Annotated in this window: 46 protein-coding genes and 7 pseudogenes (2 of these 53 running past the window's edge); 9 read left to right on the forward strand and 44 right to left on the reverse strand. The window is 56.7% G+C overall.

Annotated elements, in window-relative coordinates; all coding sequences use genetic code 11:
- The 25 genes and pseudogenes from rpsS to N4R57_15470 all read right to left on the reverse strand — a co-directional run.
- Window positions 1-204, reverse strand: the 5' portion of a protein-coding gene (gene rpsS, locus N4R57_15350; protein UYV36379.1) for a 30S ribosomal protein S19. 75 nt of this gene lie to the left of the window's left edge; 204 of the gene's 279 nt are visible here — the first part of the coding sequence; it begins with the start codon at window positions 202-204; its stop codon lies beyond the left edge, outside the window.
- Window positions 205-207: 3 nt separating this feature from the next.
- Entirely contained in the window at window positions 208-1,050 is an 843-nt protein-coding gene (gene rplB, locus N4R57_15355; protein UYV36380.1) for a 50S ribosomal protein L2, read from the reverse strand.
- 840 nt (window positions 1,051-1,890) lie between these two features.
- Window positions 1,891-2,187, reverse strand: a complete 297-nt coding sequence (locus N4R57_15360; GenBank protein UYV36381.1) for a 50S ribosomal protein L23 — start codon at window positions 2,185-2,187, stop codon at window positions 1,891-1,893.
- Window positions 2,184-2,801: a 50S ribosomal protein L4 gene (gene rplD / locus N4R57_15365; GenBank protein ID UYV36382.1), complete on the reverse strand. Its 618-nt coding sequence runs from the start codon at window positions 2,799-2,801 to the stop codon at window positions 2,184-2,186. Before rplD ends, N4R57_15360 begins: the two co-directional genes overlap by 4 nt.
- Window positions 2,798-3,532: a 50S ribosomal protein L3 gene (gene rplC, locus N4R57_15370; protein ID UYV36383.1), complete on the reverse strand. Its 735-nt coding sequence runs from the start codon at window positions 3,530-3,532 to the stop codon at window positions 2,798-2,800. The genes rplD and rplC overlap by 4 nt, the downstream gene beginning before the upstream one ends.
- A 15-nt stretch (window positions 3,533-3,547) precedes the next feature.
- Window positions 3,548-3,856, reverse strand: a complete 309-nt coding sequence (gene rpsJ, locus N4R57_15375; GenBank protein UYV36384.1) for a 30S ribosomal protein S10 — start codon at window positions 3,854-3,856, stop codon at window positions 3,548-3,550.
- 79 nt (window positions 3,857-3,935) lie between these two features.
- On the reverse strand, window positions 3,936-5,111 hold the full coding sequence (tuf, locus tag N4R57_15380; GenBank protein UYV36385.1) for an elongation factor Tu: 1,176 nt from the start codon (window positions 5,109-5,111) through the stop codon (window positions 3,936-3,938).
- Window positions 5,112-5,172: 61 nt separating this feature from the next.
- Complete coding sequence (gene fusA / locus N4R57_15385) at window positions 5,173-7,293, reverse strand: elongation factor G (protein ID UYV36386.1); 2,121 nt, start codon at window positions 7,291-7,293, stop codon at window positions 5,173-5,175.
- Window positions 7,294-7,314: 21 nt separating this feature from the next.
- Window positions 7,315-7,785 (reverse strand): 30S ribosomal protein S7, encoded by a 471-nt coding sequence (gene rpsG, locus N4R57_15390; GenBank protein ID UYV36387.1) that lies wholly within the window; start codon window positions 7,783-7,785, stop codon window positions 7,315-7,317.
- A gap of 12 nt (window positions 7,786-7,797) precedes the next feature.
- The gene (rpsL, locus tag N4R57_15395; GenBank protein UYV36388.1) at window positions 7,798-8,169 is read right to left on the reverse strand and encodes a 30S ribosomal protein S12; all 372 of its coding nucleotides are present in this window, start codon (window positions 8,167-8,169) and stop codon (window positions 7,798-7,800) included.
- Between the two features lie 310 nt (window positions 8,170-8,479).
- Window positions 8,480-9,361 carry a DMT family transporter gene (locus N4R57_15400; protein UYV36389.1) on the reverse strand — a complete coding sequence of 294 codons (882 nt, stop codon included), beginning with the start codon at window positions 9,359-9,361 and terminating at the stop codon, window positions 8,480-8,482.
- Between the two features lie 250 nt (window positions 9,362-9,611).
- Window positions 9,612-13,859, reverse strand: coding sequence for a DNA-directed RNA polymerase subunit beta' (gene rpoC / locus N4R57_15405; protein UYV36390.1), 4,248 nt, complete (start codon window positions 13,857-13,859; stop codon window positions 9,612-9,614).
- A 54-nt stretch (window positions 13,860-13,913) separates the two neighbouring features.
- On the reverse strand, window positions 13,914-18,053 hold the full coding sequence (gene rpoB / locus N4R57_15410) for a DNA-directed RNA polymerase subunit beta (protein ID UYV36391.1): 4,140 nt from the start codon (window positions 18,051-18,053) through the stop codon (window positions 13,914-13,916).
- A 248-nt stretch (window positions 18,054-18,301) separates the two neighbouring features.
- Window positions 18,302-18,682, reverse strand: a complete 381-nt coding sequence (gene rplL, locus N4R57_15415; GenBank protein ID UYV36392.1) for a 50S ribosomal protein L7/L12 — start codon at window positions 18,680-18,682, stop codon at window positions 18,302-18,304.
- Between the two features lie 72 nt (window positions 18,683-18,754).
- A pseudogene (gene rplJ / locus N4R57_15420) lies at window positions 18,755-19,270 on the reverse strand (50S ribosomal protein L10).
- Window positions 19,271-19,642: 372 nt separating this feature from the next.
- Window positions 19,643-20,110 carry an adenylyltransferase/cytidyltransferase family protein gene (locus tag N4R57_15425; protein UYV39594.1) on the reverse strand — a complete coding sequence of 156 codons (468 nt, stop codon included), beginning with the start codon at window positions 20,108-20,110 and terminating at the stop codon, window positions 19,643-19,645.
- 1,116 nt (window positions 20,111-21,226) lie between these two features.
- Window positions 21,227-21,925 carry a 50S ribosomal protein L1 gene (rplA, locus tag N4R57_15430; GenBank protein UYV36393.1) on the reverse strand — a complete coding sequence of 233 codons (699 nt, stop codon included), beginning with the start codon at window positions 21,923-21,925 and terminating at the stop codon, window positions 21,227-21,229.
- Between the two features lies 1 nt (window position 21,926).
- Window positions 21,927-22,352, reverse strand: coding sequence for a 50S ribosomal protein L11 (rplK, locus tag N4R57_15435; GenBank protein UYV36394.1), 426 nt, complete (start codon window positions 22,350-22,352; stop codon window positions 21,927-21,929).
- A 127-nt stretch (window positions 22,353-22,479) separates the two neighbouring features.
- The gene (nusG, locus tag N4R57_15440) at window positions 22,480-23,013 is read right to left on the reverse strand and encodes a transcription termination/antitermination protein NusG (protein ID UYV36395.1); all 534 of its coding nucleotides are present in this window, start codon (window positions 23,011-23,013) and stop codon (window positions 22,480-22,482) included.
- A 212-nt stretch (window positions 23,014-23,225) separates the two neighbouring features.
- Window positions 23,226-23,423, reverse strand: coding sequence for a preprotein translocase subunit SecE (gene secE, locus N4R57_15445; protein UYV36396.1), 198 nt, complete (start codon window positions 23,421-23,423; stop codon window positions 23,226-23,228).
- 81 nt (window positions 23,424-23,504) lie between these two features.
- The gene (locus tag N4R57_15450) at window positions 23,505-24,431 is read right to left on the reverse strand and encodes a hypothetical protein (GenBank protein UYV36397.1); all 927 of its coding nucleotides are present in this window, start codon (window positions 24,429-24,431) and stop codon (window positions 23,505-23,507) included.
- 198 nt (window positions 24,432-24,629) lie between these two features.
- Entirely contained in the window at window positions 24,630-25,730 is a 1,101-nt protein-coding gene (locus N4R57_15455) for a glycosyltransferase family 4 protein (GenBank protein UYV36398.1), read from the reverse strand.
- Window positions 25,634-26,629 carry a glycosyltransferase family 2 protein gene (locus N4R57_15460; GenBank protein ID UYV36399.1) on the reverse strand — a complete coding sequence of 332 codons (996 nt, stop codon included), beginning with the start codon at window positions 26,627-26,629 and terminating at the stop codon, window positions 25,634-25,636. The genes N4R57_15455 and N4R57_15460 overlap by 97 nt, the downstream gene beginning before the upstream one ends.
- 17 nt (window positions 26,630-26,646) lie before the next feature.
- Complete coding sequence (locus N4R57_15465) at window positions 26,647-27,564, reverse strand: glycosyltransferase (protein UYV36400.1); 918 nt, start codon at window positions 27,562-27,564, stop codon at window positions 26,647-26,649.
- Between the two features lie 3 nt (window positions 27,565-27,567).
- Window positions 27,568-28,802, reverse strand: a pseudogene (locus N4R57_15470) (oligosaccharide flippase family protein).
- A 239-nt stretch (window positions 28,803-29,041) separates the two neighbouring features.
- On the opposite strand from N4R57_15470, the pseudogene N4R57_15475 reads away from it, so the two are divergent.
- A pseudogene (locus tag N4R57_15475) lies at window positions 29,042-30,192 on the forward strand (polysaccharide biosynthesis/export family protein).
- A gap of 7 nt (window positions 30,193-30,199) precedes the next feature.
- On the opposite strand, the gene N4R57_15480 reads toward N4R57_15475, so the two are convergent.
- The 4 genes from N4R57_15480 to N4R57_15495 all read right to left on the reverse strand — a co-directional run bounded on the left by N4R57_15480 (window position 30,200) and on the right by N4R57_15495 (window position 35,689).
- Complete coding sequence (locus N4R57_15480) at window positions 30,200-32,722, reverse strand: ATP-binding protein (protein UYV36401.1); 2,523 nt, start codon at window positions 32,720-32,722, stop codon at window positions 30,200-30,202.
- A gap of 80 nt (window positions 32,723-32,802) precedes the next feature.
- Window positions 32,803-33,258: an oxidoreductase gene (locus N4R57_15485; protein ID UYV36402.1), complete on the reverse strand. Its 456-nt coding sequence runs from the start codon at window positions 33,256-33,258 to the stop codon at window positions 32,803-32,805.
- A gap of 105 nt (window positions 33,259-33,363) precedes the next feature.
- Window positions 33,364-34,251, reverse strand: coding sequence for a UTP--glucose-1-phosphate uridylyltransferase (locus N4R57_15490; GenBank protein ID UYV36403.1), 888 nt, complete (start codon window positions 34,249-34,251; stop codon window positions 33,364-33,366).
- 22 nt (window positions 34,252-34,273) lie between these two features.
- The gene (locus N4R57_15495; protein UYV36404.1) at window positions 34,274-35,689 is read right to left on the reverse strand and encodes a WecB/TagA/CpsF family glycosyltransferase; all 1,416 of its coding nucleotides are present in this window, start codon (window positions 35,687-35,689) and stop codon (window positions 34,274-34,276) included.
- Between the two features lie 246 nt (window positions 35,690-35,935).
- On the opposite strand from N4R57_15495, the gene N4R57_15500 reads away from it, so the two are divergent.
- The 4 genes and pseudogenes from N4R57_15500 to N4R57_15515 all read left to right on the forward strand — a co-directional run bounded on the left by N4R57_15500 (window position 35,936) and on the right by N4R57_15515 (window position 40,638).
- The gene (locus N4R57_15500; GenBank protein ID UYV36405.1) at window positions 35,936-36,577 is read left to right on the forward strand and encodes a response regulator transcription factor; all 642 of its coding nucleotides are present in this window, start codon (window positions 35,936-35,938) and stop codon (window positions 36,575-36,577) included.
- Window positions 36,578-36,659: 82 nt separating this feature from the next.
- The gene (locus N4R57_15505; GenBank protein ID UYV36406.1) at window positions 36,660-38,114 is read left to right on the forward strand and encodes a hypothetical protein; all 1,455 of its coding nucleotides are present in this window, start codon (window positions 36,660-36,662) and stop codon (window positions 38,112-38,114) included.
- A pseudogene (locus N4R57_15510) lies at window positions 38,104-39,373 on the forward strand (O-antigen ligase domain-containing protein). Before N4R57_15505 ends, N4R57_15510 begins: the two are co-directional and overlap by 11 nt.
- Before the next feature lie 260 nt (window positions 39,374-39,633).
- A complete protein-coding gene (locus tag N4R57_15515; GenBank protein UYV36407.1) occupies window positions 39,634-40,638 on the forward strand; it encodes a GAF domain-containing sensor histidine kinase in 1,005 nt (334 codons plus the stop codon).
- 33 nt (window positions 40,639-40,671) lie between these two features.
- On the opposite strand, the gene N4R57_15520 is transcribed toward N4R57_15515, so the two are convergent.
- Window positions 40,672-42,022 (reverse strand): IS3 family transposase gene (locus N4R57_15520; protein ID UYV36408.1). Its coding sequence is split into 2 segments (ribosomal slippage): window positions 40,672-41,686 and window positions 41,685-42,022, totalling 1,353 coding nucleotides; the frame shifts between segments, so codons are not numbered across the junction.
- 78 nt (window positions 42,023-42,100) lie between these two features.
- Window positions 42,101-42,394 carry a hypothetical protein gene (locus tag N4R57_15525; protein UYV36409.1) on the reverse strand — a complete coding sequence of 98 codons (294 nt, stop codon included), beginning with the start codon at window positions 42,392-42,394 and terminating at the stop codon, window positions 42,101-42,103.
- Window positions 42,395-43,050: 656 nt separating this feature from the next.
- Here N4R57_15525 and N4R57_15530 point away from each other — a divergent pair.
- Both N4R57_15530 and N4R57_15535 read left to right on the forward strand, forming a co-directional pair.
- Window positions 43,051-43,320: pseudogene (locus N4R57_15530) on the forward strand (helix-turn-helix domain-containing protein).
- Window positions 43,221-43,946 (forward strand): annotated as a pseudogene (locus N4R57_15535) (integrase core domain-containing protein). The pseudogenes N4R57_15530 and N4R57_15535 overlap by 100 nt, the downstream one beginning before the upstream one ends.
- 55 nt (window positions 43,947-44,001) lie before the next feature.
- Here N4R57_15535 and N4R57_15540 read toward each other — a convergent pair.
- From N4R57_15540 to N4R57_15595, 12 genes and pseudogenes are all read right to left on the reverse strand, one after another.
- Window positions 44,002-44,172: pseudogene (locus tag N4R57_15540) on the reverse strand (IS6 family transposase).
- A 93-nt stretch (window positions 44,173-44,265) separates the two neighbouring features.
- Entirely contained in the window at window positions 44,266-44,937 is a 672-nt protein-coding gene (locus tag N4R57_15545) for an aspartate/glutamate racemase family protein (GenBank protein UYV36410.1), read from the reverse strand.
- On the reverse strand, window positions 44,934-46,382 hold the full coding sequence (gene hydA, locus N4R57_15550) for a dihydropyrimidinase (protein ID UYV36411.1): 1,449 nt from the start codon (window positions 46,380-46,382) through the stop codon (window positions 44,934-44,936). The genes N4R57_15545 and hydA overlap by 4 nt, the downstream gene beginning before the upstream one ends.
- 23 nt (window positions 46,383-46,405) lie before the next feature.
- On the reverse strand, window positions 46,406-47,704 hold the full coding sequence (locus N4R57_15555) for an FAD-binding oxidoreductase (GenBank protein ID UYV36412.1): 1,299 nt from the start codon (window positions 47,702-47,704) through the stop codon (window positions 46,406-46,408).
- Between the two features lie 8 nt (window positions 47,705-47,712).
- Window positions 47,713-47,877, reverse strand: a complete 165-nt coding sequence (locus N4R57_15560) for a hypothetical protein (GenBank protein UYV36413.1) — start codon at window positions 47,875-47,877, stop codon at window positions 47,713-47,715.
- The gene (locus tag N4R57_15565; GenBank protein ID UYV36414.1) at window positions 47,861-48,475 is read right to left on the reverse strand and encodes a DUF1028 domain-containing protein; all 615 of its coding nucleotides are present in this window, start codon (window positions 48,473-48,475) and stop codon (window positions 47,861-47,863) included. Before N4R57_15565 ends, N4R57_15560 begins: the two co-directional genes overlap by 17 nt.
- A 17-nt stretch (window positions 48,476-48,492) precedes the next feature.
- Window positions 48,493-49,860 (reverse strand): amidohydrolase family protein, encoded by a 1,368-nt coding sequence (locus tag N4R57_15570; GenBank protein ID UYV36415.1) that lies wholly within the window; start codon window positions 49,858-49,860, stop codon window positions 48,493-48,495.
- A complete protein-coding gene (locus N4R57_15575; GenBank protein UYV36416.1) occupies window positions 49,857-50,630 on the reverse strand; it encodes an ABC transporter permease in 774 nt (257 codons plus the stop codon). The genes N4R57_15570 and N4R57_15575 overlap by 4 nt, the downstream gene beginning before the upstream one ends.
- Window positions 50,630-51,472 carry an ABC transporter permease gene (locus N4R57_15580; protein UYV36417.1) on the reverse strand — a complete coding sequence of 281 codons (843 nt, stop codon included), beginning with the start codon at window positions 51,470-51,472 and terminating at the stop codon, window positions 50,630-50,632. Before N4R57_15580 ends, N4R57_15575 begins: the two co-directional genes overlap by 1 nt.
- 86 nt (window positions 51,473-51,558) lie before the next feature.
- Entirely contained in the window at window positions 51,559-52,692 is a 1,134-nt protein-coding gene (locus N4R57_15585) for an extracellular solute-binding protein (GenBank protein ID UYV36418.1), read from the reverse strand.
- A 68-nt stretch (window positions 52,693-52,760) separates the two neighbouring features.
- On the reverse strand, window positions 52,761-53,831 hold the full coding sequence (locus N4R57_15590; protein UYV36419.1) for an ABC transporter ATP-binding protein: 1,071 nt from the start codon (window positions 53,829-53,831) through the stop codon (window positions 52,761-52,763).
- Window positions 53,832-53,972: 141 nt separating this feature from the next.
- Window positions 53,973-54,881 carry a LysR family transcriptional regulator gene (locus N4R57_15595; protein ID UYV36420.1) on the reverse strand — a complete coding sequence of 303 codons (909 nt, stop codon included), beginning with the start codon at window positions 54,879-54,881 and terminating at the stop codon, window positions 53,973-53,975.
- 97 nt (window positions 54,882-54,978) lie between these two features.
- On the opposite strand from N4R57_15595, the gene N4R57_15600 reads away from it, so the two are divergent.
- Together N4R57_15600 and N4R57_15605 are read left to right on the forward strand one after the other, a co-directional pair.
- Window positions 54,979-55,914 (forward strand): N-carbamoyl-D-amino-acid hydrolase, encoded by a 936-nt coding sequence (locus tag N4R57_15600; GenBank protein ID UYV36421.1) that lies wholly within the window; start codon window positions 54,979-54,981, stop codon window positions 55,912-55,914.
- Window positions 55,911-56,591 carry a DUF1028 domain-containing protein gene (locus N4R57_15605; GenBank protein ID UYV36422.1) on the forward strand — a complete coding sequence of 227 codons (681 nt, stop codon included), beginning with the start codon at window positions 55,911-55,913 and terminating at the stop codon, window positions 56,589-56,591. The genes N4R57_15600 and N4R57_15605 overlap by 4 nt, the downstream gene beginning before the upstream one ends.
- A gap of 430 nt (window positions 56,592-57,021) precedes the next feature.
- On the opposite strand, the gene N4R57_15610 is transcribed toward N4R57_15605, so the two are convergent.
- Window positions 57,022-57,671, reverse strand: the 3' portion of a protein-coding gene (locus N4R57_15610) for a hypothetical protein (GenBank protein UYV36423.1). It continues 472 nt past the right edge of the window; only the last 650 of its 1,122 coding nucleotides appear in the window; its start codon lies off the right edge, out of view; the stop codon is at window positions 57,022-57,024.

Consider the following 57,671-nt stretch of genomic DNA (forward strand, 5'->3'; position numbering starts at 1 on the left):
ACCGATCATGTCTTCGCTTACGTTGACCGGAATATGCTTCTGGCCGTTATAAACACCGAATGTGAGGCCCACAAACTGGGGCAGGATGGTTGAGCGACGCGACCAGATCTTGATGACGTCATTGCGGCCCGATTCACGCGCAGCTTCGGCTTTCTTAAGCACGTAGCTGTCGACGAACGGACCTTTCCAAACAGAGCGAGACATCTATTAGCGTCCCTTCTTCTTGGCGTGGCGCGAGCGGATAATAAGCTTTTGCGACGCTTTGTTCTTGTTACGGGTGCGAGCCCCTTTGGTCGGCTTGCCCCAAGGCGACACCGGGTGACGACCACCCGAGGTACGGCCTTCACCACCACCATGGGGGTGGTCGATCGGGTTCATAACGACACCACGCACAGATGGGCGGATGCCCTTGTGACGCATACGGCCCGCTTTACCGAAGTTTTGGTTCGAGTTGTCAGGGTTGGACACGGCACCAACGGTGGCCATGCATTCCTGACGCACGAGACGCAGCTCGCCCGAGCTGAGGCGGATCTGGGCGTAGCCACCGTCACGACCGACAAACTGGGCATAGGTGCCCGCGGCGCGTGCGATCTGGCCACCCTTACCGGGTTTCAGCTCGATGTTGTGAATGATCGTACCGATCGGCATCCCCGAGAACGGCATCGCGTTGCCCGGTTTGATATCGGCTTTAGCGGAGGCAATCACCTGCTCGCCAACAGCGAGACGCTGCGGTGCGAGGATATAGGCTTGCTCACCATCCGAGTACTTGATCAGCGCGATAAAGGCGGTCCGGTTCGGGTCATATTCGATCCGTTCGACGGTGGCCGCGACATCGCGTTTGTTCCGTTTGAAATCAACGATCCGGTAGAGACGCTTTGCGCCCCCGCCCGTGCGACGCATTGTGATCCGCCCGGTGTTGTTCCGGCCGCCCGACTTGGTCAAACCCTCGGTGAGAGATTTGACAGGACGTCCTTTATACAGCTCCGAACGGTCGATCAGCACCAGCCCGCGCTGGCCCGGCGTCGTCGGCTTATACGACTTAAGTGCCATGCTTTCTGTCTTCCGTTAGCAAGTGGAGAGACATGCTCTCCTATGTGATAGCCCCCCGTGGGTGGCCGAATTATAGAGCCCCGAAGGTCTCCGACTGCAAAAATCAACGGGCCCCAGACGAATCTGAGGCCACGCGGATGGCTTCGTTTATGGGAGGGGAGCGTTGGGGTCAACCCCCGTAGCGGTTAAAGCGCCGAGCCGCGCATCGCCGACACGCGGGGTGGCGATCTGACGGTGGTGGTTCGCGGTTTATGCCTACAAAGTCCGTGTGTCTTATGAACGGGGTGCCCCCCCCCTCACCCAATCGCCGCCCCGGGGGGCGTGTTGTCATGTAGGAGACATGCCTCTGGCATGATGCGCGGCGGCCTACGGCCTTGATTCCGCGTAAGACACCCTACAGCCTAAAAGAACATTAGCTGTAGAAAATGTCTCGAAACGGCGGATCAAATAGGAGGAAAAATGGAATTCAAGGAAAGCGAACGAGAAACCGAATTGCTTCAAACGATTAGGTCGACGGAGCGGTACCGCGCCTCTTTTTAACTACTGGTACTTGCTTGTTGCGCTCTATTCTTTTGGATTTTCGTTGAAAATATCTCGGCTATTCCCACTGCAGCACTGGTTATGTTTGCGTTGCTAGCGGGCTTTGTCGCGTTCATCGGGACTGAAGTCGTAAACTTGAAAATTCTACTGCTCAAAGCAGAGTACCGCGAATGGCTTAGAGAGTTTCAGCCTGATCGTTGGCGACGACTGAACGAAGTCTGAAAACGAAAAGCCCCCACCTTCCGGCAGGGGCTTTCTCAATTCTCTAAACCGTAGGGTGGGTGCAACCCCACCGCCCGATCACAACCCGGTCGAAACGTCGATCGTGTTGCCTTCTTCGAGCGTCACATAGGCTTTCTTCACGTCTTTCCGCTTGCCCAACTGGCCGCGGAAGCGTTTGACTTTGCCTTTGGTGATCGATGTGTTCACAGCCTTTACCTTCACACCAAACAGAGCCTCAACGGCCTCTTTGATCTGGGGTTTGGCGGCGTCGATTGCCACTTCGAAGACAACTGCGTTCGTTTCCGACGCCATGGTTGCTTTCTCGGTGATGATCGGCTTGCGGATCACGTCGTAATGTTTTGCTTCGGCACTCATTTCAGGCGAGCCTCCAATGCTTCGACACCTGCTTTGGTGATCACCAAGGTGTCACGCTTGAGGATGTCATAGACGTTTGCGCCCATCGTCGGCAGGATATCTAGACCTTCGATGTTGCGGGCTGCTTTCAGGAAGCCTTCGTTCACGGCGGCTCCGTCGATCACCAGCGCGCGTTTCCAGCCCAGGTTTTTGACCAGCTTGGCCAGAGCGGCGGTTTTGCCCTCGGCTTCGGCGTTCTCGATCACAACCAGCTCGCCTGCTTTCGCTTTCGCAGACAGCGCGTGCATCAGGCCCAGCTTGCGGAATTTTTTCGGCAGGTCGTGGCCGTGCGAACGCGGCGTCGGACCCTTGTAAATCCCACCTTTGCGGAAGATCGGTGCCCGACGGGAGCCGTGGCGTGCGCCGCCGGTGCCCTTCTGGCGATAGATCTTCTTGGTCGAGTAGCTGACTTCGGACCGGGTTTTCACCTTGTGCGTACCGGCTTGCGCCTTGTTACGCTGCCAGCGAACGACGCGGTGCAGGATGTCGGCGCGCGGCTCGAGGCCAAACAGGGCCTCGTCGAGCTCAACCGAACCGGCCTTGTCGCCGTCGAGTTTGATCACATCAAGTTTCATGCTTCACCACCTTCCGCAGGTGCTTGTTCTGCGGGTGCTTCAGCCGCCGGAGCCGCTGCCGATTTCAGCGCAGCCGGGAACGGCACGCCTTCGGGGATCGATTTCTTGACCGCATCTTTTACGGTGACCCAGCCACCTTTCGAACCGGGCACAGCGCCCTTGATGAAGACGAGGCCACGTTCGGCATCGGTTTTCACCACTTCGAGGTTTTGCGTGGTCACGCGGGCTGCGCCCATGTGGCCGGCCATTTTCTTGCCTTTGAACACCTTGCCGGGGCCCTGACATTGGCCAGTCGAACCGTGCGAACGGTGCGAGATCGAAACACCGTGCGATGCGCGAAGACCGCCGAAGTTGTGGCGTTTCATGGCACCGGCAAAGCCTTTACCAATCGACACGCCCGAAACGTCGACTTTCTGACCGGCGATATAATGCTCGGCAGAAATCTCTTCACCGACACCGATCAGGTTGTCTTCGCTGACGCGAAATTCAACAACCTTGCGTTTGGGTTCGACTTTGGCTGCTGCGAAGTGGCCGCGCATGGCTTGGCTGGTCCGCTTGGCCTTGGCTGTGCCTGCACCGAGCTGAACGGCGGTATAGCCGTGCTGATCGCTGCTGCGTTGGGCCACAACCTGCAGTTTGTCGAGTTGAAGAACGGTCACAGGGATCTGCTTGCCGTCTTCCATGAACAGGCGGGTCATGCCCACCTTCTTGGCGATAATTCCAGAGCGCATTGTCAGATACCCTCCTTAAACCGAAATCTGCACGTCCACGCCCGCGGCGAGGTCGAGCTTCATCAGCGCGTCAACGGTCTGCGGGGTGGGATCGACGATGTCGAGAAGACGCTTGTGCGTACGGATCTCGAACTGGTCGCGCGATTTCTTGTTCACGTGGGGACCACGCAGAACGGTGAATTTCTCGATCTTGTTCGGCAGCGGAATTGGGCCGCGCACTTGTGCGCCGGTCCGCTTGGCCGTGTTGACGATTTCCTGCGTGCTGGCATCCAGTACGCGGTAATCAAAGGCCTTAAGCCGAATGCGAATATTTTGCGATTGCATTTTTTTGCCTTTCGCGGCGTTGGAGTTGATAGGAGGAAGGCCGGACCACCCGGCCTCCCTCTTCGAACCCTTAGGTCGATTACTCGATGATTTTGGCTACGACGCCGGCGCCGACGGTGCGGCCGCCTTCGCGGATGGCGAAGCGGAGACCGTCTTCCATGGCGATCGGTGCGATCAGCTCAACCTTGAACGACACGTTGTCGCCCGGCATCACCATCTCGGTGCCATCTGCCAAAGTCACTGTCCCGGTCACATCCGTGGTACGGAAGTAGAACTGCGGACGGTAGTTGGCGAAGAACGGCGTGTGACGGCCACCTTCGTCTTTGGTCAGAATGTAGGCTTCGGCTTCGAACTTGGTGTGCGGTGTTACCGAGCCCGGCTTGCAGAGAACCTGCCCGCGCTCAACACCTTCACGGTCGATACCACGCAGAAGTGCGCCGATGTTGTCGCCCGCTTCCCCGCGATCAAGCAGCTTACGGAACATTTCAACGCCTGTGCAGGTCGTTTTGGTGGTGTCGCGGATGCCGATGATTTCGATTTCGTCGCCAACGTTGATCACGCCACGCTCAACACGACCGGTCACAACGGTCCCACGACCCGAGATCGAGAACACGTCCTCGATCGGCATCAGGAACGGCTGGTCCACGGCGCGCTCAGGCGTCGGGATGTAGTCGTCAACCGCAGCCATCAGCTCACGGATCGAGTTTTCGCCGATTTCCGGGTCACGACCTTCGAGCGCGGCCAGAGCCGAGCCTTTTACGATCGGGATATCGTCGCCGGGGTACTCATAGGAGCTCAGCAACTCGCGGATTTCCATTTCGACGAGCTCGAGCAGCTCTTCGTCGTCAACCTGGTCAACTTTGTTCATGTAAACGGTGAACGCCGGGATACCAACCTGACGGCCGAGCAGGATGTGCTCGCGCGTTTGCGGCATCGGGCCATCGGCCGACGAACACACCAGAATCGCGCCGTCCATCTGCGCCGCACCGGTGATCATGTTCTTCACATAGTCAGCGTGGCCGGGGCAATCAACATGCGCATAGTGACGGTTCTCGGTCTCATACTCAACGTGCGCGGTCGAGATCGTGATACCACGGGCCTTCTCTTCGGGCGCGCCGTCGATCTGGTCATACGCTTTGAAATCGCCAAAATACTTGGTGATCGCCGCCGTAAGTGTCGTCTTGCCGTGGTCAACGTGACCAACTGTGCCGATGTTCACGTGCGGTTTGTTACGTTCAAACTTTTCCTTAGCCATGGTGGCCTCCTGTTATTCTGAAAGATGTGTTGCACGAGATGCGCAACACATCGTTGTTTGATTAGGCGGAGTATTTCGCCTGAATTTCGTCCGAGATGTTCTGCGGCACGGGCTCGTAGTGGTCGAACTGCATGGTGAAGTTCGCACGACCCGACGACATCGAACGCAGCGTGTTGATGTAGCCGAACATGTTTGCCAGTGGCACGAAGACATCAATCGCGATGGCGTTGCCGCGCGGTTCTTGTCCGGTCACCTGACCACGACGCGAAGTCAAATCGCCAATGATGCCGCCGGTGTATTCTTCCGGTGTGATCACTTCGACTTTCATGATCGGCTCGAGCAGTTTCGCCCCAGCTTTCTTCATGCCTTCGCGCATCCCCATGCGGGCTGCGATTTCAAACGCAAGCACCGAGGAGTCAACGTCGTGGTATTTACCTTCGATCAGCGCCACTTTGAAGTCGATCACGGGGAAGCCAGCCAAGGGACCGGAGTCCATGACCGATTTGATCCCTTTTTCGACGCCCGGGATGTATTCCTTGGGCACCGAGCCACCAACAACGCGGGATTCAAAGGAGTAACCTTCGCCCGGCTCTGTTGGCGTGATGATCATTTTCACTTCAGCGAACTGACCCGAACCACCCGACTGTTTCTTGTGGGTGTAAACGATTTCAGCTTCGCGGCTGACTGTCTCACGATAGGCAACCTGCGGCGCGCCGATGTTGGCTTCCACTTTGAATTCACGCTTCAGACGATCAACGAGAATGTCGAGGTGAAGTTCGCCCATACCCTTCATGATGGTCTGACCGCTTTCGATGTCAGTTTCCACACGGAAGGACGGGTCTTCGGCGGCCAAACGGGCCAGACCTTGCGACATTTTCTCTTGGTCAGCCTTGGTTTTAGGCTCAACCGCAATCTCGATCACCGGATCGGGGAAGGTCATGGTTTCCAGAACCACCGGATCATTGGCGGCACAGAGCGTGTCACCTGTGGTGGTGTCTTTCAGACCGGCCAGCGCGATGATGTCGCCAGCGTACGCTTCGGTGATTTCCTCACGGTCGTTGGAGTGCATCATCATCATCCGGCCAACACGCTCTTTACGACCTTTGGTCGAGTTCAGCAGTGTATCGCCCTTGTTCAGAACGCCCGAGTAGATGCGTGTAAAGGTCAGCGAGCCAACGAACGGGTCGTTCATGATTTTGAACGCCAGGCCCGAGAACGCCATGTCATCATCCGCACGACGCGGGATGTCACGGGTTTCTGTCTCATCACCCGGTTTAAAGCCCATGTAATCAACAACGTCGAGCGGGCTCGGCAGGTAGTCGATCACAGCGTTGAGCAACGGCTGAACACCTTTGTTCTTGAAGGCAGAGCCACCAAGCACGGGAACGAAATGGAGAGCGAGCGTGCCCTTGCGCAGCAGAGCGCGCAGGGTCGGCACGTCAGGCTCGTTGCCTTCGAGGTATTCCATCATGGCGTCGTCGTCTTCTTCGACGGCCGCTTCGACCATCTTGCCGCGCCATTCGTCAGCCATGTCTTTGAGGCTTTCACGGATGGGGGCTTTGATCCAGCTTGCGCCGAGATCTTCGCCCTGCCAGAGCCACTCTTCCATGGTCACGAGGTCAACCAGACCTTCGAGTTCGGTTTCGGCACCGATCGGGATACCAACCGGCACGGCGCGGGCGCCGGTGCGGTCTTCGATCATTTCAACACAGTTGAAGAAGTCAGCGCCGATTTTGTCCATTTTGTTGACAAAAACCATGCGCGGAACCTTGTAGCGGTCAGCCTGACGCCACACGGTTTCGGTCTGCGGCTCAACACCGGCGTTGGCGTCGAGAACGCAAACGGCGCCATCGAGAACCGCCAGCGAACGCTCAACTTCAATGGTGAAGTCAACGTGGCCAGGGGTGTCGATGATGTTCAAGCGGTGCTTTTCGGTTTCAGCAGTTTCGCCGTCCTCTGTGCGCTCCCAGAATGTGGTGGTCGCAGCGGAGGTAATGGTGATCCCACGTTCCTGCTCCTGCTCCATCCAGTCCATCGTGGCCGCACCATCGTGCACCTCACCGATGTTGTGGGATTTGCCGGTGTAGTACAGGATCCGTTCCGAGCAGGTGGTTTTGCCTGCGTCGATGTGGGCCATGATGCCGAAGTTACGGTAGCGTTCGAGCGGATAATCGCGTGCCATGGGTCAGAAGCCTCTTGGGAGTTACCAGCGGTAATGGCTGAACGCTTTGTTTGCGTCTGCCATTTTGTGAGTGTCTTCGCGTTTCTTAACGGCCGAACCGCGCGATTGCACAGCATCCAGAAGTTCGCCAGCGAGGCGTTCCTGCATGGTGTTCTCGTTACGGGCGCGGCTGGCGTTGATCAGCCAGCGGATGGCCAAAGCCTGACGGCGCTCGGGGCGGACTTCGACGGGCACCTGATAGGTGGCACCACCAACCCGACGCGAGCGAACTTCGACGCTGGGCTGAATGTTGTCGAGCGCTTCGTGGAAAACTTCCAGCGGGGCGCGCTTGATCTTGTCTTCAACGCGGTCGAGCGCGCCGTAGACGATTTTCTCAGCAGCCGATTTCTTACCATCGAGCATGAGGTTGTTCATGAATTTTGTCAGAACCTTATCGCCATATTTGGCGTCAGGCAGAACTTCGCGTTTTTCAGCGGCGTGACGACGGGACATCTCGTATTCCTCTTACTTCGGACGCTTGGCGCCGTATTTCGAACGGCGTTGTTTACGGTCTTTGACGCCTTGCGTATCAAGCACGCCGCGCAGGATGTGGTAACGCACACCGGGAAGGTCTTTTACCCGGCCGCCACGGATCAGAACCACGGAGTGTTCCTGAAGGTTGTGGCTTTCACCCGGGATATAGGAAATGACCTCGAAACCATTGGTCAGGCGCACTTTGGCAACCTTCCGCATGGCCGAGTTCGGTTTCTTTGGCGTCGTTGTATAGACGCGGGTGCAAACGCCCCGTTTTTGCGGGTTCCCCTCAAGGTGAAGGGACTTGGAGCGTTTAACTTTGGGCTGGCGCGGTTTGCGGATCAGCTGTTGGATCGTTGGCATTGGGCTTCTTTCCCCGTTTCTCAACACATGTGTCGCATGGGTGTCCCCATGCACGATTTCAAAATCTCGCACGCATTGTGCGTCCACAACACGCAAAAACCGCTTCGTTCCCATTCCGAGGTAAACGAGGCGGTGGGTTTCCAGAGGATCAAGGCAGCATTAGCCCGGATCTTGTCCACTACAGTTCTGCTATCGGCGTTGGAGCATCACCCCTTGCCGGATGAAGGGCGTATAGGGGGAGTCGCCCCCCTTGTCAACACATCCCAAGGTGCTTTGGCAAAGGGGTTTGGCTTGGCTGCGCAGGTTCGCATTACTGCGCGGTTTCGCGCCGCTTGCGGGTATCACGGTAGAGTGTGTAGAGGCCCGTGGCCACGACAATCGCGGCGCCAGCAAGCGTGAGCTGATCCGGCCAGTCGTTGAACACAACGAACCCCAGGATCAGTGCCCAGACAAGCCCGGTATAGCGGAATGGTGAGACGAAGCTGATTTCCCCCATGCGCATGACCATGACGGAAAAGAGGTAGCCGCCAATGATCATGACGCTGGAAATACCGATGAGTAATGCTGCCCGAATGTCCAGCGCGACCCATTCGGTATTCACGCTGCTGAGGCCGAAGAAGACCATCACCCCGCCAGAAGAGAGCAATGTGACAAGCATCGAGGGCGTTTGCGTAGAGAGCTTGCGGGTCGAGAGGTCGCGCAAAGTGACGAAGCCGACTGCGACGAGCGCATAGAGAGAGAACACAGTGAAATCTTCGGCCCCCGGTCGGACAATCAACAAAACGCCGAGAAAGCCGATAAAGATCGCGCCAAATCTGCGCCAGCCAACCGGTTCGCGCAGAAACAGCGCGGCGGCGAGCGTGACGGTCAAGGGAAGTGATTGCAAAATTGCGGTCACATTGGCGATGGGCATGTTGAACAGCGCGGTGAGAAAGAAATAGGCGGCGCCGATTTCGGCAAAGACCCTGAGCGCGACGAGCCAACCATCGCGGCGCGGGATGCGCCAGTTGAGCGGTCCGCGCAGGTGGATCACCGCATAGATCAACGCCGTCGTCAGCAGGCCACGTAAAAACAGAACTTGGTTGAGCGGAACTTGCCCCGCCAAAAGCTTGATCGCCGTGTCGTTGAGGGTAAACGACAACATGGAGGCCATCATAAGCCCCGCCCCTTTTAGATTATCTCGCGGGTCCATTCGTTGGTCCCCTCCCCTGCTCCTCTGTGCGGACAGAACACCGAATTGAAAGAAATGAAAAGCCCGGTCGACGTGGTTTGGGGCGTGTCCCGCGAAAAGACTGCGCAACCCGGCCTGACGGCTCGAGGCAGTTATGGGCAGCAAATTAGGTGTGTTTGATGCGTGAAAGATTAAGGCTTGGCGTTGGCCCAAAAAGAAACCCCCGCCAGTTGCCCGGCGGGGGTTTTGTTTTCTCGCGTTAAACGGTGATTTATTCGTCGCGGCTTTCCGGTGTCTCAACCAGTGTGTCGAACTCATCGCCACCGACAATGTCAGCCTCTGTCGGCGCTGCCAGTGCGGCGGCGGCTTCGGCCTCCTCACGGCGGGCGTCGATGACCACATTGTCACGCTGCTGCGCGATGTGGCGAACCTGCATGGTCGCCCCACCGGTGCCAGCCGGGATCAAGCGGCCCACGATGACGTTCTCTTTCAGGCCGACCAGCTTGTCGCGCTTGCCCTGCACCGATGCTTCGGTCAGCACGCGTGTGGTTTCCTCGAACGATGCCGCCGAGATGAAGCTGCGGGTTTGCAGCGACGCCTTGGTGATGCCGAGCAGGATCGGTTCGCCCTGAGCCGGACGGCCCCCTTTGGCGAGCGCCTTCTCGTTGGCTTGATCGAACTCTTGCTTGTCGACGTGTTCACCCTTCAGAAGCGTGGTTTCCCCGGAATCGGAGATTTCCCATTTCTGAAGCATTTGGCGAACGATCACCTCGATATGCTTGTCGTTGATCTTCACACCTTGCAGTCGATAGACGTCCTGAACCTCGTCGATCATGTAGTCAGCCAACGCTTCGACACCCATGATGGACAGGATGTCATGCGGCGCCGGGTTGCCGTCCATGATGTAGTCACCCTTCTGGACAAAATCACCTTCCTGAACCGGAATGTGCTTGCCCTTGGGCACCATGTATTCGACGGGATCCATCCCCTCTTCGGCGGCCTCGATCGAGATGCGACGCTTGTTCTTGTAGTCGCGTCCGTAACGAACATAACCGTCGATTTCCGCGATGATGGCGTGATCTTTCGGGCGACGTGCCTCGAAAAGTTCAGCCACACGCGGCAGACCACCGGTGATGTCCTTGGTCTTGGCACCTTCGCGCGGGATACGCGCAACGATGTCACCGGCCTTGATCTCTTGGCCATCTTCGATCGACAGAACCGCGTCCACCGACATCGGATAGGTCAACGGATTGCCCGCGTCGTTGCGCACCGGCTCTCCGTCGTCACCCTGAAGGATGATTTCCGGCTTGAGCTCGTTGCCTTTGGGCGCGGTCCGCCAATCGATCACGATCTTCTGGGTCATGCCGGTTGCTTCATCGGTCTCGTCGCGCACGGCGAGGCCCGAGACAAGGTCGACAAATTTGGCAGTACCGTCTTTTTCGGCGATGATCGGCAGGGTGTAGGGATCCCATTCGAACAGTTTGTCGCCGCGCGCAACGTTGTCGCCTTCCTTGACGAAGAGCTTGGAGCCGTAGCCCAGCTTGTGGCTGGCACGCTCGCCGCCCTCTTCGTCAACGATCGAAAGCTTCATGTTCCGACCGATGACAAGCAGCTCACCAACCGAGTTTTCGAGAAGCTGTTCGTTCTCGAACACAACCTTGCCTTCTTGGCTGGCTTCGAGGAACGACTGCTGGCCACCTTGGGCAACGCCACCGATGTGGAATGTCCGCATCGTCAGCTGTGTGCCCGGTTCACCGATCGACTGTGCCGCGATGATACCCACCGCTTCGCCGACGTTGACCTTGGTGCCGCGAGCGAGGTCACGGCCATAACACATGGCGCAAACACCGTCTTCGGCTTCGCAGGTCAGAGGGCTGCGCATGCGGGTCGAGAGAACGCCGGCTTCGTCGATAGCATCGGCCATACGTTCGTCGATCAGCGTGCCAGCCGGCACGATGATCTCGTCTGTGCCCGGACGCAGGATGTCGTCCGCTGCGACCCGGCCCAAGATACGCTCGGCCAGAGAAGCAACAACTTCACCATCGTTCACGGCCGCTTCGGCAGTGATCGCCTTGTCGGTGCCGCAATCGTTCTCACGCACGATGCAATCCTGTGCCACGTCAACTAGACGACGTGTCAGGTAGCCGGAGTTCGCCGTTTTCAGAGCCGTATCCGACAGACCTTTTCGTGCACCGTGGGTCGAGTTGAAGTACTCAAGCACGGTCAGGCCTTCTTTAAAGTTCGAGATGATCGGTGTTTCGATGATGTCGCCGTTCGGCTTGGCCATCAGGCCGCGCATGCCGCCGAGCTGTTTCATCTGGGTCACCGAGCCACGCGCACCGGAGTGGGCCATCATGTAGACCGAGTTGGGTTCACGCACCGAGCCGTCCTCGTCACGCTGATCGGCGGAAATGGTGCCCATCATCGCATCGGTGACCTTGTCGTTACATTTCGACCAGGCATCGACAACTTTGTTATATTTCTCGCCCTGAGTGATCAGGCCGTCCATATATTGCTGTTCGAAGTCTTTCACCAGATCGCGAGTCTCGTCGACGATGGTCCATTTGTTGTCAGGGATAACCATGTCATCCTTGCCAAAGGAAATCCCCGCCTTGAACGCCTCGCGGAAGCCCATGGTCATGATCTGGTCACAGAAGATAACCGACTCTTTCTGACCGCAATAACGGTAGACGGTGTCAATCACTTGCTGCACTTCTTTCTTCCGCAGCAGACGGTTCACCAGTTCGAACGGTGCTTTGGCGTTGAGCGGCAGAAGCGCGCCGAGGCGCACACGGCCCGGCGTGGTTTCGAAGCGTTCCATCACTGTTTCGCCGGTTTCCGGGTCAACCTGTGGCACCCGTGCGGTGATGTTGGCGTGCAGATGCACGGCACCGGTGTCGAGCGCGTATTGCACTTCTTCGATCGAGGAGAAGGTCATGCCTTCGCCCTTCATGCCTTCGCGTGCGATGGTCGTGTAGTAGAGACCAAGGATCATATCCTGCGACGGAACGATGATTGGCGCACCGTTGGCGGGCGACAACACGTTGTTCGTGGACATCATCAGAACACGGGCTTCAAGCTGTGCTTCCAGCGAGAGCGGCACGTGAACAGCCATTTGGTCACCGTCGAAGTCGGCGTTAAAGGCCGAACAGACCAGCGGGTGAAGCTGGATCGCTTTACCTTCGATCAGAACCGGTTCGAACGCCTGAATGCCAAGACGGTGCAGTGTAGGCGCACGGTTCAGCATGACAGGGTGTTCGCGGATCACTTCGTCGAGGATATCCCAAACTTCGGGACGCTCTTTTTCGACCAGCTTCTTGGCTTGCTTCACAGTGGAAGACAGGCCTTTGGCTTCGAGACGCGAGTAGATGAACGGTTTGAACAGTTCGAGCGCCATCTTTTTGGGCAAGCCACATTGGTGCAACTTCAGTTCCGGACCGGTCACAATGACCGAACGACCGGAGAAGTCGACGCGTTTACCCAAAAGGTTTTGACGGAAGCGACCCTGTTTGCCTTTGAGCATGTCGGAGAGCGATTTCAGCGGACGCTTGTTGGCACCCGTGATCACGCGGCCACGACGACCGTTGTCGAACAGTGCATCGACAGATTCCTGCAACATCCGCTTTTCGTTGCGCACGATGATATCGGGCGCGCGCAGTTCGATCAGACGCTTCAGACGGTTGTTCCGGTTAATCACACGACGGTAAAGGTCGTTGAGGTCGGAGGTCGCGAAACGGCCACCATCCAGCGGCACCAGCGGGCGCAGCTCTGGCGGGATCACAGGGATCACTGTGAGAACCATCCATTCCGGGCGGTTGCCGGATTCGATGAAGCTCTCGACCACTTTCAGACGCTTGATGATCTTCTTGGGCTTCAACTCGCCAGTGGCTTCTTTCAGCTCTTCGCGCAGGCGCTCGGCTTCGGCCTCGAGATCAATCTGGGACAGCATTTCACGGATCGCTTCGGCGCCGATATTTGCGGTGAAGGCGTCCATGCCATAGTGGTCTTGGGCGTCCATGAACTCTTCTTCGGTCAGCATTTGACCATAGGAGAGGTCGGTGAGACCCGGTTCGATCACCACGTAGTTTTCAAAGTAGAGAACGCGTTCCAGATCGCGCAGCGTCATGTCGAGCATGAGGCCAATCCGGCTGGGAAGCGATTTCAGAAACCAGATGTGGGCGACGGGCGCGGCCAGTTCGATATGGCCCATACGCTCGCGGCGCACTTTCTGGAGCGTGACTTCGACGCCGCATTTCTCGCAGACAACGCCGCGATATTTCATGCGCTTATATTTGCCGCAGAGGCATTCGTAATCTTTGATCGGGCCAAAGATACGCGCACAGAAGAGGCCGTCACGTTCGGGTTTGAACGTACGGTAGTTGATGGTTTCCGGCTTCTTGATCTCGCCATAGGACCACGAAAGAATCCGCTCCGGGCTTGCCAGAGTGACGCGGATTTCGTCGAACACCTTGGGCGGGGTGAGCGGATTGAACGGGTTGTTGGTCAGTTCCTGGTTCATTTGTGTTTCCTCAAATCTGTTGCGGAAGGGGGAAGGGAAGACGGGCTTGCGCCCTTATTCCCCCTCCTCCGCATCCAGGAGTTCCATGTTCAGGCCGAGGCCGCGGACTTCCTTGACGAGAACGTTAAACGATTCCGGCACGCCGGCTTCGAAGTTGTCCTCGCCCTTCACGATGCTTTCATAGACTTTCGTCCGTCCGGCAACGTCATCCGACTTCACGGTCAGCATTTCCTGCAGGGTATAGGCGGCGCCGTAAGCTTCCAGAGCCCAGACCTCCATTTCCCCGAACCGCTGGCCACCGAATTGCGCTTTACCGCCCAGCGGCTGCTGGGTGACGAGGCTGTAAGGCCCGGTCGAGCGCGCGTGGATTTTGTCGTCCACGAGGTGGTGCAGTTTCAACAGGTATTTGACACCCACGGTCACAGGGCGGGCAAACTGCTCGCCTGTGCGGCCATCAAACAGAACCGACTGGCCCGAGGTGTCGAAACCCGCGCGTGTCAGCGCATCGTTCACGTCCGCCTCTTTCGCGCCGTCAAAGACCGGCGTTGCAATCGGCACACCACGGGTCACGTTCTGAGCCGCTTCGAGCAAGCCGCCTTCGTCCATGTTGGCGATGCCTTCGTCGTAGACGTCATCACCATAGGCAAGCTTCATCGCCTCACGCACGGGTGTCAGATCGCCGGAGCGGCGGTATTCGCCCAGTGCTTCGTCGATGTTCACACCCAGACCGCGAGCGGCCCAACCCATGTGGGTTTCAAGGATCTGCCCAACGTTCATACGCGACGGAACGCCCAGCGGGTTAAGGCAGAAGTCGACCGGAGTGCCATCAGAGAGGAACGGCATGTCCTCCATCGGCACCACTTTCGAGATCACACCTTTGTTGCCGTGACGACCGGCCATCTTGTCACCCGGTTGCAGCTTGCGCTTCACCGCGACGAACACTTTGACCATCTTCATCACGCCCGGCGGAAGATCATCCCCACGGCGGACTTTCTCGACCTTGTCCTCGAAGCGGGCATCAAGCGCACGTTTCTGTACTTCGTACTGCTCGTGCAGAGCTTCGACGATTTTGGCGTCGTCTTCGTCCTTGAGCGCCAGTTGCCACCACTGACCACGGGTCAGGGTTTCAAGCAGCTCAACGGTGATTTCCGAGTTCGACTTGACGCCTTTCGGTCCTTTGACAGCCACTTTGCCCAAGATCATGTCTTTGAGACGGGCATAGATGTTACGGTCAAGGATCGCGAGTTCGTCATCGCGGTCACGCGCAAGGCGTTCGACTTCTTCACGCTCGATCTGGAGCGCACGTTCGTCTTTTTCAACGCCGTGACGGTTGAATACACGGACTTCAACAACGGTGCCGAAATCGCCCGGTTTGACGCGCAAGCTGGTGTCGCGCACGTCCGAGGCCTTCTCACCAAAGATGGCGCGCAGAAGCTTTTCTTCCGGCGTCATCGGGCTTTCGCCCTTCGGTGTGATCTTACCGACAAGGATGTCACCCGGCTCAACATCGGCACCGATATAGACGATGCCCGCTTCGTCGAGGTTGCGCAGGGCTTCCTCGCCAACGTTGGGGATGTCGCGGGTGATCTCTTCTGGCCCAAGCTTGGTGTCACGGGCGGCGACTTCGAATTCCTCGATGTGGATCGAGGTAAAGACGTCATCACGCGCGATCCGCTCGGAGATCAGGATCGAGTCTTCGTAGTTGTAGCCATTCCACGGCATAAACGCGACGATCACGTTTTTACCAAGGCTCAGCTCGCCAATATCGGTCGAGGGACCATCGGCCAGCACTTCGCCTTTTTGAACGGTGTCACCCACTTTCACCAACGGACGCTGGTTGATACAGGTGTTCTGGTTCGAGCGTTGGAACTTGCGCATCCGATAGATATCAACCCCGGCATCGCCGAGTTCGAGATCGGATGTGGCACGCACAACAATCCGCTGCGCATCAACTTGGTCGATGATCCCGGCACGTTTTGCCATGATCGCCGCACCGGAGTCGCGCGCTACGATTTCTTCGATACCGGTGCCAACAAGCGGTGCTTCGGCCCGCAAGAGTGGAACCGCCTGACGCATCATGTTCGATCCCATCAAGGCCCGGTTCGCATCGTCATTTTCCAAGAACGGAATGAGCGAGGCCGCAACCGACACCAACTGTTTGGGCGAAACGTCAATCAGGTCGACATTTTCGTTTGGCGCGAGGGTGTATTCGCCAGACTGACGGGTCGACACCAAATCGTTCTCAAACTTGCCGTCCTTATCGAGATGGGCGTTGGCCTGAGCCACAACGTGGCGCATCTCTTCGGTGGCGGACATGTAGTGGACTTCGTCCGTTACCTGACCTTCTTTTACGACGCGATAAGGCGTTTCGATGAAGCCGTATTTGTTAACGCGGGCAAAGGTGGCCAGCGAGTTAATCAGGCCGATGTTCGGCCCTTCCGGCGTTTCAATCGGACACATCCGGCCATAGTGGGTCGGGTGAACGTCGCGCACCTCAAAGCCGGCACGCTCACGGGTGAGACCACCCGGCCCAAGCGCCGAAAGGCGGCGTTTGTGCGTGACTTCCGACAGCGGGTTGGTTTGGTCCATGAACTGCGACAGCTGTGAGGAGCCAAAGAATTCCCGCACCGCGGCAGCAGCCGGTTTGGCGTTGATCAGGCCCTGCGGCATCACCGTGTCGATTTCGACGGACGACATACGCTCTTTGATCGCGCGTTCCATACGCAGAAGGCCAACGCGATACTGATTTTCCATCAATTCGCCAACCGAGCGCACCCGGCGGTTGCCGAGGTGGTCAATATCGTCAATGTCACCCTTGCCGTCGCGCAATTCCACCAGTGCCTTGATGCAGGCAACGATGTCTTCACGATCAAGCGTACGTTGGGTATCGGGCTTTTCAAGCGCGAGACGCATGTTCATTTTCACCCGACCAACGGCCGAGAGGTCATAGCGCTCACTGTCAAAAAACAGCGTGTCGAACAGAGCCGAGGCGGCTTCGACGGTTGGCGGCTCACCCGGACGCATGACGCGATAGATATCCATGAGCGCGGTGTCGCGGTTCATGTTCTTATCGGTCGCCATGGTGTTGCGCATGTAGGGGCCGACGTTGACGTTATCGATGTCCAGCACCGGAATCTCGGTCACGCCATTGTCGACCAGCTCTTTCAGAGAACCGCCAGTGACGTTGCCTTCCTTGTCGTATTCAAGGGTCAGCTCGTCACCCGCTTCGACATAAATCGCGCCGGTTTCTTCGTTGATGATGTCTTGAGCAACGTATTTGCCGAGGATCTGCTCATAAGGCAGCAGCAGGTCCGTGATCTTGCCTTCGTCGATGATCTTTTTGACAGCGCGCGGAGTGACTTTCTTGCCGGATTCAGCAAACACTTCGCCGGTTTTGGCGTCCACAAGATCATAGGTCGGGCGGGTACCTCGCACACGCTCGGGGAAGAACTTGGTGATCCAGCCATGGTCTTTCTTGCGCAGCTTGTAGTTCACCGTGTCGTAATAGGCGTCCATGATCGCTTCTTGATCAAGGCCAAGTGCGTAAAGCAGAGTTGTCACCGGCAGCTTGCGGCGACGGTCGATACGAGCGAACACGATGTCCTTGGCGTCGAATTCGAAATCGAGCCACGACCCGCGATAAGGGATAATCCGGCAAGCAAAGAGCAATTTGCCGCTGGCATGGGTCTTGCCCTTGTCATGGTCAAAGAACACGCCCGGCGAGCGGTGCATCTGGGATACAATCACACGCTCGGTGCCGTTGACGACAAAGGTGCCGTTCGGCGTCATCAGGGGCATATCGCCCATGAACACGTCTTGCTCTTTGATGTCCTTGACCGATTTGGCCCCGGTATCTTCGTCCACATCAAACACGATCAGCCGCAGCTTGACCTTGAGCGGCGCGGAGTAGGTCATATCGCGCTGCTGGCACTCCTCGACGTCGTATTTCGGCTCTTCGAGCTCGTAATCGACGAATTCCAGAACCGAAGTCTCGTGGAAATCTTTGATCGGGAAAACCGACTGAAAGACACCTTTGATACCTTCGCCGTCTTGCGGCGAGTCTTGGTCGCCGGAATTCAGGAAGAGATCATAGGAGCTTTTCTGCACCTCGATCAGGTTCGGCATTTCCAGCACTTCGCGGATTTTACCGTAATATTTACGCAAACGTTTCTGGCCAAGGAATGATTGAGCCATGGTCGATGTCACCTTTCAGTTTCTCACCGGACGCAAGTGCCGTCGGGCCCCGGCACCTCGCCCATACGAGACGGTTGGTTCTGATCTATTCCCGGCCATCGTCCCAATGATGGCCTCCCGATCGGTGAACCTCACCTTAGAAAATGCCTCTGCTGCGAAAGGCCCTTTTTAAGACAGGTTCGGCTGGACCCGGAATTTGCCGGATCCAGCCTTGTTCTGATCGGTGCGTGAGATCACGCACCTGCCGATTACTTGAGTTCGACTTCGGCGCCAGCTGCTTCCAGCTTGCCTTTGAGGTCTTCGGCTTCGGCTTTGTCGACGCCTTCTTTGACGGCTTTGCCGCCAGCTTCGACCAGCTCTTTTGCTTCTTTGAGGCCCAGGCCGGTGATGCCGCGGACTTCTTTGATGACGTTGATTTTCGAGGCACCGGGGCTGACGAGGATTACGTCAAACTCGGTTTGCTCTTCTTCAGCGGCGCCACCGGCGTCGCCAGCAGGGCCAGCCATCATTACGGCGCCGCCAGCTGCGGGCTCAATGCCGTATTCGTCTTTAAGGATGGTTTTCAGTTCTTGTGCTTCGAGAAGGGTAAGACCCACAATCTCTTCAGCCAGTTTTTTCAGATCAGCCATTTGACTTGCTTTCCGTTTCTAAAGATGTGTTCCAACGTCGGGAAGTTTTCCCTACGCAGATCAGTCAGTTGCTTACGCTGCCGCCTTGTCCTCAACCGTGGACAAGATGGAAGCGATGTTCGAAGCAGGTGCGCCAATTGCGCCCGCGATGTTCGATGCAGGTGCGCCAAGCATGCCAGCGATGGTAGCGATAAGCTCCTCGCGAGACGGCATTTTCGACACGGCTGCAACGCCGGCACGGTCGAGAGCGTTCTCACCCATTGCACCGCCGAGGATCTCGAATTTCGAGTTTTCCTTAGCGAAGTCCTCGGCCACCTTGGCTGCTGCCACGGGTCCTCGGAATAGGTCAGAACGGTCATGCCCGAGAGGTAATCGGCCACGCTTGCGCAAGGCTTGCCCTCCAGAGCGATCTTGGCGAGCCTGTTCTTGGCGACACGTACGGCACTTCCTGCTTCGCTTGCGCGTGCACGAAGGGCCCTGCATCTCAGCAACTGTCAGACCGGCGTAGTGGGAGACCACAACGACGCCAGAGCTTTCGAAGATTTGGCCGAGTTCCTCGACCACTTTCTCTTTCTGGGCTCTATCCACAGTTTCACTCCAATTTTGGAGGGTTGGACCCTCCGGCTCATTTAAGCCGGGACCACATAGAGGTGCCCGGCCATCGGTCCTTACGGGTCCGTCCAATCTCGCTCCAGGGCGCCCGCAAAGGGCTGCTGAAGGTAAATCTTTCTTTCCCGTCTCAGGCAGGAATTATGGCCACAGTAGCGCGACCACCCGCCTTCTCGGACGAAACGCAAAACAGCGCACGACGAATCGCACGCTGATCAGCCCGGCCTTTCTATTTAGAATTTAACCAAAGGCCAAGAGCGAAAACGCATGTTTTCGCTGATAAAAACTCGCGGTGAGTTTGACACTTGCGTCCCTTGCGCCTCTTGCCTCCCCGCTCGACCCTATGCCGCCCTATTCTGCGGCGACCGCTGTCTCTGCTGCCTGGGCTGCGACGCTGGCCTTGAGGTCGGTTGATGATATGTTCTCTGTCCGCGGCAGGTAAAGCACCTTGCAGAGGTCTGACAGGTCATCAAACTTGCCAGCCCAGTCATCGCCCATGGCAAAGACGTCGGCACCGACGCGCTCGATATCCTGGCGCTTTTGCCCCCAGTTCTCTTCCGGGATCACTTCGGAGACATATTCGCAAGCCAACAGTATTTCGGCGCGGTCGTGATAGGGCATGACAGAGGACTTGCCCTTTTGCGCGTTGAACGCATCTGTCGACACCCCGACCACAAGACGCTCACCCAGTGCTACAAGGCGCCGCAGAAGGCGCACATGGCCAACGTGGAACAGGTCAAACGTGCCATAGGTCAGAACGGTGCCAAACGGTTTCTCACCGGCAGAGACACGCGCCTCGAGCGTTTCGACTTCGGTCACGAAATCGGCGAACCGGGTGTTGGCGCGCGTCCAGTTGAAGCTGAAGTATGGATCCGGCTTGCGCCATCCCGCGCCATAGTTCACAGCCAGCATCTTGGTCGGCTTTGACGGGACCGGCAGGCCCGTGACTTTGCAAGCACGCGTCGGGAACACATCTCCAAGCGTCAGATCACCATAGGTATGGGGATAAACGTGCACCTTGCCGTCCTGCTTCCAGCAGGGAAAGAGGTCAATGTGATACCCACCTTCGGAACGCAGCTTGTGGATCATCGGCTCGCGCTTGGCTTCGTGATCAAAGATATCCAACTCTATCAGTGTATTGCGCAGAGCGACCCATTCGGCGGCGGCATCCCGCGCGCTTGTCGCATTCAAACAGAAGGCCAAGTCCACATCGTCATCGTGATCAATCAAACGCCGGTCGCGGGTGACGCCAAGAAGCGTGCCGGAATTCAGGAACACCCCGTTGGACAGCTCACCCAGTTGCTCGATGAGGTTGCCGACGTTTTCCCAAACAAGGTCATGATCGATGGTGGTAAAGGTTTCGGGCAAGAAATCATGGCCGATCAGGGCATCGGTCCCAAGGTGGCTCTTGAGCCGGGCTTCGAACGCGGCGAATTCGGCGCTTTCGCCTTGAAGTTCGCGCCGGTTGCGAAGCTGGGCCAGCAGTTGGCGCACCCGGGCCTGCCGTTTCTGCTCCCCCAAGAGCAGCATGATGCGCGCTTCGAGATCGGGCAGCGTCTTCTTGGCAAATTCGATCCGGTGCAGCTCGGTGAGATGCGCGCGGTAATCGAACCCTTCCACCGGCGATTTGAGCTGCTCCTCGGCGATTTCGTGAATCTGGGTCACGCGCAACTTTCGCTGCCATCTTTTCAATGGTTTGTGGGTATCCAATTTATCTTCTCGTCTTGCCTCAACGGGTCGCTGCCACGGCCTCTGTGTGCCGTTTTTGGTAAAAATCGCAGGGCCCCTGTTCTCCGCAAGACGCTAAATTGGGTTCATGGACAAAGCAAATGCCGTTTGCCACGCGGCATCGGACATGGTGCAAAAAAGAAACGGGGCCCGCCGGGGCCCCGTTTCAAAATGCTTTGACGCAAAAAGGCGTTGATCGGAACCCGATCAGTTGCCAGTGGCGTTGTCGATGTCGACGCTGACACCCGGACCCATGGTCGAGCTGATCGCGATTTTCTTCATGTAGGCACCTTTGGCCCCGGCGGGTTTCGCCTTGGACACGGCGCCGATGAAGGCACGCACGTTTTCAACCAATTTGGCTTCGTCGAAGCTGGCTTTGCCAACACCGGCGTGAACCACACCGGCTTTCTCAACCTTGAACTGGACTTCGCCGCCTTTGGCAGCTTTGACAGCATCCGCCACATCCATGGTCACCGTGCCCACTTTGGGGTTCGGCATCAGGTTGCGGGGCCCAAGCACCTTGCCCAGACGGCCGACGACCGGCATCATGTCAGGTGTCGCGATGCAACGATCAAAGTCGATCTTGCCGCCTTGAACGATTTCCATCAGGTCTTCTGCGCCAACGATGTCGGCACCTGCGGCTTCGGCCTCTTCGGCTTTGGGGCCACGGGCGAACACAGCAACGCGAACGGTTTTACCGGTGCCGTTGGGAAGGCCAACAACGCCGCGAACCATCTGATCAGCGTGACGCGGGTCAACGCCCAGTTGCACGGCAATCTCGACGGTTTCGTCGAATTTTGCGTTGGCGTTGGTTTTAACCAGCGATACGGCTTCTTCCACGGTCACGTTTTCTTTGCCTGCAAAGGCTTCGCGTGCGGCGCGGGTACGTTTTCCAAGTTTTGCCATCTTACTTCACCTCGATGCCCATGGAGCGCGCCGAACCGGCGATGATTTTCATCGCGGCCTCGATATCGTTGGCGTTGAGGTCTTTCATCTTGGCCTCGGCGATTTCCTTGACCTGCTTGGTGGTCACGGATCCAACAACTTCGCGCGCAGGAGTGCTGGCGCCGGATTTAACCTTGGCCGCCTTACGCAGGAAATACGACGCCGGGGGCGTCTTGATGTCCATCGAGAACGATTTGTCCTGATAGTAAGTGATCACGGTCGGGCACGGTGCGCCCGGCTCGAGGTCTGCAGTCTTGGCGTTGAACGCCTTGCAGAATTCCATGATGTTAATGCCGCGCTGACCCAGCGCCGGACCGACCGGCGGGGATGGGTTTGCTTGACCGGCAGGCACCTGCAATTTCATGGTGCCAGCAAGTTTCTTGGCCATTGGCCTTCTCCTTCAAAGCTCCGTCGGGGCGCGCCCCTCGGGATTGGTTGCCCGTGGTTCGGTCCGGGTGCCGCGGCCCCCTCGCCTCCCACGCTTAGTCGGAGCGTTGCCGCCCCTGTCACTCAAATCACGATTGTTTCGTAACTTGGGTGAATTCCAGTTCGACCGGGGTTTCCCGGCCAAAGATCGACACCGTCACCTTGAGGCGCTGGTTGTCGTCGTCCACTTCTTCGACCATGCCGTCGAAATCCTCGAACGGGCCGTCGTTGACCTTGACCTTCTCGCCCACTTCGAAATGGATGAGCAGCTTGGGCGCGTCTTCACCTTCCTGAACGCGGTTCAGGATCTGGTTCACCTCGGCATCGCGCATCGGCATCGGGCGGCCCTGTGGACCCAAGAACCCGGTGACGCGGTTGATCGAGTTAATCAGGTGATAGCCTTGGTCGGACATTTCCATATGGACCAGAACGTATCCGGGCATGAAGCGGCGTTCGGTCGTGACCTTCTTGCCGCGGCGCACTTCGATCACCTCTTCGGTGGGCACCAGCACTTCGTCGATCTGATCCTCAAGCGCCTGCTCTTCAACTTGCTGCCTGATTTGTTCAGCGATCTTCTTCTCAAAATTCGAAAGAACGCTAACCGAATACCACCGTTTCGCCATCTTGAGTTTCGATCCTGTGCTGACCGGCGTGAGACGCCGCGTTATTCCATTTGCCGGGGCGATTGCCCGCAGCAGCCTTCACAATAAAAATCGGCGTGCAACTCGAATCGCCGCACGCCACAATCGGAAGGTTTGCGCGTCCTACCCCCAAGCACGCCCAAATTCAAGAGGTGCGGTGGGTTTTTTCGGCTATTTTCAGTGTTTCGCCCGGCTTAGCCAAACAGCGACAAGACACCTTGCAAACCCGAACGGATCAGGATGTCGACCAAGGCAAAGAAGATTGCCGTCAAGGTGGCCATGATAAAGACCATGACCGTTGTCAGGAAGACTTCGCGCCGGGTTGGCCAGACAACTTTGCTGACTTCACCGCGAACCTGCTGAATGAACTGAAGTGGGTTTGTGCGCGCCATGGTGCCTTCTTCTCTAAGCTTTACCGGCGTCACATACGCGTGCGGCGCAGTGAATTCAAGCCTGCCTTGGTGAAATTGGCCCTAGCCCGCCTGCCCGCCTACTGCCTTTTGTTCAGCGGCCAGTCGATCGAACGGATCGGGTTGATCATCAAGCGTGCCGCCTTCGGCCGCCGAACGCCCGAAATCAGGCAAATAGATCCCGTCTGTCCAGCTTTCCGGCAGGCGTGCAAGCCAACCGTCAACGCGATCCGCGCCGCGCTGCACTTTGCCGCGCAGGTTTGCCGCGCGATCGGGGTAGCGTTGTTGAAACCAATCCCACCGCGCGGCGGAAATTTCGGCGATCCGATCGGGGCCGACTGTGAGATAGGCGATAAGACCCACCCAGAAGAGAACAAACACAACCGCCGGAATAAGCCATGGCCGCCAGACCATCACGACCAAAAACGCAAACAGCGCGATTTGCTTGCGAGTGGGGCGAAACTCTCTCACTGCCTTGAGCGCACGCTGTGTTAGCGTGAGGTTTGATACGTCGACCGAAACGCCCACCCCGTCGGAGGGGGCAGTCACGTCTTGTGCTGGCGAGCGCGTATCGGCAGCGATGGCTTTATTTCGACGGGGAAACAGGCCAACAAACCGCGCGCGCAAACGGGCGAACCGGCTTTCCAGGCTGCTGAGCGGGTGCCGCTCTGCCGGTTTGCGGCGGGTGAAGCTGCGCACCTTACTGGCCTTTTGCGGTTCTGGCGTATCTAGCGGCGGCAGGGCGTCTAGACCTCGCAGCGCGTGAGATTGCTGTTTGTTGGGAGGGTTTGAATGCGTCGCCCCGTAGTTTGACCGCACCAGCGCAGGTTCTTGGGCAGGCTCCTGTGCGCGAAGCGGTTTGGATGCCTTCGATTTGGGCGCGGCGCTCTGTTCGTCGGCCATCATCTGGCGGACGACGCTCAAGGTTTCATCAATAGGTTCTGCTATCGCGTCGCTATCGCGCGCGCTCTCTTTGACGTGCTGTCCCAACGCTTGTTGGCCTCTTCAATTGGAAGAGTCTTTTGTTAAAAAGACCCAGGCGCCCCCAGCCCAGATACATTCGCGATACCTCCACTCTGCGGCCTTGCGATGGCAAAATCATGGCCTAAATGTGGCAAGAACCGGTAAATCTCGCCTTATTGGCGCGAGTCTCGTGAAATAAAAGGGCTTGCCTGGAGCGTTCGGTTTCTACGCCTGTGCAGCGCTTGGCGGATTGAGAAGATGGCTCATTGCTCTTTTCCAGCTCGCGGCAAAGACGTCTTCGGCTCTGCGGTTCGAATGGGTGTTCGGAGCCAGTTGAGGTTTGCGGCCTGCCAGCTTCGAGATTGCGCGGGACCATGTATTGGCATCATCGGACATCACAACTGTGGCGCCGTTTTCGATATGGTCTTTGAGCCCGTCGACATTATTCAGAAGCACGGGTCGTTTCGCTTGCAGGGCCTCGGCGGCAACAAGGCCATATGCCTCCCAGCGCGAGGGCATCAACACGGCGTCCAAACTGGAAAGCACCAACGATGGGTTGGACCAATAGCCCATAAATTTGATGCGGCTATCAGATTTGGCGAGCTCCTGCAGCGCGGCTTCCTCCGGGCCTTTACCATAAAAACGCAGCTCAATGCTCGGGTCTTCGGTTTTCTTGAAAGCCTCGATCAGAACATCAAAGCCCTTTTGCCGGTCCATCCGCCCGATCGCGCCAAAGACTTTCACGGCGCCTTTTGGTGCGCTCAGCTTGCGAAAAGGCTCATAGGGGACTGTTGACTGGATGACAGCAAGCTGTGTCGGACGGACGAGGCCTGCCGTTGCCAACCATTGGCCTTGAGCATGGCTTACAGCGACAATTTGGTCGTAGAGCGCATAAGTCGTGCGAAGCAGCGTCGCAAAGCGGCCCTTTCTTTTCACATTATGCTTTAGAAAACCGTCAGAATAGCTGTGTTCAACATGCATCATAGGCACCGTCGGGTTGAGCGCACGCAGCGTGATATGGCAAGGCAATGTTCGCCAGCTCACAGAGAGATGCGAGACAATTACATCCGCTTTGATCCTGCCGATTTTGGTTGTCCCACGGCGGATATACTTTACCTCGTGATGCGCATCTTGCGCCATCAGCTCGCAGGTTTTGATGTGATCAAGCACGCGCGTAACGCCGCCAGCGGTTTCATCATCACACAGGTGAATAACTGTTTTACGGGTCATTAGAGGGCTCCTTGGCGGAATTTGAAAGTTGCGATTGAAATGGCACGCTCGAGTGTTTGCGGCCCGAGTTTGACGAGCAGCAGCATGCCGGCCCATGTCGCAATTGATTTGAGCGGTTCTTCGATGAAGGGACGTTTTGATGTGTTGATCCACTGTTTCGCAAACCGCCCTGCGCGGTCAGCATCAAGTGATTTGATCGCACGACGGCAAAGGTAGCGAAGCTGATAGGCGCGCGCGGCGGGCAAATGTTCGCGAAAGAAGCCTTGATCCAGAGGCGTCAATTTGCGAACCATCTGCTCCCAAGCTTGCATTTGCGGTTCGGTCGCCGCGGACAAACCATTTGAGTTTATCCGATACTTTGTCAGCAGCCCCGGGATACCTTCAAATGTCCAGCTGGTGGTCAGAGCGATACGGAGCCAGCATTCGATGTCTTCGGACTGGCGAAAAGTTTCATCGAAATACCAGTCGCGGCTTGTCTCGTGTTCAGGCCGGTATGCGATCTGATCGAACACCTCACGGCGCGCAACAAGTGACGAGCCGTTCCCAATGGGGTTGCGCTTAAAAATATGCGCGGTTGAGATATTTTTCAGCGTGGGGCGCTGAGCTTGACCAAGAGGCTGGCCAAAATCGTCGATCAGGGCAGATCCTGCATAGCTCAACCCGACCTTCGGGTTTTTCTTCAAATGCGCAGCATGCCCGGCGAGTTTGGCAGGCTCCCACAGATCATCTGCGTCGCAAAACCCGATGATCTCACCGCGCGCCGCAGCGATCCCCGAGTTGCGCGCCCCCGCAAGACCGCGGTTCTTTTGGCGAACAACACGAATGCGAGGGTTTGCAACGAACCCTTCAAGCAATTCCTGTGTCTGATCTGTTGATCCATCATCGACGACAATGATCTCATACGACTCATAAGTTTGGGCCAAGAGTGATGTCAGCGTAGCCGCAAGAGTGGCCGCAGAATTATAGGCAGGGACGACAATAGATGCATGTGGCATGGAAAGTTCCTTTGTCACTATGAAAACAGGGGGCGGGTGATGAAACGCGGCAGGATCAAAACGCCAAGAGCAGCGCTCAGCGTAAGTGCTCCGCGTCGCGGCGATGTGAAGAAGCCAGCGGGGCTGGCTGCCAAAGCTTCCAGAACGTAACGAAGCGGCAAAAGGCGATTGCCCATGCGCAAGGCGCGACGCGCGAGATAGCGGCTATAGATGGCTTGGCTTTTCTTGCTTGGTGTTGCTCCGAGAGCCACTGCGCTTTGCACCACGATTTGTCGTGATGTTTCCATTGCGCCAAGATCAGAGGAGAGACCGTTGGGGCTTGTCCGGTAGTAGGTGTGCAACGCGTTTAGACCGCTAAACCGGTGCCCGGCGCCGACGACGCGCACCAACCACTCCAGGTCTTCATTGTGCACCATATCTTCGCAAAACCCGCCAGACGCCAAGAACGCGTTTCGGCGAAAATTGATGTTGGACGCAGTGCAGACAGGGTTTTCACCCAACAAAATATCGACTGTCAAATCCGACTGCGGCACCTTGGAAAGCACGGTGGCATCACCCGGAACGACGCTGAAAAACGCGATCTGGCCGAATGCACCTGTCACTGTTTCATCTTGGAACGCTGTTTGGAGCGAACGCAGCTTTGAAGGGTGCCAAATGTCATCTGCGTCACAGAAAGACAGCAGAGGTGCGCGAGCGAGATTTTTCGCGCCGTAGTTTCGCGCTGCACTCGGCCCTTTTGACAGGTTGAAAACCAAGCGAATGCGTTCATCGTGCTGTGAAAATTCGCGAATGATTTCGCGAGTTTCATCTGTCGATCCGTCATCGATGCAAATAGCTTCCCAATCAGACACCGTCTGCGCCTGAAACCCTTTGAGCGTTTGTGCGATCGTTTTCTCAGCGTTGAAGCATGGAATGATGATAGAGAATTGCGGCATTGTTTAAGCCTCCAGAGGCGTGCTGCGAAAAGCCAAAGCGAAGGCTGGTGCAGAGGCACAGAAAAGGATGATTGCGGTGAGCGTGACGTAGCCGGCGGCAACATGGGTGAGCCCGTAAGGCGCCAACGCCGCGACATTCAGGAGAAGTGCTGCCGTAAGGGCGATGGTGACTTTAAGCTCAATGTCCGGGCGATTGTTGGCGCGATACCAGCCCGCAGCAGAGGCCCAAAGCGTAGACGGGATTGCCACAATGCAAAGGATCGAAACAATCGGGCTAATGTCGCCCCAGCCGTCACCGAACAGGATCGGGACATAGAGCGGCGCGAGAGCGGCCTGCAACAGGACTGTCGGAACAACCAAAAGCATCGGAAGCGTTATGCTCTGCCTCAGGGCCAGAACCTTGTCTTCCGCTTTGCACAGATGCGGAAATACGATGGTTGAAAGCGCAACAGAAACCGAGTTCGCAATGCTCAGGCCCGCGTTGAAAGCCATAAAATAGAGGCCCAGAATCTCGGTCCCATAAACGCACCGACGATCACTTTGTCAGCTTGTAAACGAACGGATTTGACGATCTCGGTCCCAAGAACTGATTTGCCAAAGCTAACGAAGGGCTTCACCGGCGCAAATCCTGCTGCCGCCCTTGGCTGCCAGGGGTGAAGCTTGCGCTGTGCGATAAGCCAGAACGGCGCGGTCAGGACCCGCGGCAAAACAAGCGCGAGCGGATTAGCCCATACGAGAGCCAAGACCACGGCGATGAGGTTAGCCCCGACGATCTGAGCACCCGAAATAGCCGCGGTTTGCTTGAAGGCACCGGCACGCATTGCAAGCGCGACCTGCACTAGCCCGCCCGGCATAAACAGATATTCAACTGCGAGCAGCGCAATGAGAGCCGCCAAAACGGCATTGCCAACTGTCGCGTAGACAACCAGAGCCACAACCATTTGCATCGCAAACAAGCCGATGCACCACGCCCAAAATATCTTGTGCGCTGTGTTGCAGGTGCGATCCAACTCATGGTTGCTTGCGGCGATAATGCGTTGGCCAACACCGTTTTCAGTGAGGGACTTTACGATATCGCTTGCGGCCATAGCCGCGGCGGCAACACCGATCTCTTTCAACTCGAGCGTTCGGGCGACTGCCACGACGACGAGAATCCTTGAAACCTTTGCGGCGACTTCTGAGGCGCCGTAGGCTAGCAGGCCGGCCGTCATTGTTTTAAGTTGTGATGCAGGTTGCATGTTGGTATCCGATTAATGAGTAACCGTTGTTTAACGTCGTCAATGGGTTGGTGTCTCGGACACAGGAGGACAGAAAACAGAGAGGGCGGATGTGCCCCCTATCCGTCCGGATAGGTCAGTTGTTCCAAAGCGCCCTCGGCAGAATTGGGCGCAGTTGTTAGGGCTAGCGGAGACAAAAAAGCTATCGTGAGTGTGAAATGAAAAAACCTGTTAAAGGGGCATCAATCTTCGCCGCCATCATGAGCCTGAGCAATTGCGCGAGCCTTGAAGCGCCCAAGAACATTGAGCACATCGCAACCGGCAAAGGCTATCAGGCGCAATACCGCGCGCCGACAAAACGCAGCTCTGAAGCTCAGTTTTTACGGTCCGCCGCAATGAACGCGGCGAAATGCCTTCCTTTACGTGGAGGCAAAGGCGGCAAAGGCATGAACACGCTCGCCGGCGAGCGCCTGACGCGCAATGACCTCGTCGAAATTTTCGTCAGCGATGACGACACGTTTAGCGGCTCTTATGTTGTCTCGCGGGATGGCACTCTCAAGCTTCCCTTCCTGCGACCGATACAAGCGCAAGGGCGGCTGTCATCTGATATTGAAAGAGACATCGCATCGGGTCTCTTGTCGGGCGACTACTTCATTGAACGCCCGCGCGTATCCGTTCGCGTCAAGGATTTTTCATCCGTGACGGTTGGTGTTTCAGGAGCTGTTTTCGAGCCGCATGCCGTCGAGATCGGTGCAATCGCAGGTGATCGCGTTGATGGGCGCAGGCAAGATGCTCTCGGAGCTTCGTCCGAGGGGCGCAACCTATCTGCAGCCCTTAGAGCCGCGGGGGTATCCGGCCAGATGCAGATATCTCGGCGATAGAACTGCGGCGTGCGGATAAACTGTACAAGCTTGATATGCGCGGTGTTTTTGAAGGTGAAAACAACGTGGACATCATGCTTTTGTCGGGCGACGAGGTGAGCGTGCCCAGTCGACAGTGCTTCCAGGATAACTTGATGCGACCAAGCCCGATTAGCCCTCCCGGTATATCGCTGTTTGTCTCTAATCTGACGCAACCCGCGACAGGCAATGCTGTTTCGGCAAATAGCAACGAAACGCGTCAGGTTCCCTATGGGACGCGCTATCTTCAAGCGGCGATTAACATCAACTGTGTAGGTGGCGCCAAGACGACCAGCGCAAACCGCTCGGCGGTCCTGTTCTCGCGCAATCCTGAAACCAAGGTTTCCGTCGTAATTGAGCGCAACATCGAGCAGTTGCTGCGACGCCCGGAGCGTGACGACTTTGACCCCTATTTGCTCCCCGGCGACGCGATCGCATGCTATGACAGCTCGGTTACAAACGTCACCGAAGTTGGACGTGTTCTTGGCGTGTTGAGCTTAGGCGGGCTTTAGGCCTCGACTAGGCGCGCTCTTTGAACGCGCCTAGTGTTTTTTCCCACAGCTCGGGGAGTATACCGACCAGCCGTTCAACTTCGGCGAGGTCTTTTGCTCTGGCCGCGTTTTCAAGGGCGTTGAGCTGGGAAGCAAAGTCTTTCGCCCCCAGAGTGGCCGCCGTCCCGGCGACCTTGTGTGCGACCTCGACTACCTCGTCAAATTCAAGCGAGGCAACATTCAAGTTTTCCGCCATCATGCGAGTCACCTCTTTGTTCAGGCGATCTATAAACAACTCGTATTGCTCTTGCCCGATCATCTCGCGCATTTCGGATAAATGCTGCTCTGACAACAGATGACTATCCGCATTCTTTTGCATGCCCCAAGTGTTTGACACATGGCTGAGCGCGCCTTCTGTCAGGGGCTTGGTGATCACATCGTTCATGCCATCAGCTAGGAACATCTCCTGCTCGTTCGCTAGAACATTCGCGGTCAAAGCGACGATAGGAGTGTCATTTGATGCACCGTTTCCTGCCCGAATAACTCTTGTGGCTTCACGTCCATCCATAACAGGCATGCTGATATCCATGAGGATAAGATCATACTTATGCGCGTCGGCAAAATCGACGCCAGCTTTGCCGTTGGCGGCAACTGTGACCGAATGACCCATTTTCACCAACATTTCAGTCGCCACGAAACTGTTAATTTCGTTGTCCTCAACCAGCAAAATATCCAAGGGTTTTGCTGATGGCGTCTTGAGTTCTGCCGACAGGTCGGATGTAGGCTCCTCAACAGCAGTCACAGGCACAGTAACTGTAAACTTGCTGCCAATTTCCGGCGCACTTTCAACTTCGATACGCCCCTCTAGGGCTGTTACGAACCGCTTTGCGATGCCAAGGCCCAGGCCTGTTCCACCAGCCTCACGGTTGTAGGACGCATTGCCTGTGACAAAATCCTCAAAAATCGTGTCTATTTGCTCAGGCGGGATCCCGACACCTGAATCACGCACTGTGATAACGACTTCTTCGGCGCCACTGTCTGTTTTAACAAACTCAACCCCAACGCTGACCCTGCCGTTTTGCGTGAACTTGATGGCGTTTCCGATCAGGTTCACAAGGATATGCTGAAGCTTGCGGTAGTCGGTTTTGACCCAAGAAACAGGGTCGCCCACCCAGCCCCACTCGAGCATTGTACCATTTTGCACCGCTGCTCCGCTTAGGCTGTTCACGATTTCCTCAAGCAAGGCGCTTAAGTCAACCGGCGCAAGGCGAATTTGCAGTTTCCCTGATTCATACGACAGCACGTCCAAAACATCGGAGATGTGGTTCATCAGCAAGCCGCCCGATGCTTCCATGTTCTCGATATATTTTGTTTGTTTTGCGGATAGCTTGGTTGACCTGATGAGGGTCAGGTTGCCCAATAACCCGTTGAGAGGCGTACGGATTTCGTGGCTCATTGTCGCCAGAAAGCGCGCCTTTGCGCGCTCTCCTTCAAGAGCACGGTCACGGGCTTTTATGAGCTCCTCATCTGCCGCCACTTTATCGGAGATATCGCGAAGGAACGCGATAAAAACTTCTCCATCCCTCGTTTTGGCTGATTGTATCGCCACTTCGACCGGGAAAATCGTGCCGTCTTGACGCAGCGCTTCCAACTGCACGCGGCCTTTGCCGATCACTTTTTCGCCGTGATCACGCATCCTCTGCATGCCCTGATTGTGTGCATCCCGTAGCTTCTCGGGGACAATCAGTTCACCAAGCGGTTTGCCGATGGCATAGTCACGCGGATAGCCAAAAGTGCTTTCCGCCGCCGTGTTGTAGTCTAGAATTCTACCCGATGAATCACTCACGATTACCGCGTCGAGCGACGTGCTTGTGATGATCTTCATGCGTTCGCTTGCACGGTTAAGCTGAACAATTCCTTTGGCGTTCCTGCGAGCAAGAACTCCGAGGTAGATAGCGAGAACTATGAGAGCGATTGCGAGCGTTGCTGCCGCGATCGCCATTTGTCCAAGCGTGTTCGCCAGAGTTTCCCTGCGCCGGTCGGACTCTGCCGCAAAGTGCATCAAGCCCGAGTTTGCCAAACTTCGCACAAACGGGCGCACAGCATTCGCTTCGTCCATCAGATTGGGCAGCGACGCCACAAGTGTGCTGTCCTGTGCATCGATGATCGGCAGTATCTCATCCAGAAATACCTGCGCTTTCTTGAGATTTAGCGCAAAAGTCGTGCCACGCCTAAGCTCATCATAGATCTGAGACTGGCTAAGCGTTTTTATGCGGCTGTAGAAAATATCATACTTTCGGCGCAACAGAGACAGGTCCGGCGTCGTCTGGTTAGCGGCGACCGACAGCTCGATATCAAAGTCCAGAAACTCGACCTCAGCTTGCGTCAAAGACCATTGAACATTGTCCGAGTCTGCCGAATTCAGCAGCTTCATGTCTCGGGTGATATTCATCCCCAAGTATGAAATGGCGACAGCGGTGGTCGCGACCAAGAAAAACAGAGACAGTATTCTCAAGTAATAGTTCGACTTGGTTCGACTCATCTTGGGCATGAACTACCACCGTTTTTCCTGAGCCTGAGCTTACTGCGTGATTTCTATTTTTGCGAGTTGCCAAATGCTTTTGGAGTATGTCACTTCGGTGCGGTAACGTGCGCTTGAGTCATAAGGGAAAACAATCCAAAGAGGGCCTTATCCCTTACTGACATGAGATCGCCATTACGTTTGTAGGCCAGCATCGCGCCCCCGGGAACAGCGTCTTTCACAGAAAACTCAACGGCATAGTCGTTAAGTGCGATCGCCTTAATCACTCCGCTTGTCACGCCGAGCGACGTCATCAGAGTGGCCAGTTCTACACCTTCAAAGGTTTGAGTGCCTTCTGTCCAGATGGTCGTCGTTTCAAATTTCGTGGCCCCCAACTCCGCCAGATCGCCCAAGGTATACTCTACTTTACCGTCAGCATTCGGCGCGGAAATGTCTCCCGTCACGGTTAGAATGGTTTCGCTTTTTGTGCTTGCAGCGGTGTCGGCCAAAAGTGTCGCGGGTAGTGAAATTGCGAGAAGGCAAACTGTTATAAACTTGCTTATCATGGCGTGTGGCTCCTTGTTTGAGCGCACCATAGAGATATGATGCTTATCTGGCTTGTTCTATTCGGGATAGCCGCGACCTACCCTTTCGGATAGGTCGCTCTTTCGCTAGGCGGCCAGCAAGTTGCTTTGAATTCGCGACGCCAAGAAGTCAGACAAATCGCCGGACAACGCGCTTCGCTCAAGGGCGAAGGCCACGGTCGCTTGAACAAAGCCCTGTACCGAGCCACAGTCAAAGCGCTCGCCCTCAAAACGGTAACCTGTTACCGGTGTTGTCGGAATGTCCGCATTGATAGCATCGGTCAATTGAAGTTCGCCTCCAGCGCCCGGGCCAAGGTTGGCGAGTTGCTCGAAAATCGAGGGCTCCAACAGATATCGGCCGATGATAGCGTCGTTTGAGGGTGCGCTCCCGGGCGCAGGCTTCTCGACAAGTCGGCGTGCTTGCAGCGTGCGCCCCTTCGTAGCGATCGGATCAATAACTCCATAGGACGACACTTGTTGCGGCGAGACTTCCATTGTCGCGACCATGTGACCACGGTTGTATTTATGCTCCGAGATCATCTGCCCAAGGGCACCTCTGGGCGCATTTATAACATCGTCAGGCAACAACACCGCAAAAGGCTCATCGCCGACAAGATGACGGGCGAGGCCAACGGCATGACCCAATCCGCGCGGCGCACTCTGGCGGATAAACGCCAGACGACCCTCTGGAAGTCGCGTTCTTTCCAGCGCCTCCAGCGCGCTGGTTTTGCCATTGTCCTTGAGGCGCCTTTCGAGAGCCGAAGCGCTATCAAAGTAGTCTTCCAGCGGATTTTTTCCGGCAGCTGTGACGAAGATGAACTCTTCGATGCCCGCTGCGCGTGCCTCATCAATGGCATATTGAATGAGCGGGCGGTCAACGAGGGGAAGCATCTCCTTCGGGACTGATTTTGTCGCAGGGAGGAAGCGGGTACCGAGACCAGCAACAGGAAAAACGGCTTTGCGGATATGTGTCATAGTGGGTCCTTTCAGATGGGTGTTAGTATGCGCCACGACCGGTTATGACCGCGCGGAACGTGAGGAAGATGAGGAAGAAATCCAGTAAGATCGTGCGCGAGCGCGTATAGGCGAAGTCCATGTCGATCATTTTTTCAAAGCCAATGTCGGCGCGTCCCGCGACTTGCCAAACTCCAGTAATCCCCGGCTTGACGGTCAGGCGATCAAGGGCACGTGGCGGATAAGCGGCGACCTCGCTTGGCAAGGCTGGTCGCGGGCCGACAATAGACATGTCACCACGCAGAACATTGAAGATTTGCGGCAATTCATCAATGGATGTCGCCCGCAGAATGCGACCCAAACGTGTCACCCGCGGGTCTGTCTTGCTCTTGAAGCAAAGACCCTCCCGTTCTGATGTCGCTGCGAGTGTGGCATGCTGCTTGTGAGCGCCAACGTGCATCGAGCGAAACTTGATCATGTTGAACAGGGCCCCATCTTTTCCGACACGGCTCTGCACGTAAAAAACCGGCCCGCTGCTGTCGAGCTTTTGCAAGACCGCCAGAGCGATGAAAATGGGCGACAAAAGAAGAAGTGCGCAGGAGGAGATCGTCAAATCAAGCGCACGTCGTAGAGTGTCTGTCTGATTTGCACCAACTTTCTCACGCCACATAGCATGCGCAAGGAATGTCGCATTTCCGATCAGGTAACGGCGCGCCATTCGGCGCGGTTCCATAAGAAGCCGCCAACCCCATTCCATGCGCGCTTTTCGAACCAGCTTTGGCGCGCGGGTGACGTTCCCTGCGCAAAAATCAAAGAAAGCGCCGACACCGAGCAACAGGCCAGGGTTCAAACGGTCTGCGTTTTCGGCAAGCCAAACGTCCTGAAACGGTACGCCGAACGCGACCAGAAGGATATCGGCTTCGCTTTCGTTGATGTTCGCAATGACAGATGACGGGTCGGCCATATCGGCATATCCATTGGCCGTACCCGCAATGCGCAAACCAGGAATGTCCTGCACCAAACGCGCCGCCGCAGCATCGGCAGTTCCGGCGGTGCCCCCCAACAAGAAGACTGACAACGATCGGCGGGCCGCTTCTTCTAGAAGCTTCGGAATGAGGTCCGTACCATTCAGGTTCTGCGCAAGCGTTTCACCGCTCAATTTGGCCGCCAGCTCAACGCCAATGCCGTCGGGAAGGCGCAGTCCAGAAGTTGCGACGGCGGAGGCGTATGCAGTGTCCTTCCGGGCGACATTGCAACAATGCGCATTGATAAAGCAGGCGCGTGAGCATGAAGGTGAAAGCAGCGCATCAATCGCACCTTGCGTGCTTGCATCAACCAACGTCATCCCCAAAGAAGGGATGAATTTGCTCATAGTTGAAGCTTTTTTTGTTCTCTGAAAGCCGAAGGTTGGTGTTAGCTTAGCGAATTGAAAATCCGCGTTGGGGGATTGGTAAGTCATGTGTCTGGTCTTTCGCTTCAATGTGATTGACCTAAGACTGGGGCATGACGACACACGGCTCAACTGAGCGGACGGACAGTGTTTAGAAACAAGGGATGCCCACCCCCTCCGATCGAAAAAATGTTTGTTAACGATGCGTCATCACCTATCCAATAGGGTAGAAAAGCCTATGCTAAATTGAAGAAAATTTGCCGTGATTTCGTCACGATGTGTCAGTAAAGAGGCCAGAACCAAGGAGTTCCACGAATGCGTGTTTTGATTGCCGACGACCACGACTTGCTGCGCGACACTCTCGTTCTGTTCTTGCAAGGCCAAGGCAACATAGAAACGCAAATCGCGGCTGATCTTGATGAGGCGTGTTCGATCATCGAAGCGGAAGACGCGTTTGATCTGGTTTTGCTCGATTACAACATGCCGGGAATGAACGGCCTGGAAGGCCTGACCAAAGCAATGTCATTAAAGGGAGGGCAACGAGTTGCCCTCATGTCGGGGCAAGCCACTCGGAAGGTCGCGGAGGAAGCTCTTGAAGCAGGTGCAGCAGGGTTTGTTCCCAAAACGCTCTCTGCAAAGTCGATGGTGAATGCGGTTCGCTTCATGGCCATGGGTGAGCAATATGCACCAATCGACTTTATGACAGCCACTCCGGACGAGCCGGTTAACGCGCTGGCCGAAAAACTATCGCCACGCGAGTTGCAGGTTCTTGAGGGGCTGACTGAAGGCAAGTCGAACAAGGAGATCGCGCGGGATCTGGACATTCAGGAACCCACGGTCAAGCTTCACATGAAAACCCTCTATCGCAAGCTCGGCGCTGCCAACCGTACTCAGGCTGCTCTGATTGCGCGCGAAGCTGGCCTGTTTACAGATACCCTAAAGGATAGGTTCGGCTGACCATCTGCGTGACGGACCAAGCCAGCTGCGCGGGCGAAACCGTCAACAAAGTGGGCTAGGTATGGGTCATGGAGTACCTGTAATGCATCTCACTTTGCCCAGACTATCAAGACTGACCTTGCCCGTTATAAAATACCGCGCAAGCGTAGAACGTATTTTCTTAGGCGGCCGCCTTCACGATTGGGGACGGCTACCGCGCTACGCTGCGTTTGCCGCCCTTGGCGGCGTGCTCATTTGGATGCCCATCACAGGGTATCTGAAATCGGCACCTGTGGTTTACAAGTCTCATGCTTCGCTCATTCTGCCTGGGTCCGGTGCTTCGGCCTCGATGAACCTTACCGGGATCGGGCAGGCATCATCTTATGCGAATTCGGCCTTCGCCAGCAATTCCGTCAGCCCGACAGAAACCTACAAGCGGCTGCTCAACGCTGACCGCATTCTGGAAACGGCAAGAAAATCGCTAGGCGAAACACGGGCAGAGTTTGGCAAGCCACGGGTAAATCTTGTTGACCAGACAAGTCTCATTCATGTGGAGATGGCTGGCTACAGCCCTAAACAGTCGCAGGCGCGTTCTAATGCCCTGCTCACAGCCTTCTTTAGCGAACTCAAAGCCCTGCGGAGCGACGAACAGCGCACGCGCGAAGACAGTGGCTTGGTTGCGATCAATGACTATCGAAAGTCCGTTGCGACGACGCGCGCAGACATTGAGCGGCTCCAAAAGACCTCAGGACTGATCTCGCCTGAGCAGTATGACGAGTTGCTCAGCGGTGCGAACGCATCGGAGATCGAATTGCATCGATTGTCTGCGGTGCTTAGCGATCGAACCCAAACAGTGCGGGCGCTTGAAACCGCGTTGAATTTGCCCGCCAACTTGGCGGCCGTCACGCTCAAGCTGTTTGCCGATGCAGAATTTGTTTCGTTGAATGCCGAACGCGCCACATTCGCCGCTAAACTGGCTGATCTGAGCTCGCAATATGGGCGCAATCACCCCAAGGTTCAGGCACGACAACTTGCGTATAAAGCCGCACTGGCAGGGGCGACGAGCCGCGCCCGGCAAGTTACAGGCATGACCGATGAACAGTTGGCGCGTCTTGATTTCGCTCCAGATGGCGCACGTGCAGAGTTGCTGGCACGCTTGGTTAGACAAGAAGCCGAACGCGCAGGCATGCAAAGCCAATACGAAGTACAGAAAGCGCGTCTGGAAAAGCAGCGTAAACTCATCACTCAACTGGCAGCACCAGCCGCAAGACTGCAAGATCTTCAACGCGATTTCACAGTTGCAGAAGCCGTCTTTGCATCGGCGATCGCTCGCAGCCAGACGAGCAAATCAGATGTCTATGCATCGTACCCATTGGTGCAGGTTTTAGAAAACCCATCGTTGCCTGAAAAGCCGACCTCGCCAAACCGTAAGATCGCCGTTGCAGCAGGCATTGCCGCATCATTTTGTTTGCTTGTCGGCTTGGGCTTGGGTTGGATTCGCCTTGCTCTCATCACCAAATTGCGCCGCAAGCCTGAAGATCGCGCAGATGTCGTTTAATCCAATTGAGCGGCTCATCTTCAAGACGATGGCATTCACTTGGCTGTTTTATGCCGTGGGTGCTCTCTACGTGGTCGGCCCAGTGCTCGCCTGGACGCTCGCCGGCTTCGCGTTTCTATGCCTCTACCTCGGAGATATAGTGCGCGAGGACATGCGCGCGACAGGGCCCATTCCTCCGCTAGTTTGGGCTTGGATCCTCGGTATGTGTGTTATGCTGATCGCTCTTTGGGTTGGTCACCTAGACTGGGGTTTAGGGCTGAAGCAGACGATCAAGTCATCAATCGGCTGGGCCAAAGGTTGGGCGCTTTTGGCTTTATTCCCACTTGCAGGCGCTGTGCTTCCGATCCGCCGTGAAGTTTTGATACGCGGGCAAAGCATTGTCGGAGCTTTCACGCTCGCCCTCGCCCCCTTGCTGTTGGCCGCGCCCTATTTGGGGCTACCTGAACGAGTTTTTACCTCTCCGCTCAAAGCAATCGGCGGGCCAGGGCCGAGTATTTTACCATGTTTCTCTTTACCTTCGACCCAGCCAGTTGGACGCCACGCTGGCAGTTTTATGCGCCGTGGTCACCCTTTGCTGCGTTGTTGGGGGTTGTTAGCGTGCTTTTTGCATTGGAAGAGACGGACAAAAAATGGATGGCAATTGGCCTTGCTGCCGGGCTGCTCATGATCTTTGCGTCGAAGTCTCGCATGGGGTTGGTCGGCTTGGTGGCCTGCACGACTTTGCCCCGTTTGATGCCGCTGATCTTGCGTGGTTGGGCTTGGAATGTTGTGGCCGTACTGTCTGCTTCATTGGCTGTTTGGGGGCGGCGCTGCTTCAACTTTTCCAAGATGGTGTCAGCACCTTTAAGGGGGCAAGAGCAGACAGCACACGCGTGCGCGAAACACTTCAGAGGATAGCTTACGAGCGATGGTCTAACGAAGCTGTCTGGTTTGGGCATGGCACGGTACACCCGGGGCCGCACGTTGTTGAATACATGCCAATCGGCAGTCATCACACATGGTATGGGTTGCTTTTTGTCAAAGGGCTGGTTGGCTTCATGGCGCTTCTTATTCCGATGTTGTGGCATACGCTTTTTGTCATGCAACAAGCCGCGATATCGCCCAAAGGGAGGCTCCCCATGGGTATCATGTTAACGCTGATCCTGTTGTCGTTCGGCGAAAACTTGGAAATCGAAGTCTATTTGTTGTGGCCAGCACTTCTCCTTCTTGGCGTGCATATTCATGAGGTCCGTTCGCTAAAAGCTAGTACCTCTGCTTAAGGCAGAGCTTTCGAAGTCGGCTTGGATCGACCTGCGGACCTACCGACGAAGAGCGCTTTCTGCCACGAGGCTTTCCGCAAAGGCTTTGCTCCCACGTTGACCAAGAATGACATCTACAAATCTAAGGGCAACGCAAATTGGATTTGGAAGGGTGTTGCCTATCCTTATGCAACACAAATACTGTAGCTTAATTGCGAAGCGCTCAATCGTTTCAGATCAAATGCGGGTCATGTTACCGGGCCAGCAGCGAGGAGTTTTGAATGAGTGACAGGTCTACGCCGCAAGCAATCATACAGGACCACGCTGCCTATATGAACGGAACGCACGAGTTCCAGGCGGATATCGAGCTGCTCGCGAACAGTGCCTTGATCGGCACAATTCTCGAAACTGTCATGCTGGCCACGAACATGCGTTTTGCCGCCGTTGCGCGGGTGACGGCTGATCGGTGGGTGGCGTGTCGAACCGTGGATGAGGTCAACTTTGGATTGGAGCCCGGTGACGAAATTGAGATCCAATCGACCTTCTGCCAATCGGTTCGCGAAACCTCAGAAAAGGTGATGTTTAACGACACGGCGACCGATGAGGTCTATCAAGGTCATCCGATCGCGGCCAAATTCGGCATCATCAGCTATGCCTCCATCCCCATCCATCGCAGTGACGGCACGTTTTTCGGCACATTGTGTGCGATTGATACACAGCCCCGCGATGTAAAACACCCACGTGCGGTCGCAATGCTTGAGATCTTTGCCGACATAATTGGCCAAAGCCTCGAGACAGAGGAGCGGTTGGATGCACATGAAGACATGATCGCACACGAGCGCAATCTGAGCCGAATTCAAGAGGAGTTTGTTGCAGTGTTGGGTCACGACCTGCGCAACCCGATAGCGGCGCTTGACGCCGGTTTCAGGCATTTGAACCGCGAGCCTTTGACAGAAAAAGCACAAACGATCCTTCCTATGATGCGCTCCTCGCTGCGCCGGATGAATGATCTGATCGAAAATATATTGCTCCACGCCAAGGCGCGGTTGGGTGGCGGCATCCGCATTTCGTCTCAGGTCGACGCGCCTCTTGGTAAGGCGATAACCCAAGTCGTTGAGGAAGTTCGCGCAGCGTCGCCAGAGCGTGAGGTCGAACTTGAGATGTCGATTGAGCAGCCGGTTAGCTGCGACGCCCCGCGCGTCGCTCAAGCAATCTCGAACTTGCTGTCAAATGCCGTTCGATACGGTGTCAGTCGTCATATAAAATGGGACATCAGAGCGGCTTGAACATTGGAGGCTCTGGTTCGGTTGCGTGATTGATTATGCGGCTTGTTTTTGATGTTGCAAGCGGCGTTGTCGGATCGTCAGTTTCTTGATCTTCTCCCTTTCTCTCAGAATGGCTTTGTCCCGTCCAAAGTAGACGTCGGCGGGTGTGACGTTATTCAGGCTCTCGTGGTAGCGCTGGTTGTTGTAGTAGTCGACGAAGGCCCCGATCTGTCGCTCGAGATCACCGGGCAGGTAGTAATTCTCCAGCAGAACACGGTTCTTCATGGTCTGATGCCATCGTTCTATTTTGCCTTGGGTTTGCGGGTGGAATGGCGCTCCGCGAACGTGGTCCATCTTCTGATCCTCCAGCCATTTGGCCAGATCGCCAGAGATGTAACAGGATCCGTTGTCGCTGAGCAGACGGGGTTTGTGTCGGACCACGGCCTGGTCGCAGCCCGATGCCTGAAGCGCCAGCTCGATCGTGCTGGTCACATCCTCGGCCCGCATGTTCGTGCAGAGCTTCCAGGCGATGATGTAGCGGCTGTAGTCGTCGAGGATGGTGGACAGGTAATACCAGCCCCAGCCAATGATCTTGAAGTAGGTGAAGTCAGTCTGCCACATCTGGTTGATGGCGGTGGTCTTGTCCGTGAACTCATCGGCGGCCTTGATCACCACGTAGTCCGGCGCAGTAATCAGATCAGCGGCTTTCAGGATGCGGTAAACCGATGATTCAGAGACAAAATATCGCTTCTCATCGGTATATTTAACGGCCAGCTCGCGTGTGGTCAGTGCCTCATGCTCCAACGCAAACTCGATCAGATCGTCACGGCGGATATCAGGGATGCGGTTCCAGACCGACTTTGGACGTGGCGAACGATCTGCCAAGGCATCCAAGCCACCTTCGACATATCGGTCATACCATCGGTAAAATGTGGTGCGCGGGATGCCCAGCATATCAAGGGTCTTCTTGGTTGGCAGATGCGACCCTTCAACTGTGCGAATGATCTCCAACTTCTCGGTTGCTGGATACCTCATTCCTCGAACTCCCCAGCCCCTGTCATGCTTTTTTGAGCAGACGGTTTTCCAAGGTGAGGTCGGCCACGCATTCCTTCAGGGCCATGGCCTCAGATCTCAACTCCTTCACCTCAGGCGATGTCGCTTGACGCGCCGTGTCGCCGGAAAGACGACGCTTTCCAGCCTCAAGGAATTCCTTCGACCAAGTGTAATACAGGCTGTCAGAAATACCCTCGCGGCGACATAACGCCGAGATGCTTTCCTCCCCGCGCAATCCGGCCAAAACAATGCGGATCTTCTCCTCCGCCGAGTAGGTCTGGCGGGTCTTGCGGCGGATGTTTTTGACCAGCTTGTCAGCTGCGCCTTTCGATGTTCCGGGCTTCTTGTTCATCTTCGCTCCTTAAAGGCTACGATGAACCAGAAACCCTCCGTTATTCAAATCCTCATATCTGTCCCATAGGTGCTGACGTCAGACAACGCCCCCCTCCTCACCGTATACGAAGCGAAAAAGCAAACCTGCAGTTTTTGTGGGATGCTCCGGAGTTTCACGTTCAATTGCCCGGCCAAGGTTTCGGGCAAGTACTTTTCGGTCGGAAGGGTCTAAACGCTCTTTCGACTCGAGTCTTTCCCGCAACGGCTTAACCTCTTGACGCAGGCTTTCCATGCGCTCCATTTCCACTTCTTCGGGAGACTTGAGCTCGCGCTCCTGTTGTTTCGAACGACCACCAAAACGGGCTCGGGCATCAATAGTTTGTCCTGTCATCAAAGTTTCCTCCAGTCGCGGCGCGCCTGTTGTGCAGCTAACCGCCTTTTGCTCGTTCTGATGCGGCAGTTTCGCGGTGTTCGCTGATAGACGGTCACCACCGTTTCGATTTCGGAAAACACGGCCTCAAGTCGAAGTGCCTTTTCAATCACATTGAGAGGGTACCCCAATTCGTAGAGTTCGCTGACCTGGCAGTTCCGAAGCTCTCGCCTGACGCAGCCTCCTCTGGCTGGACTATCAAACCCGTGGAGAGCCAGCAGTTCTAGCGCTTGGTTGCACACGCAACGTTGCTCGACGCGGTATTTTGCATGTTTGGTAAGGGAGACTGCGCTCTGGGAAGTCGTGCTGTAATTCATCTTCTGTGTTCCTTTCCGCGTTGTTGAAAGAACAATGGCGCGTAGTTTGGCTCTTGTCTCCCGCATTATTGGGGGCCTTTTTGGGGGGCTTTTTTGTATTCTTTGGGGGAGTGGAGTGGTGCATTGTTGTTTTTGAGCGTTTCGAACGCCAACTTGCCCCGGAGCTGTCTGGCCCGTTTGAATGCAGCGGAGATTGCACTTCGAAGAATGAAATTCGTAAACGCATCCTGGCGTGTAGATATGTACGGACTCTCGGGACACTTCCTGTAAATTCCCTGATTTGGGATGGAGGAAGTATTCATGACGAACGAAGAACGCGACATTCAGCGCAAACTTAAAGTGCTCCAACACGCCGAGAAGATCGGCAATGTCCGCAAAGCCTGCCGTTATTTTGGGATCGGTAGGTCCAGTTTTTATAGGTGGCGTGATGCCTATCAAAAGCATGGCGAATCCGGGCTGAAGAATGCCAAATCAATCCCGAAGAATCCCGCCAATCAAACGCCTGCCGAGATCGTCGAGAAAGTCCTATATCTGCGCCGCAAATATCACCTCGGGCCAATCAGGATCGTCTGGTATTTGGCGCGCTATCACGGCATCAAAATCTCAGATGCCGGTGTCTACCGTATCCTCAAACGCAACGGTCTTAACCGGTTGCCCAGAGGCACACGAATGCGCAAGCTGCACACTAAACGTTATCAGAAGCAGGTCCAGGACACCACATTCAAGTGGATGTTAAGTTTCTGACCTTCAAGGAAAAAAAGGGCGGAAAGGTTCGTCGGTTCCAATACACAGCGATCGACGATGCCACCAGAGTTCGCGCCCTCAAGATATACGAGAAACACACGCAGGCAAACGCCATCGACTTCATCGACCACATCATCGAAAAGTTCCCGTTTCGCATTCGCGAGGTTCGCACGGATAATGGCCACGAGTTCCGTGCCAAATTCCATTGGCATGTCGAAGATCTCGGGATCAGGCACGCCTACATCAAACGAGGCACTCCTCAACTCAACGGCAAAGTCGAACGATCCCACCGTTCTGATCAGCAAGAATTCTATCAACTTCTTAGCTACAAAGGCGACGTCGATCTGGAGGCTAAACTTGACGAATGGGAACGGTTCTACAACTTCGCTAGGCCCCACGGCGCGCATAACGGTCAGACCCCTTACGAAGCGCTCAGAGACAAGCTACAGTAACAGCGCAAGTGTCCTGCAGCTCCGTCCAGGATACAATGTTGACAGCAATCAGCCGGCCGAACTCCAATATCCATCTGCGGATCGTCTCATAACTGACGCGGATCCCGCGTTTCGCCAACATTTCTTCGACGTCTCGAAAGCTAAGGGGAAAACGAAAATAGAGCCAGACGGTCCCTTGGATTATTGCAGGCGGAAAGCGGTGTCGCGCATAGGATAACTTGCTCATTCAAAAGAATTACCCGTCAGTGAGCCGTTCGTTGAGTAAATGTGACAATGCCGGTCAGGAAACCCAATTTGGACACTTAAGGATATTCAAAGGCTACAGTCCGACCGATGCGCCTAAGGCCAAGGTCGCTGCTGCGGTGACCGGATCAACAACCCGGATACCAATTTCACGCTCAAGCGCCCTGCGACGGGGTGAAAAGCCTGCGCAGCCCAGCACGATCGCACCAGCGCCCGCGGCGCGCAATTTGGCCCCGACCTCCAGCGTCTGCTCGAAAACTTCGTCGCTGTGGCCCGTGTCTTCGGCGGACACATTGTCCAGCGGCAATTCCGCCGCGAGGCGCGCTTCCACGCCCATTTGCCGAATGCGCAAACGGTGCCGCGCGACAGAGGCCGGGCCAAGTGCAATGATGCCGAACAAATCCGCCTGCGCCATGGCGTTCAAAATCCCCGCCTCCTGAATACCGATCACCGGCTGGTGCACCAAGGTGCGGCAGAGATCCACTCCGGGATCGGAGAAACACGCCACCACGAAGGCCGACGCATCGGGGCGCGACTGGACGACTTCGGCGACGTTCAACGCGGCCTCGGCGCTGTCTTTCATGGTTGATATGGTGGCGGGCCCGTGGGCTATTCCAATACACTCGAACGCGGGGCCACCGGTCAGGCGAAACGGCGCGACAGCGCGGGCAATCTCTTGCGTCACCTTCTCCGAAGAGTTCGGGTTGATGACAACAATAGGTCCCTGTCCGGCGCTGCTCTCGCTCATAGCACCACTCCGAAATTTTGCGACGGATCGCGCTCCTTGGCCAGATGTCCGGCCCCCGAAATCGCCATTGGCGCTCGTGCAACAAAGCGTCCCTGCCCCTCTGTCGCCTGCAATGCGCCCTTGTGGGTAATCACCGCGCCGCGGTTCAAAACTGTCTCGGGTACGCCGGTCAATTCCATGCCCTCAAAGGGCGTGTAATCCATATTGTCATGCTGATCCTCTAACCGCATAACCCGCGTTGCCTCCGGGTCCCAGATCGCAATATCCGCGTCCATCCCGATCCCCAGACTGCCCTTCTTCGTCATCCCAAAGGTGCGCGCCGCGTTGCCCGACGACAGGCCGACAAACTCTTGCAGGCTGATCCGCCCCTTCACCACGCCTTCGGAAAACAGATAGGGTAACCGCGTCGCGATGCCCGGCATCCCATTGCTGATTTGCGGATAAGGCACATGAGCGCCCTTAATGAACTTGCCAGTCTCATCATAACGATACGGCGCGTGGTCTGAACTCACCGACGTAAACGTGCCTGCCCTGACATGCTGCCAAAGCGCCTCTTGCGTCGCCTTATCCCGCAACGGTGGAGAGCAGACAAACTTCGCCCCCTCCATCCCCGGTCGGTCAAGATCATCACGCGTAAAGGCAAGGTATTGCGGACAGGTCTCTGCAAAAAGCCGCGTTCCGGCAAGGATTTCGCGCTGCACAATCTCCGCGCCCCCGGCGGTCGAAACATGCACAATGAACAACGGCGCATCGACCAGCTTAGCCAATGAAATGGCCCGATTAATCGCCTCTTCCTCAGCCAGCTCAGGACGCGAAATCGCGTGGTATTTCGGCGCTTCGTGTCCGCCCTTGGCCAAACGCGCGTTCATCCATTTCACCATGTCGTTGTTTTCTGCATGGACCATGGTGATCGCCCCGTGGTCCCGCGCCACGCTCAGAATATCCAGCATCCCGCCATCGCCGATATTCATCATGTCATAGGTCATGAAGACCTTGAACGATGTGATCCCCTGCGCAAAAGCGCGCGGCAACTGCTCGTGCAGAACCGCCTCGGTCGGGTCGGTGATGATCAGATGGTAACTGTAATCAATGACCGAGCGTTGTGCCCGCGCGTGATATGTTTCGATCACCTCATCGACCGACTGCCCGCGATGCTGCGCCGCGAATGGGATGAACGACGAATTGCCGCCAAACGCTGCTGAAATCGACCCGCTCAGATAATCATCCGCGCCCATCACACCCGATGAGCTTTCCTGCGCGATGTGGGCATGCGCCTCGATCCCACCCGGCATGACCAAGCGGCCCCCGGCATCAATCCGGCTGTCCCCGCCTGACAGAAGCTCGCCAAGCGCCACGATGCGCCCGTCACGGATGCCAATATCGCCCTTGCTCACATCGCTGCCTGTGACAAGCGTGCCGTCATGAATGACCGTGTCGAACTGCATTCCGTTGCTCCTTGCTGATCGTCTTATTCTGACCTGTCGCCGTCGCGTTGCAAATCGCGGGCATCAAGGTGGCGATACCAATTGGTCATCATCCCCGCCACCTTGCCTGCAAGCGGCCTGAACGGCACCCGCTGGAAAGGTAAATCATCAAACGCCGTGGTGGCCTCGCCCTGCCCAAGGATTTTCCGTGCCAGCTTCATGCCCAGATAAACGCTGCGCGTCACGCCGGACCCACAATATCCCCCGGCAAGCCAGACGCCATCCTCAAAACCCAGATGCGGACTGTGATCCGGGGTATAGGCGACAGTGCCGGACCAGACGTGATCGAATTTCACATTGCCAAGCTGTGGGAAAACCCGCGCTGCCGATTGGCCAAAGGCGCGGCGCTGACGTTCGACCGGCCCACCCGGTCGCCCGATCCTGCCGCCAAAGATAAACCTCCGGCCATCCGGGCTAGGGCGGAACCACATGAAAACCCTGCCGGTTTCACCGTGCATCCGCCCCTTTGGGGTCAGGCTCTCCATCATCTCGGGGGCAAGCGGCTCTGTCGCGACGGCGCCTGTGCAAATTGGCACGACCCGGCGATACATCGCCGCCGTGCGCCGGTCGGCATAGGCGTTCGTGGCCACCACAACGGCACGCGCGCGCACCTCACCCTGCGGCGTCTGCATCGTAGTGGTGTTGCCATCGCGGCGCATATTGCCCACCGGGCAATGCGTTACAATCTGCACCCCTTCCGCCCGCGCAGCCTGGGCCAGCGCAACCACCAACTTGCGCGGATGGATGCCCCCGTCGCAATGATACAGCGCCCCGCCAGCATAGAAATCACTGCCGATCTCGCGTCGTTGCTCTGTGCGGCTGACCATCTCCACGTTCAGCCCGATGTTGCGCGACAACCAGTCGGTCTCGCGTGCCATCGCGTCATAATCGGCGACCGTGCGCGCCCCGCGAAACCGGCCCCGCATCTGCAAATCGCAATCCAAAGCGTTCTGCGTCACGAATTCCTCGAAGAAATCGAGCGCCCGAACGCCCTCTTGCATGATCGCCAGCGTCTTGGTCTCGCCGTAACGCGCAATCAGCCCCGCCGATCCCAGCTTGTGAAAGCTCGGACCAACCATGCCACCATTGCGCGACGAACAGCCCGCGCCGATCGCACCGGCGTCGAAAACAACCACCTGCCGCCCGCCCCGCGCAAGGTGGATCGCGGTGCTCAGCCCGGTGTAGCCTGCGCCAATCACGGCGATATCCGCGTTCTTTGGCGGCGGCGCCTTCTCTGTCTCGCCCGGATCCGGGGCCTGCCAGTATATGCTTTCCGCCGTCATAGGTTTGCTCAATCCCGCAGGGTCCAGTTGTCGCGATGCTGCGCTGTTGGGAACCGCGCTTCCAGCCCCAATTCCGCGATCCGTGCGATGCTGGCCTCAAAGATGCTGCGCAAAACCGGTATCCCGTCCGGCGCCAACGCAACATTGCGCAGCACATCAGCGCGCCCGCGCATAGGCATCCACCAACGCGCGAAGATCTTCGACAGCCGTTTTTTCCGACATATCTATGCGCAGATCCATCGCATCAATCCCGTGCTCGCCGGTGACCCGGACCGCGGCGGACCGCAACGGGCCAAGGATCTCTCCCCCCGCATCGCGCCCGGCCTCAAGCGCGCGCATCAACCGCTCCCCCAAAGGCAGCTCAGGATCGCGGGCAAAGGCTTCGGCCATTTTCCGCGTGACCGTTTCATTGTCCAGAATATTGCCCAACGCCAGACAATCTTTCTCGATGCTATGGGTGTATATCGAATACATCCGCCGCCCGTGAAACGCCGCCGCCTGCCCGTTGGCATCCAGCGCGCCAACCTGACGCCATTCGATATCCGAGGTCGAATTGCACACCGTGGTCACCGTGTCCTTCGCCCCCTTGCCCTGCCCCAGCAACGAAATGCCCAGATCGCCAAGGCGGCTGTCGGTCCGGTGCTGCGACAGCATCGCGCCCTTGCCATGCAACAGCCGCACACACCGCCCCCCGACAGCAAGATCAGAGGTGGTAATGGCCGCGCCAAAGGCCCCCGTCCGGGCACAGCGGCCAATGATAGAGAATGTCACAACTTCAATCCTTCTTGTTACAGGCCGTCTTTAGCAGGCAATGGAACACCCCGGTCTTCCGCACCAAAGCGTTGCCACATGGCATCCGTCGCCTGCTGCGCTTCGATCACGGCAGCGCGCTCGTCAATCGTGGTCAGCTTGCCCTCCCGCATCAGGAACCGGCCGTCGACCATTGTGTCGGTCACAACGCCGGGGTGGCCGTAATGGACAAGGTTCGACACCAAGGACACCCGCGGGTTCAACGCTGGTGCATAGATGTTGAACATCGCCAGATCGGCTTTCTGCCCGACCGCGATGCTGCCAATATCGGGCCGGCCAAGCGCCTCTGCCGCATTGCGCGTCGCATAGTTGAACACCTGCTGCGGCGTCGGCGTCACCGACCGCTGATAAGCCCCGCGATGCAACGTCAGACCAAGCTTCATGGCGTGAAACATATCTTCGGTCATATTGTCCGTGCCCAGCACGATCTTGACCTCATGATCCAGGATCGACCGCATAGGAAGCGGATGCGGCCCCTTGGCCGACATCGACGCCGGACAATGGCCCAACCACGTTCCGGTCTCTGCCAGCCGCGCCACGTCGCTCTCGTTGCAGAACGTCCAATGCACCGCGATCAGGTCATCACCCAGAAAATCGTTCTGGTCCAGATACTCGGTCGATGTGCACCCGTGCAGCGCCTCGACCTGTTCCTTCTCGCTGATGATCTGGCTCAAATGCACCGTCCGCCGCAAGCCGTGCTTGCCAGCAAGCGCCTTGAGCTGGCCCAGCATCCAAGGGCTGCAATTGTCCGGCGCATGGGCCGCTATCATCACCCGCACGCGGTCTTCCTCGGCGCCATGGAACCGGTCGATCAACGCCTCTGTGCGATCAAGAAAGGTCTGCCCGAACTCACGGTCAAACCGGTATCGCCCGCTGCCAACTTCGGTGGTCACCGCATCAGCACAGCTTTCAGCCAGCCACAGGCGCATACCGCTGTCGATCATCGCTGGCGCGTAATCCGCCACATGGCGCAGCGGATCGACCATCGTCGTGGTGCCCGAGCGGATCGCCTCGGCACAGGCCAGCCGCGCAATCGCGGCCCGCTCTGCCGGCTCCAGAAGATAGGACGCCGGCACCATATACTGATAAACAAGGTTGCCCTCGATATCCTCAACCGTGCCGCGCAGCACCAGCAAAACAGCATGCGTATGCGCGTTGATCAACCCCGGAGAGACCAGCTTGTCGGACATATCAAGCGGCTCAAAAGCCTCGAATGCACTGCCCTCCAGCGTCTCGGGAAGCGCCACAATGCGGCTGCCTTCGATGGCGATATGCCCCCGGCGAACCTCGGGTAACCCGCTGTCATGACTGATGTAAGCGGCGTTTTTAAGAAGCAATCGGCTCATGATCGGCGCAGAACTCCAATAGCAGTGGCAACAAGCGTCAGGACGATCAACATGGTCGCCACGGCGGCAATCGTCGGGTCGATGTTGTCCTGAATCCCCTCCCAAATCATCTTAGGGAGCGTCTCGACATTGCGCACCGTGATAAACAAAACGCCAACGATCTCATCGAAACTGACGATAAAGGCAAAGATGAAGCCGGTGATTATTCCCGGTCGCGCGGCGGGCACAACCACCGCCCAAACCGTCTGCATTACCGACGCCCCAAGGCTGCGCGCCGCCCGCGGCAAATTGCGATCCAGATTGCTCAGCGCCGCAAAAACCGAGATCGACACATAAGGCAGCGCCAGCAGCGTATGCGCCAAAATTACGCCGAAATGCGTGTCAATCAGACCAAGCTGCACCCAAAAGCGGTAGAACCCCAGCGATTGCACCACCGGCGGCACAAGGATCGGCGTGATCAGCACCCAGCGCGCCACCATCGCCGCCCGGTCCGACAGGAACCAGCACCCAATCGCAAACGCCGTGCCCAAAGCCGAAGCGCAAGTCGCCACCACCAGCCCCACCCAAACGCTTGTCCAAGTCGCGCTCAACCAGTCGGGGTCGGTAAAATAGTTGGCGTAATGCTGCAGCGAAAGCGCCTCCTTAGGAAGCCCGATATAGCTCGTATCGGTGAACGAAATCGGCAGCACGACAAGGATCGGCAAGACCAGAAAGGCAATGACCAGCCACGCGCCTGTCTGAAAAAATATCCGAAAGGCAGACACTTGCATCACTTACGCTCCAACAGGGTCGCACGCAGGTTCACGAACCGCGCCGAGATCAGAAGAACAAGGGCCGTCGCCACCAACAGGGCAACCGACAAGGCAGACCCAAGACCCCAGTTCAAAAATTCCTGAATCTGATAGGTGATGTATTCGGAAATCATCAGAACGCGCCCGCCGCCCAACAACGCAGGCGTCACAAAGAAGCCCAGCGACAGCACAAAGACAAGCAGCGCGCCCGACAAGACCCCCGGCAAAGTCTGCGGAAAGTATACCTGCCGGAAACTGGTCCATTCGCTGGCGCCAAGGCTGCGCGCGGCCTGAACGTAAATACCCGAAATCCCACGCATGTTCGTCAACATGGGCAATACCGCAAACGGCAACATGACGTGGATCATCGCGATCAAAACGCCCAATTCGTTGTGCATAAGCCGCAGCGGTCGCTCAATCAGCTCGGCATGCATCAGCGCATCATTCACAAGCCCCGACCGCCCGAGCAGAACAATCCAGCTAAACGACCGGATCAACACCGAAACCCAGAACGGCAAGATCACCAATGCCACCATCAGAGGCGTCAGCCGCGAGGCGAAATTGCTGATCGCATAGGCCACGATATAGCCCAATATCAAGCACCCCACCGTGGTGATGGCAGCGACGCGAAACGTAATCACGAAACTGGTTCTCACCGCGTTGGACCCGGCCATTTTCACAAAGTTTCCAACCCCGGCCTTCGGCTCGGTAAAGGCAATTTCCCAAATGCCCAGAACGGGCAGGATGTAGAAACACACCATGATCGACAACGCCGGAAGAACCAGCATCCAGTAACTGACCTTTTCGTTGACGCGCGGCATTCCGCCCCCTCATGGCATTGTTGGTTCAATAGTGGCTGCAACGGTTTGGCGGGCCCACCCAAAGACAGGCCCGCCACAGAACGGCATCAGTTAATAAGCGCGTCCACATACATTTCTTCGGCCGAAACTTGGTTCTTCGCGTACCATTCATCCTTGTAAAGGATCTGTGTCGCGAGGTTTTCGGGGCTCGATGGGTTGAACGCGGCCAACTCTGCCGGGACAAGCTCGGCCGCCGCCGGGTTGATCGGACCAGAGCCGATTTTCTCCAGCCATTGCACCTGCAACTCGGGCTTCTGACCGTGGGCGATGAACTTCATCACCTCGTCCTTGCCTGCCGGGTTGCCCTTGGGCACAACCCAGATTCCCGGCGCGATCACACCACCGTTAAAGCTCACGTTGAACGCGCCGTCTTCCATCTGATCCTTCAGAAGATGCGCGCGCGTTGACCAGATATTGCCAATCGCCACTTCTTCCTGAAGGAACAGGTTCTGGCTGTCGCTGCCCGATCCCCAAACGATGATGTTTTCGCGCAGTTCGCGGAACTTGGCGATCGACGCCTTGATCCCGTCCTCGGTGCTCAGCGCGTCATAGATTTCGGCCAGCGGCACACCGCGGGCCTGCGTTGCGCTTTCCAACTGACCGCGCACCGATTTGCGGAAGGTCCGCATGCCGGGGAAATCCTTGACGTTCCAAACGTCTTCCCATGTCTGCGGGATGTTGCCACCCAACAGCTTGGGGTTCGTGGCCAGCACATAGGAATAGACGTAGTTGCCAACGCCATTATTATAGGCGGTGCCCTCGAGAACCTTGGATTTGTCAACGATGCTGTAATCAATCGCCTCGGTCATGCCTTGTTGCTCAAGGATGATTGCCGAGCCTGCGCCGCTGTCGCACAGGTCCCAAACCACCGCGCCGCTTTCAACCATGGCGCGGATCTTGCCTGCCGAGGGGCCAGAGCCATCCACCGTCACCTTGATCCCGGTTTCGGCAGTGTATGTGTCGCAGAGCACTTCCTGCAGAACGTCTTTTGCCGTCCCGCCCCAGTTCACAACGATAATCTCTTTGGTTTGCGCCAATGCGCGCCCGCCAAGCACCGGCAGCACGCCAAGCGCACCCATAGCCGAGATAAACCCGCGCCGCGTCAGACGACCCTGCTTGTAACGCTCGACCGCAATATCTGCGATGTCGCGTTTTGCTTCAAAATCCGTGGTATCCGTCATGTTTTGGTTCTCCTTGTCAGTGTCTATTCGGGGGGGATGGCCTTGTTCATACCTGCGGCCATTCTTGGTTATACGGGGGCAAGCACCACGGGCGCGTCGGCATCCCAACCGATGCTGACCTCCAACCCGGGTTGCGGTGTAATGTCTGTCTTCCATGTCGGTCGCGACAACAAGAACTCGTCCCCGCCGGCGCGTGTCACCAACACCTGACATCTTTCGCCAAGATAGCTGACCTGCTTGACCGTCGCGGGCATAAACTCCGCCCCCGGCAGCCCAAGCCGAAGCCGCTCGGGACGCAGCGCGAGGCTCAACAAGTCGCCCTGCTCACAAGGCTCTTGCGTGTTCAAATCAAACGTCGCGCCCAAACTGTCACAGCGCACCGATGTGCCGCTGCCCGCGATCACTTCGGCGTCGATAAAGTTGGACTTTCCAAGGAAATCAGCAACAAAGCGGGTGCGCGGGCGATCATAAAGCGTGTTTGGCCCGCCCTCCTGCTGGATCGCCCCATCTTTGAGAATTACAATCCGGTCAGACATGGACAGCGCCTCGTCCTGATCGTGCGTGACATAGATGAACGTCACACCCAACTTCTGATGAAGCGCCTTTAGCTCCCATTGCAGGTCCGCCCGCAATTTCTTGTCCAGCGCCGACAATGGCTCGTCCAGCAGCAAAATCTGTGGGCCAAAAGACATCGCTCGCGCCAACGCGATCCGTTGTTGCTGCCCACCCGAAAGCTGGCTTGGCAACCGGTCGGCGAATGCGCCCATCTGAACAATGTCCAGCGCCTCGCTCACACGTTTTTCAATCTCTGCGGCGGGGCGTTTGCGCACCTTCAACGGAAAGGCAATATTGTCACGCACGGTCATCGTCGGGAACAATGCATAGCCTTGAAACACCATGCCAAAGTCGCGATGCTCCGGCGGCTTGCGGGTGATGTCGTTCGACCGAAGCTGCAACTGCCCTTCGTCCAGATTGATGAACCCCGCAATCGCACTCAGCAGCGTGGTCTTCCCCGATCCAGATGGTCCAAGCAGCGTCAGGAACTCGCCCTCCGCCACGTCCAAATTCACCCCATCAAGGGCCCTGACGGTATCATATCGCTTTACAGCGTTCTTGATGGAAAGGATCGGTTCATTCATCGGAAAGTGTCACCTGCTTTGCTCTGACAACTGGCGACGCCTCCGCCACTCAACTCCGCAAAAGTGAGCATGAGAGTTCTGCATTTGGAAATTAAAAATGCGCCCCAAACTATATCTTCAAGTTATACCAAGCGGCGCTGATCAACCGATACCGGCAAGTTTTCCGTGAGGTTTCAGATAGTCGATCAGATACTGCTGGAACTGCATGGTCAGGTTCGTCGTCGGAAACAGTTTCGAGGTAAGACCGTGCAATTTCAGCGGCAAAGCAGGCCGCGTTGGCCGCAATGCGATCTCGTCGCCCTGCAATCCGATTACCGCAAAACTGTCGACCATCGCCACGCCCAGCCCATTGCGCGCCATCTCCAGAGCGGTCGCAGTGTGGCGCACCTCACAAAAATAACGTCGTTCCAACCCGCGTTCGGAAAACAACATATCAATCGCCTGCCCCAAAGGTGTGCGCGCTGCATAAGAAATGTGCGAAACGTGATTCAAATCCGAGATCGAAACCGTCTCCTGCAATGCCAACTCGTGATCGACAGGACAGGCGCAAACCAACTGCCCGTCTGCGATTTCCCCAACCGTAACAGCACTATGGCGCGGTGGCGTGATCGAAAGACCCAGATCGGCGCGCCCGCTCCCCAGCTTGCGAATGATCTCGTCCTGACTGCCCAATTCGATCGAAAGCTGAAGCTTAGGACGGGTTTTGATGAACTGGCCCAGCACCTTCGGCAAAACCCCGTGCCCCACCGATGGGGTCGCAATAATGCTCAGCCGCCCGATCGTTCCGCCACGCAAATCGTCGATAATATTGTCGATGCGTTTTTGCTGCATAAACAGATGCTGCGCTTCCTGCGCGATATGCAGCGCCTCTTTGGTAGGGGTCAACCGCCCGTGTTCGCGCATAAACAGCGGAAACCCAACAAGGTCCTCGGTATGGCGGATCATATTGCTGATCGCGGGCTGGCTCACCGCCAGCAATTCGGCGGCACGAGCGGTGGTGCCCACTTCTATCACGGTAGAGAGCACTTCCAACTGGCGGGCGCTGATCATGGTATAAGTCCTAGTTATTACTGATGGCGCTTTTTTAATTTCATACTGATGCCCCCTCTGTCTAGCAATGAATGGAAATTAGCTATTGGAGGACTGCATGAGCAGGAACGAGGTTTTTGCCGTTGCGCAAATGGGGCCGGTGCATCTTTCAGACACCCGCGAAATGGTCGTCAAACGGTTGATCGACATGCTGCGCGATGCTCATGCTCGCGGCGCGAGCTGGGTCACCTTCCCCGAACTGGCGCTGACCACCTTCTTTCCGCGGTATATCTACGACACGCCCGAAGAATACGACACCTTCTTCGAAGAAGGTCTGCCCTCTCCCGCGATGCTACCGCTGTTTGAAACAGCCAAGTCTCTCGGCGTCGGTTTCTATCTCGGCTACGCCGAAAAGATCACCGAAGCCGGTGTGACGCACCGTTTCAACACCTCCGTTCTGGTCGGTCCCGATGGCAGCATTCTTGGAAAATACCGCAAAATCCACCTGCCCGGCACCAAAGAACCGATCGGTGATCTTGAATTCGAACACCTCGAAAAACGCTATTTCGAAGTCGGGGATCTTGGCTTTCCGACCTTCGCCACCCCGTCGGGGCGGTTCGGCATGTGCATCTGCAATGACCGTCGCTGGCCGGAAACCTTCCGTGTGATGGCGCTGCGCGGGGCCGAGGTGTTCATGCTCGGCTACAACACGCCGACGCGCAACATCCACCACCCCGAACCCACCCACCTGCGCGATTTTCACAACCGGCTCAGCCTCGAATCCGCCGCCTATCAGAACGGCGCATGGGTTATGGCCGCCGCAAAATGCGGGTCCGAAGACGGGTTTGCCATGATCGGCGGCTCTGCCATTGTCGCCCCCACAGGCGAAACCGTAGCCCGCGCCGTTTCCGAGGATGACGAGGTCATCACGCACAATTGCGATCTGGACCTTGGCGCCTATATCCGCAGGTCTGTTTTCGATTTCTCTCGCCACCGCCGGATTGAACATTACGGTCCGATTACCGAACAAATCGGCGTGGAGATCCCCTCATGACCTTTTCACTCGCAGCACGTGACCCGCAAACTCAAGAAATCGGTTTTGCGGTCGCGACGTCTTCTGTCTGTGTTGGCGGACGTGTTGGCGCATTGACGGAAGGCTGCGTTGTGTTCTCGCAATGCCGCACCGATACACGCCTGCACCGCCCGGGACTGCGTCACTGGGAAGCAACCCAGGACGCAAGCGGCGCAATGGACGCGATGCAGAAAGCTGCAACAGCGCTGCATTGGCGCCAACTCGGTGTCTTCCCCATCACCGGTGAGGGGCTGCATTTCACCGGCAGCTCGTGCCTTGGCGTGGCGGGCGGCCTGACCGGGGCAAATAGCTTGGCCTTGGGGAATTTCCTTGACTCAGAAGATGTGCTCCCTGCCATGATCAACGGCTTCGAAACCGCCAAAGGCGGCCTTGCGGAAAAGCTCGTCGCAGGGATGCTCGCAGGGCAAGCGGCGGGCGGCGAACGCGACCCGCTCCAATCGGCCTCCCTCGCCGTTCTGGGGGATGCAGGCCTAAAGGATGTGGATCTGCGGATTGACGATTCCGGCACGCCTTTGGAATACCTCAGCCGTATGCTTGCCGAATGGCTACCTAAGGCCGCCGCATACCGCCTGCGCGCGCTTGACCCCGACGCGGCCCCCTCTTCCTCCAGCATCGAACACGACAAACCACAGGCATAGGATCAGGACAATATCCTGCCTTCATAGGCCTATGCAGACTGCCCCAAGTGCCCCGAAGTTCTTCTGGCGTTTGAATAAACCTATTTAGGGATTTTTGCTGCCCGTTGGACTTTGAACGCCGACGCAGGCGAATGAATAAACTGCAGGGTGACCGTGACGTTTTAGAAAATGACTGGTTTGACTCGGTCGAAATGCTGCTGCCCTTACGACTCTTCCGTCACTGAATTTATGCTTTTATTGTATTCACGTGTTTAAGTTAAAGGGCGGCAAAAGTCTGCTTTCCGCTCTTGGTGTCGGGCGTAACGAACGGCCCATTGCGGACGTTGCCGATACCACAATATGCTGCGTAGCAGCTTTCCGAAAGCAGACGTCCGCTAGAACTGGGCAGTTTTGCATCTCCAACCACCCAGCTCGTGCAACATCAAGACGATTACCTTTTGATCACACCTAGCTCCTCATATGCCTTCACCAGTGTTGCAGTGAACTCTTCGGTCCTTGAAGTCACGTTGCCCAAGTCCGGCCAAGCAAAAGGTTCAGGGAACAAGGAAAGCTCTTGCTCGACCTCCAGTCCAAGCTTCGCTGCGACTGCCAGCGCTGACGTCGGTTCTTTGTCTCCAGGCCACAGCATCTCATCAATTGTGATCCAGACTTCCTCTCCATCTATGAGGCTAATTTCAGCGCGCATTGCGCCGAGGCGTTCGTTGACTGTCGTCGCGTCTTCAAGAAGCGCACACCGGATCAGCAGTGAGACGGTCGCCTCGTTCAAGTGAAGCGTGAGCACGGGCTCCACGACGCGCACTTCTGGGGTTTCTCGTTGCGTAGCATTTGGCGTCTCCACTGGCTTCCCGGGAAGCCGACTGTCAAATGGCTCCATGTAAATATTGAGAGGATGCGTGCCACAATTAGGACAGTGCCAATAGCTCTTTGCCAACTGTGATCCGGTGATCTGCGCGTCACAGCTATGACAGTACCAGGTCGAGGCTTCCCCGCCTCTTAATGGATGGCGTGCTACGCCATCAAGATCAGCTTTTGTTGAACGTCGTGGCCAATCCACTGCCATTTGCGCCCGACTTCGTGTGC

The organism is Rhodobacteraceae bacterium D3-12 (genome assembly GCA_025916135.1).
Classification (GTDB): Bacteria; Pseudomonadota; Alphaproteobacteria; order Rhodobacterales; family Rhodobacteraceae; genus JAKGBX01.

Excerpts from the sequence above, each read along its gene's own strand:
- tuf (UYV36385.1), bottom strand. The coding sequence starts at position 5,111 with ATGGCTAAGGAAAAGTTTGAACGTAACAAACCGCACGTGAACATCGGC.
- N4R57_15595 (UYV36420.1), bottom strand. The coding sequence starts at position 54,881 with ATGATCAGCGCCCGCCAGTTGGAAGTGCTCTCTACCGTGATAGAAGTG.
- rpoB (UYV36391.1), bottom strand. The coding sequence starts at position 18,053 with ATGGCTCAATCATTCCTTGGCCAGAAACGTTTGCGTAAATATTACGGT.
- rpsJ (UYV36384.1), bottom strand. The coding sequence starts at position 3,856 with ATGCAATCGCAAAATATTCGCATTCGGCTTAAGGCCTTTGATTACCGC.
- N4R57_15580 (UYV36417.1), bottom strand. The coding sequence starts at position 51,472 with ATGCCGCGCGTCAACGAAAAGGTCAGTTACTGGATGCTGGTTCTTCCG.
- N4R57_15600 (UYV36421.1), top strand. The coding sequence starts at position 54,979 with ATGAGCAGGAACGAGGTTTTTGCCGTTGCGCAAATGGGGCCGGTGCAT.
- N4R57_15495 (UYV36404.1), bottom strand. The coding sequence starts at position 35,689 with ATGACTTACCAATCCCCCAACGCGGATTTTCAATTCGCTAAGCTAACA.
- N4R57_15525 (UYV36409.1), bottom strand. The coding sequence starts at position 42,394 with ATGACAGGACAAACTATTGATGCCCGAGCCCGTTTTGGTGGTCGTTCG.
- N4R57_15480 (UYV36401.1), bottom strand. The coding sequence starts at position 32,722 with ATGCCCAAGATGAGTCGAACCAAGTCGAACTATTACTTGAGAATACTG.
- N4R57_15465 (UYV36400.1), bottom strand. The coding sequence starts at position 27,564 with ATGCCGCAATTCTCTATCATCATTCCATGCTTCAACGCTGAGAAAACG.
- N4R57_15505 (UYV36406.1), top strand. The coding sequence starts at position 36,660 with ATGCATCTCACTTTGCCCAGACTATCAAGACTGACCTTGCCCGTTATA.
- N4R57_15570 (UYV36415.1), bottom strand. The coding sequence starts at position 49,860 with ATGAGCCGATTGCTTCTTAAAAACGCCGCTTACATCAGTCATGACAGC.
- rplL (UYV36392.1), bottom strand. The coding sequence starts at position 18,682 with ATGGCTGATCTGAAAAAACTGGCTGAAGAGATTGTGGGTCTTACCCTT.
- rplK (UYV36394.1), bottom strand. The coding sequence starts at position 22,352 with ATGGCCAAGAAACTTGCTGGCACCATGAAATTGCAGGTGCCTGCCGGT.
- N4R57_15560 (UYV36413.1), bottom strand. The coding sequence starts at position 47,877 with ATGCGCGGGCGCGCTGATGTGCTGCGCAATGTTGCGTTGGCGCCGGAC.
- fusA (UYV36386.1), bottom strand. The coding sequence starts at position 7,293 with ATGGCACGCGATTATCCGCTCGAACGCTACCGTAACTTCGGCATCATG.
- rplB (UYV36380.1), bottom strand. The coding sequence starts at position 1,050 with ATGGCACTTAAGTCGTATAAGCCGACGACGCCGGGCCAGCGCGGGCTG.
- rpoC (UYV36390.1), bottom strand. The coding sequence starts at position 13,859 with ATGAACCAGGAACTGACCAACAACCCGTTCAATCCGCTCACCCCGCCC.
- nusG (UYV36395.1), bottom strand. The coding sequence starts at position 23,013 with ATGGCGAAACGGTGGTATTCGGTTAGCGTTCTTTCGAATTTTGAGAAG.
- secE (UYV36396.1), bottom strand. The coding sequence starts at position 23,423 with ATGGCGCGCACAAACCCACTTCAGTTCATTCAGCAGGTTCGCGGTGAA.
- rpsG (UYV36387.1), bottom strand. The coding sequence starts at position 7,785 with ATGTCCCGTCGTCACGCCGCTGAAAAACGCGAAGTTCTGCCTGACGCC.
- N4R57_15500 (UYV36405.1), top strand. The coding sequence starts at position 35,936 with ATGCGTGTTTTGATTGCCGACGACCACGACTTGCTGCGCGACACTCTC.
- rplD (UYV36382.1), bottom strand. The coding sequence starts at position 2,801 with ATGAAACTTGATGTGATCAAACTCGACGGCGACAAGGCCGGTTCGGTT.
- rplA (UYV36393.1), bottom strand. The coding sequence starts at position 21,925 with ATGGCAAAACTTGGAAAACGTACCCGCGCCGCACGCGAAGCCTTTGCA.
- N4R57_15400 (UYV36389.1), bottom strand. The coding sequence starts at position 9,361 with ATGGACCCGCGAGATAATCTAAAAGGGGCGGGGCTTATGATGGCCTCC.
- rplC (UYV36383.1), bottom strand. The coding sequence starts at position 3,532 with ATGCGCTCTGGAATTATCGCCAAGAAGGTGGGCATGACCCGCCTGTTC.
- N4R57_15515 (UYV36407.1), top strand. The coding sequence starts at position 39,634 with ATGAGTGACAGGTCTACGCCGCAAGCAATCATACAGGACCACGCTGCC.
- N4R57_15545 (UYV36410.1), bottom strand. The coding sequence starts at position 44,937 with ATGAGCGAGAGCAGCGCCGGACAGGGACCTATTGTTGTCATCAACCCG.
- N4R57_15575 (UYV36416.1), bottom strand. The coding sequence starts at position 50,630 with ATGCAAGTGTCTGCCTTTCGGATATTTTTTCAGACAGGCGCGTGGCTG.
- N4R57_15555 (UYV36412.1), bottom strand. The coding sequence starts at position 47,704 with ATGACGGCGGAAAGCATATACTGGCAGGCCCCGGATCCGGGCGAGACA.
- rpsL (UYV36388.1), bottom strand. The coding sequence starts at position 8,169 with ATGCCAACGATCCAACAGCTGATCCGCAAACCGCGCCAGCCCAAAGTT.
- N4R57_15605 (UYV36422.1), top strand. The coding sequence starts at position 55,911 with ATGACCTTTTCACTCGCAGCACGTGACCCGCAAACTCAAGAAATCGGT.
- N4R57_15485 (UYV36402.1), bottom strand. The coding sequence starts at position 33,258 with ATGATAAGCAAGTTTATAACAGTTTGCCTTCTCGCAATTTCACTACCC.
- N4R57_15460 (UYV36399.1), bottom strand. The coding sequence starts at position 26,629 with ATGCCACATGCATCTATTGTCGTCCCTGCCTATAATTCTGCGGCCACT.
- N4R57_15455 (UYV36398.1), bottom strand. The coding sequence starts at position 25,730 with ATGGGCCGGCATGCTGCTGCTCGTCAAACTCGGGCCGCAAACACTCGA.
- hydA (UYV36411.1), bottom strand. The coding sequence starts at position 46,382 with ATGCAGTTCGACACGGTCATTCATGACGGCACGCTTGTCACAGGCAGC.
- N4R57_15360 (UYV36381.1), bottom strand. The coding sequence starts at position 2,187 with ATGAGTGCCGAAGCAAAACATTACGACGTGATCCGCAAGCCGATCATC.
- N4R57_15590 (UYV36419.1), bottom strand. The coding sequence starts at position 53,831 with ATGAATGAACCGATCCTTTCCATCAAGAACGCTGTAAAGCGATATGAT.
- N4R57_15490 (UYV36403.1), bottom strand. The coding sequence starts at position 34,251 with ATGACACATATCCGCAAAGCCGTTTTTCCTGTTGCTGGTCTCGGTACC.
- N4R57_15585 (UYV36418.1), bottom strand. The coding sequence starts at position 52,692 with ATGACGGATACCACGGATTTTGAAGCAAAACGCGACATCGCAGATATT.